This is a genomic window from Kribbella yunnanensis, assembly GCF_039529655.1.
Lineage (GTDB): Bacteria > Actinomycetota > Actinomycetes > Propionibacteriales > Kribbellaceae > Kribbella > Kribbella yunnanensis.
In genome coordinates this window covers 1-57671 of sequence record NZ_BAAANF010000011.1, presented here as the reverse complement: position 1 = coordinate 57671, position 57671 = coordinate 1, and the positions used below count along the sequence as shown (strand labels likewise).

The window sequence follows — 57671 nt, the reverse complement described above, 5'->3', positions numbered from 1 at the left end:
CCACGGCCGCTGCCGACCAGCGCACCGGCAGGTGTTCCTCGTTCAGCTGGTTCGCCTTCCGGTCGCCGTTGTTCTGGCCGTCCAGGCGTCCCCTGAGTTGTTCGGTGAGCGAATCGACGTCGGAGGTCCCCGGAGTGCCTGGGGTCAGCCAGAAGCCGGCGATCGCGAAGCCGACAGTGGCGACCAGGCCCAGGATGTCGACGATCGGACTGGCCGTCAGCTCGCGCAGAACCAGCACGCCGGCCGCCATCAGTGCCGCGCACAGGAAAGCCCCCAGAACTTTTCGTGCCATGTGTGATTGTCCAATAACTCATGGTCACCACGCCACTCGGGCATGTCGGCGTACATTTTCTGCATGAGCGACTTGGAGAAGAATCCGGCCGAGGTCGTCTGCTCCGGGTCGGAGCAGGGGCCCGTGTTCGAGTTGCTGGAGCCGCGCGAGGTCGTCCTGGGCCGGTCGACCAAGGTGCGGCGGTTGCTGCCGAACAAGAACCGCCGGATGGTCGGCGCCTGGTGCTTCGTCGACCACTACGGTCCCGACGACCTGGACCGGCGGGTCGATTCGTACGACGCGCCGGGGGAGCGCGGCATGCTCGTACCACCGCATCCGCACACGAGTCTGCAGACCGTGAGCTGGTTGTTCGAAGGCGAGATCGAACATCGCGACAGCGTCGGTTCACATGCGTTCGTTCGCCCCGGCGAGCTCAACATCATGACGGCCGGCAACGGCATCGCGCACTCCGAGGTCTCCACCCCCGACGCGCCGCCCCGACTCCACGGCGCCCAACTCTGGGTCGCCCTCCCGGACTCCGTCCGTACGACGACCCCGCCGGCCTTCAATGCGTACGCCGACCTCCCGCAACTCGACCTCGACGGCGCCCACCTCACCGTCATGATCGGTACCGTCGCCGGCGTGACGTCCCCGGCCCCCGCGTTCACCCCGCTGGTCGGCGCCGACATCACCATCCAGCCCGGCCGAACCCTCCCGCTCCCACTCACCCCTTCCAACGAGTACGCCGTACTGGTCGTCGAAGGCTCGGTCACCGTCGGACACCTCACCCCGGGGTTCGGTGAGCTGGCCTACCTCGGCGCCGGCCGCGACACCGTCGACTTGGTTGCCTCCGACAACGGCGTACGCCTGCTCCTGCTCGGCGGCGAACCCCTCACCGAAGAACTCGTCATGTGGTGGAACTTCATCGGCCGCACCCACGAAGACATCGTCGAAGCCCGCAACACCTGGCAGTCCGCCATAACCACCACCGGCAACGCCCGCTTTCCCAAGGTCCCCGGCTACGACGGCGACCCGCTGCCGGCCCCGCCGCTTCCCGGCACCACCCTCAAGCCCAGGCCGCGGGCGAGATAGGTCAGAGGAGGTCGTGGTCGCGCGCGTAGGCGACGGCTGCGGTGCGGGAGGGCACGTCGAGCTTGGCGAAGATGTTGGTCAGATGCCTGGCCACGGTCTTGTCGCTCAGCACCAGGGTGCGCGCGATCTCGGTGTTGCTGTTGCCGACAGCAACCAAGCGCAGGACTTCGAGTTCGCGACCGGTCAGGCCGCCGGCCGAGTCCCGGTTCAGTAGCCGCTGCGCCTCGAGCCGGGCCGGCGCCGCGCCGAGCTCGGTGAACGTTCGGCACGCTGCCGTCAGAGCTGTGGCGGCCGCGTCCTCGTCGCCGAGCGCCAGCATCGAGCGGCCCAGCAGGACCCTGGCGCGGGCGGCTTCATAAGGAGCGTGGAGCTCGCCCCAGAGTTGTGCAGCGGCCCGGGCCTGCCGGGCAGCCTGATCGGGGTTCTCGGTGACCAGGCCCAGGCAGTACGCCGCCGACGCGCGCAGGCCGGTGCAGCCGAAGGAGTCCGCGATCGTGGCCAGTTCCGCAGCCGCCGCCTCGGCCTCGGCGGTGGCGTCCGCGGCCAGCAGGACCTCGACGGAGCCCGCGAGCAAGCGTGAACGGTGGACCGGATCGACGGTTTCGGCGAGCAGACGGCGTACGGCGACGACGGCACCGGCCACCCGGCCGCGGGCGATCATGAGTAGCGCGCGGCCGGGTTGCGGCTCGTGGCCGTAGCCGGCGGCTTCGTCGTACGACGCCTCCGCGGCCGCGTAGTCACCGCGGATCCGCAGGACGTCGCCACGTTCGCTCAACGCGAGTCCCGCCGCGGCGGCGGACCCGGCCGCGACGTAGCGCCGACAGGCATCCTCGAACTCGGCCAGCGCCTCCGGGTACGCCGCATGCAGCCGGAGGATCTGACCGCGATGTACGGCGCACTGTCCGGTGAACGGGACCAGATCCGGCTGACTGTCGCACCAGCGGGTCAGCGCCGTCGTCCAGGATGAGGCGCGGGCGAAGTCGAGGACTTCCTGGCAGGCCTCGATCATGGCGCAGTACACGTTGCCGGCGAAGATCGGGGAGAGCTCACCGACGGCGACCCCGACCATGGCTTCGTCGAGCAAGGCCAGGCCTTCGGTGACCTGGCCGGTGTACATCAGCATCCGTCCTTTGCAGACGAGTCCCTGCGCGAGCAGGTCCGGGTCGCCGTGCCTGCGTCCGACGACCACGATCTCGTCGCCGATGGCCAGTGCGCCGGTGATGTCGCCGTGGTCGAGGCAGGCGAAGAAGTCGTGGATCCGCAGGTATCCGCGCTCGACCACGTCCGACGGCTGGTCGGCGAGGAGCCGCTCGGCCCGGGCGGCCCAGCCGTTGCCCACGGCCCCTTCACCGCGCATTGCGAGCACGAGCGAGAGCCAGAACGCGAACCGTACGGCGCCCAGCACCTCGCCGGTGTCGATCTGCGACCGATAGCCCTGCTGCAGGGCGCGGATGCAGGCGTCGGTGTCACCGAGCAGGAAGGCTGCGGTACCCAGCGTCAGCAGTTCCTCCGGCCCGAGTTGGCCGTCCAGCGCAGCCAATCGGTCGTAGGCGACCGCCCAGTCGCGCTGCTCGAACGCGCTCCTGGCTCGCTGCAGATCATCGACTATCCCCATCACCTGCCCCCACAGGCGAGCATGCGCCCCGGATCACGCAGCGGCAAGAGTCCGGGACCGCGCTGCGATGCGGCGAGCGACGTACGCCGCATCCCGTCCGACGCCGGGGAGCACCATCGAGGAGAAGGCGTACTGGAAGCACAGCCCGCAGAAGAACAGGCCGGGCGCGCCCTCGGCCACCCCGCGGTACTCGCGCGGCCAGGCGTCCGCGCCCACCACCGGAACCTTGATCCAGTCGAACACCTGCCGGAACCCGGTGGCCCAGACGACGTTCGCGACGTCGAGCACGCGGCCGTCGCTCAGCATCGGTTGTCCGTCCTGGACACCGGTGACGCGCTCGTGGACCCGCTCGACCCCGCGCGCGAGCAGGTCTGCGCGCTTCACGCGGATCATCGGGCCGCCGTGCTGCCGTAGGTCTTCCATCGCCGCCTTCGCGAGCGGCGACCGCCGGGTGATCACGTGCCGCCCCACGAACAGGAACACCGGCCAGAACACCTTCTGCCCCGGACGGCCCGGCGTGAACGGTATCTGCCCCGGGTCCCGCCCGCACAGCACCGTCTCGTGGGTCTGCGCGACCTCGTAGGCAATGTCGGTCCCGGAATGCGAGCCGCCGACGACGAGTACCGGACCGTCCTTCAGCTGGTCCGGACGGCGGTACTCGGACGAGTGCAGCTGGCGGATCGACGGGTCGAGGTCGGCTGCGCAGTCCGGGAGGTACGGCGTCCGTCCGAACGTGCCCGTGGCGACAACCACGTTGTCCGCGGTGAACGTCTCGCGGCCGACCGTGAGGAGCCAGTGGTCGTCGACCCGTTCGAGCCGGTCGACCCGGGTGTTGTGGCGGATCGGCAGCTGGAAGTGATCGGCGTACGACGTGAGGTAGTCGGCGACCTCGTCCTTCGACGGGTAGTTCCACGGTTCACCCGGGAAACCGAGGCCCGGAAGTCCGTCGTACTTGGCCGGTGAGTACAGCCTCAGGCTGTCCCACTGCGCCCGCCACTGGTCGCCGATCCGGGCGCTCCCGTCCAGGATCGTGAACGACTCGCCGAGCCGCTGCAGGTGATAGCCGGTCGCGAGGCCGGCCTGTCCCGCGCCGATGATGATGGTGTTCATGTGAGCCTCCGCTCCTCCGTTCGGACGCTGCGAAACCGCAACCACCACAACAACATCAGCGCCGACGTCAACACGTAGAAGCCGTGCAGGAACCAGATCGGCCCGGCCGGCAGGTGCACCACGTAGATGCAGTGGACGGCATTGCCGACGTTGGCCAGGACGAGATTCGCCGGACTGTACGACGCCAGGTCGCGCGTCCGGATCGCCTTCACCACCATCGGCAGCGCGCTCGACGCGAACAGGACGGTTGACACCATCCCCGCCACCAGAGCAACGCCTCCGCCAGTCATGTCACCGACGGTACGAACTACGGCCGGCCGCTCGCGTCGGACGGAATACGCATCTTCCGCGGCGTCCGGCGTACGAGGTTTGTCGTACGACGGCGGTGGTAGGCCCAGGTGACGGCGAGGAGCGCCGGACCCCAGAGGTGCAGGAGGCTGTAGCTGCCGACCATGAGGTACTGCCAGAAGGTGCTGGTGAAGAAGAGGAAGCCTTCGGTGTAGGCGTTGCGCATGGCGTAGGCCCAGAGGGCGATGAGGGCGAGGCCGCCCAGGGTCGCGGGGATGACGGCGGCGTACGGCGCGACGCGGCGGCCGCCGATGAAGGGGATCCAGGTGGGGACGATCTCGCCCCAGCGTTGGACCAGGCCGAGGCTGGTGAGGGCCAGGGCCTCCAGGAAGAGGGACAGGCCGACGATGTAGAGCTTGGGGCCGAAGCCGTGGACGTAGGTTTCCTGTCCGGTTTCGTCGAGCATGCCCATCGAGGAGCCGAAGACGAAGCCTAGTCGCCAGAGGCTTGAGGGTAGGACGAAGAACGGGATGGCGTGGGCGAGGCGGTGGGCCCAGCGGGGGACGGGACGGGCGGTTGCTTGCATGGTTCGAGCATCGCCCGGTGCGGGCTGATGGGCTTCACCCGCGGGAGTGAAGCCCATCCCTCCTAAGAGCTGTGGTCTTGCTTGGTGTGGTGCTTGATCCAGGGAGCCAACGTGTAGAGGGCCAGGGCGAAGACGATGGTGACGATCGCCAGGCCGCCGAAGTAGGCGGTGTCGGAGGCGCCTTCGGTGGCCTGGACCAGCTGGGCGGTGATCGCCTGGCCGGCGGCGGGTGCGAGGAACCAGAGCGCCATCATCTGGCTGAGGAACGCGCGCGGTGCCAGCACGGTGGTGGCGGCCAGGCCGACGGGGGAGAGGAAGAGCTCGCCGAGAGTCTGGATGACGTAGACGAGGACGAGCCAGAGCGGGGATGCGAGCTTGGCGCCGGCGACGTTCGAGGCCAGGGCCATCACGGCGAACGAGATACCGGCCAGCAGCAGGCCGGTGGCGAACTTCTGGCCGATACTCGGACCGCGATCACCGAGCTTGATCCAGATCACCGCGAAGACCGGCGCCAGGATGATGATCGAGAACGGGTTGATCGACTGGAAGAACTCCGGCGAGATGTTGGCGCCGAACAGGTCCAGGTTGGTCCGGTCGGCGGCGAACGAGGTCAGCGTGGTCGCAGCCTGCTCGAAGACCATGAAGAACAGCATCGCCGCGATGAACAACGGGATGTACGCGCGGACCCGCTGCCGCTCGACCGGCGTCACCAGCGGGCTGCGCAGCAGCATGGTGAAGTAGGCGATCGGGGCGAGGAAGCACAGGTAGGAGATCGCGTCGACAACCGGCTTCGGACCGAACCCGCCGGACAGCCACGCCGACAGCAGGAACACGACCACGAGCAGACCCAGTACGGCGGCGCTGACCTTGATCATGGTCGGCCGGTCCGCTGCGGTGAGCGGGTTCGGCGGGGTGTCGCCACGGCCGTGCAGGGTGCGCCGGCCGAGCAGGTAGGCGACCAGCGCCAGCGACATCCCGACCGCGGCGGCCGCGAACGCGACGTGGAAGCCGAACTCCCGGCGCAGGAACCCGACCACGAACGGAGCCGAGAACGAGCCGATGTTGATCCCCATGTAGAAGATCGAGAACGCCGAATCGCGGCGTGCGTCGCCTTGTTCGTAAAGGGTTCCGACCATCGTCGACACGTTCGGCTTCAGCAAACCGGTGCCGAGGGCAACGAGCGCGATGCCCGCGTACGCCGTACCGTTCGCGGGCAGCGCGAGACAGAGGTGGCCGGCCACGATGACGGAACCGCCGTACAGGACGGTCCGGCGGGCGCCGAAGACGCGATCGGCGAACCAGCCGCCGAGCACGGAGAGCAGGTAGACCGAAGCGCCGTAGATCGACACCACGGCCTGGCCGAGCGATTCGCCGAGGCCGAGTCCGTGCGCTTTGTCGGTCAGGTAGAGCAGCAGGATGGCGCGCATCCCGTAGTAGCTGAACCGCTCCCATAGTTCGGTGGTGAACAGCGTCATCAACCCACGCGGATGCCCGAAGAAGGTCTTCTCCGAACTCTCGGCCGACTGCGATACCGACACGGTTCACTACTCCCTGTTCACCTGGTTGCGCTGTGCACCTTCTTTCGGGCACCGACCGTAACCCGTCCGGTCCCGAACCGCCAGCCGGGGACCCTCGGAGATGTTACGTTCCGCTCCAGGTCAATTCCGCCCAGTCACCAAGGTCTCCGCCCATGTCCGCTCACCCCCGCCTGCTCGCGCTGGCAACCGCCGTGCTGCTCGCCACCACCGCCGTACTGTCCAGTGCGACCCAAGTCACGGCGGCCGAACCCACCGGACGCGGCGGCTCGAACTTCACCTGGTTCCGCCTCGACGGCTGCGACCGCGAGCCCTACTCGACGATCAGCGCGTTCCACCAGGCCGAACCGGAGATCCGTTCGGTCCTCAAGCAGTTGTACGACGGCGGTCAGCGGCGGCTGCGGATCGGAATCTTCCATCAACGTGGTCACGCTCCCGGCGGCACGGTGATGGACTCGGCCGGTGGGAATCTGTCGGCGCAGAACCGCGCCAACCTGAGCGGGTTCCTGGCGGCGATCAAGCAGGCCGGTTTCCTGGAGGTCGAGGTTGCGTTCCACCCGATCGGCGTGAACGACCCGCATGGCTGGAAGAGCTTCAGCGCTAGCCACTACGCGGAGAATCGGGATCTGATCGGCAACCTCCGGCCGCTGATCGCGGCGGCCGGCATCCCGTACACGATCGATCTGCTCAACGAAGGTCTGCCGATGACCAGCGAGTCGGTCCTGAAGGACTACTCGACTCGGCTCTGGGCCGATTACACCGCGCGCTTCGGCAAGGGCGACACCGTCGGCTTCTCGATGACGGTGTGGATCGCCAACCGGGTCGAGACGATGGCGAGCGTGTACGGCGGCAATCTGCCGGACGTGTTCGACGTGCACCTGTACGGCGATGATCGGGGGAACGGCGACGAGTACGAGCAGTTCGTTGCCGCGCACCAGGCGATGGCCGAGCGCGGGTACAGCCAGGGGTGGATCATCGGCGAGGTGCATTACGCCGACGCCGCCGCGGCCGGCAAGATTCGGCGCGCGATGGCGGACACGGGGCGGACGGTTTTCTACCTCACCCAGTGGCCGTGGACTCGCGCGAAGCGGTGTCCGGACGTCGATGTCGCGCCGCCGACAGACTTTGCGGCGTACCTGGCCGAGGGGTTCTGAGGCGGGGATCGGTGATGGGGACCGAGGCCAGGAGCTTCTGCGTGTAAGTGTGTTGTGGTCGCTCGAACAGGTCCTCGGTGTCGGCCTCCTCGACGATCTTCCCGCGGTACATGACCGCCACTCGATCGCACAGGTGCTGCACAACGGACAGGTCGTGGGAGATGAAGACATAGGTCAGCTCGAACTCGTCCTGCAGGTCTTCGAGCAGGTTCAGGATCTGGCTGCGGACGGACACGTCGAGCGCACTCACCGCCTCGTCGGCGACTACCAGGCGCGGCTGGGTGACGAGTGCACGGGCGATGCCGATCCGCTGCCGCTCGCCGCCGGAGAACGCGTGCGGATACCGGCGCATGAGCTCGGGACGCAGGCCGCAGCGTCGGAGTGCGTCGGCGACTTGGTCGGTGAGCGCGCTGCCTGACGCTAGCTTGTTGACGATGAGTGGTTCGGCGACGATCTGCTGGACCGTCATCCGTGGGTTGAGTGACGAGTTCGGGTCCTGGAAGACGGTCCGGATCTCCGTGCGCAACGGGCGGAGTTCGGCGCGGGACAGTACGGCGAGATCGACCTCGGAGCCGTCGGTACGGCGGTAGTGCAGCTGACCGCTGGTTGGCTGATGAGCCCGCAGGATGCACCGCCCGAGCGTGGTCTTCCCCGAGCCCGATTCGCCCACCAGCCCGAGCGTCGCACCCCGCCGTACGACGAGACTCACGTCATCAACCGCCTGCACCGACGTCCGCCGCCCGAACAGCCCAGACCCACTCGAAAACCGCATCGACAGGTTCACCACCCGCAGGATGTCGTCACCCCGCATGAGCAGGCTCCTCATGCCCATCCCGAATGCTGTCGGCAGTCGGATAATGCACACAGCGAACTTCTCTATCACCAGTGTTTACAGGGGGTGGAGGTTGTTGGTCGCAGAGGTTCGGTACGGCGTGGTCGCATCTGGTGCGGTAGGGGCAGCCGGTGGGGCGTTGTTGGGGGTGGGGGACCTGGCCGCGGATGGTGGGGAGGCGGCGGCGGACTCGGCGTTCGATTCGGGGGACGGCACGGAGGAGTGCTCGGGTGTAGGGATGGCGCGGGTCGTGGAACAGCGAGTCGACATCGCATTCCTCGACGACTGTGCCGAGGTACATCACGGCTACTCGGTCGGCGAGTTCGGCGACGACGCCTAGGTCGTGGGTGATGAACAGCATCGCCATCCCGCGGTCCTCCTGCAGTGAGCGCAACAGGTCGAGGATCTGCGCTTGGGTGGTGACGTCGAGGGCGGTGGTCGGCTCGTCGGCGATCAGTAGTTGCGGGCGGCAAGCGAGTGCCATTGCGATCATCGCGCGCTGCCGCATCCCGCCGGAGAGTTGGAACGAGTACGCGTCGATCCGCTGCTCCGGTTGGGGGATCCCGACACTGCGCAGTTCGTCGATGGCGCGTTCCCGGGCCTCGCGTTTACCCAGCCGCTCGTGCAGCAGCAAGGTCTCAGTGAGTTGGCGGCCGATCGTGTGGACCGGGCTCAGCGCGGCCATCGGTTCCTGGAACACCATGCCGATCTCCTTGCCCCGGATCCGCCGCATCTCGGCACCCGTCGGATCCAGCGCAGCCAGATCGACCGCCGCACCTGCCGACTGATAACGGATGCGTCCAGCAACGATCCGCCCCGGCGGATCGATCAACCGCAGAATCGACCGAGCGGTGACGCTCTTCCCGCAGCCGGACTCGCCGACAACACACACGGTCTGCCCCGGTTCGACCCGCAGGCTGACGTCGTCGACTGCACGTACCAGTCCGTCGGCCGTGGCGAAGTGGGTGCTCAACCCGTCGATCTCCAGCAGACTCATCAGCGGCCTCACGACTCATAGGGGTCGGCGGCGTCGCGCAGTCCGTCGCCGACGAAGTTGAGTGCCATCACCGTGATCACGACCGCGACTCCGGCCGACAGCAGCCAAGGCGCCGCAGACAGCACCCGGATGCTCTGGGCGCTCCCAAGCAACACACCCCAGCTGACCACCGGAGCCTGCAGACCGAGCCCCAGGAACGACAGGGCGGTCTCGCCAAGGATCATCCCCGGTACGGCGAGGGTCAGCGACGCGATGATGTGACTCGTGAACGCGGGCAGCATGTGTCGCCCGACCACCCGATGCCAACGCGCCCCGTCGAGTTCCGCGGCCAGCACGAAGTCCTCGCCCCGGATCTGCAGGAACCGGCTTCGGATCACCCGCGCCAGCCCGGTCCACCCGATCAGCGACAGGATCAGCGTGATCGCGAAGTACGTCTTCAACGGACTCCACCCCGGCGGTACGGCGGCGGCGAGCCCGAGCCACAACGGCAGTGTCGGGATCGACATGAAGAACTCGATCACCCGCTGCACGATCCCGTCGGTCAACCCACCGAAGTACCCCGAGATGCCACCGAGGAGCAGTCCGAGCACGAGCGCGGCCGCGACCCCGATCAGGCCAACCGACATCGAGATCCGGGTGCCGTAGATCAGCCGGGACAGCTGGTCGCGTCCCTGCTCATCCGTCCCGAGCAGGTGGAACGGCGCGGTCGCATCACGAGTGCTGATCAGATGGCGGTCGGCCGGGATCAGCCCCCATAGCTTGTACGAATCACCCTTCGCGAACAGGCGTACGCCGTACCGCTGCGACTTGTCGACGGTGTAGTCGCGGAGCAGCGTCTCGGGGTTGGGTGTGCCCTGGTAGCCGTTGACGTAGAGGTGTGGGCTCGAGGTGAGCGAGACCTTGAGCACCTGTGGCGGGGCGAACGCGCGGTCGGCGGCGTAGGTGTCTTGGGCGTGCGGGGCGAGGAACTCGCAGAACACGGCGACGAAGTAGATGAAGCCGACAATCCACAGTGAGACCACCGCGAGCTTGTTGCGCTTGAACCGGCGCCAGACGAGGGTGCGCTGGGACGCCAGGGCGAGGGTGGGCGCGGTGTCAGAGGCGGCGGATAGGTCGACGAGTGACGGCGTCCCGGTCATCCGACGTACCCCACGCGGACCCGTGGATCGACGACGGCCAGCAGCAGGTCGGACAACAGCGTGCCAATCACCGTCAGAATGCAGGCGATCAGGATGATGCCGCCGGCCAGATACATGTCCTGGCTCTTCAATGCGTTGAGCAGCAGCGGCCCGGTGGTCTCCAACCCGAGCACGGTCGCGACCAGGACCTCGCCGTCGAACAGCGCGGGGATCGTCCAGCCAATAGTGGCGATGAACGGATTCAGCGCGACCCGGGTCGGGTAGCGCAGCAACAGCCGGCGTTCGGTCAGACCGCGCGCACGTGCGGCGGTCACGTACGGCTTGTGCAGCTCGTCCAGCAGGTTGGCGCGCAGCACGCGGACCGTGCCGGCGATGCCGCCCGAGGCGAGTACGAGGACGGGCAACCACAGGTGGCTGACCAGGTCGAGCAGCTTGCCGAGGTTCCAGGCCGCGCCCTCGAACTCCGGCGAGAAGATGCCGGACACCGTCCGCCCGAACAGCTTGAACTGCAGATACACCGCGGTCAGCGCGATCAGGAAGCCGGGGATCGCGAGACCGAGAAAGCTCAACGTCGTGATGACGTAGTCGAGTTTCGAGTACCGCCTGGCCGCCGAATAGATACCGGCGGCCAGCGCGACACTCCACCCGACGATCCAGGTCACGAGACCGAGCGCCAACGTCAGCGGCAGCCGCTCACCGAGCAGGGTCGAGACGGGTTTGTTGTACTCGAACGACGTACCGAAGTCGCCGTGCAGCACGATGTTGGTGATCCATCGCCAGTACTGCTCCAGCGGCGACGCGTCCAACGCGTACTGCTGCCGCAACGCCACCAACTGCTCGGGCGGCAGTGTCTGCCCCTGCGCCTGCAGCTTGGCGACCACCGTGGTCAGGTAGTCGCCCGGCGGCAGCTGGATGATCAGGAACGACACCAGCGAGATCAGTACGACGGTCGGCAGCATCGCGAGTAATCGGCGTACCAGGTAGCCACCCATGTCAGCTGTGCTTGTCCGGGTTGTCGAAGTACATCTGTTCCGGGGCTGACGCGTTCTCGTAGTGGGTGCGGAAGCTGGCGATTGCATCCGGTCGGACGTTGCGCAGGTCGCCGGCCGAGATCAGCGGCTGGAACGGCGTCGCGACCGTGCCGATGATCCAGACGTTCTCGTCGTGGAGCCGGAGGATCTGGCGGCCGAGGTCGAGTCGCTTGGTGTCGTCGGCGGTGATCAGCAGCTCGTCGTAGATGGTCTGCAGCTTGCGGATGTCGCCGCTGGGTTCGAGGGCGAACTTGTCCTTCGGGTTCCCGTACCAGTTGCCGTATTTCGGCGCCCAATAGGTCAGCCCGCTGGTGGGGATGTACCAGAGCGAGTCGATGTCCCACAGGATTGTGGCCGGGGGATAGGCAACCAGGTCGTAGTCGCCGTGCGGGATCTCCTCGTACCAGAGGTCCAGCGACATCGGCTTCGCGACCAGGTCGATGCCGACGGCCTTCCAGTACCGGCGCGCGTACTCGAGGACGGTGATGGACGCGATCCCCACGCCGACCTCGAAGCAGCGGCCGACCAGCTGGAGCTTCTTGCCGTCCGGTCGCAGCCGCATACCGTCGGAACCACGCCGAGTCAGGCCGGCCGCGTCCAGGCGCTTGTTGGCCTCGGCGACGTCGTACGAGATGAACCGCTGGCCCATGCCGTCTTCCCAGTACTCGTCCTCGGGCTGGGCGCACGGGTGCCGGATGAATCCCTGGCCGGCCAGCAGGGCGTCGTTCATCTCCTTGCGGTTAATCGCGTGCGACAACCCGGCGCGGAAGTCGATCTTCTGGAACAGCTCCCTCAGGACCGGATCGGGGTGGCTCTGGTTGAAGTTGAGTGACGTGTTCGGTTCAGCGACCCAGCGGTTGACCTTGTAGCCCTTGGACTGCTGGTTGCGGATCAGCAAGGGCAGTTGCTCGGCCTGAATATCGGTCACCTGGAGGTCGAGTTGACCGTTCGCCGCGCGCAATCCGAGCGTCTCGGCCGGCATCACCGTGTACTGCTGACTGTCGATGTACGGCAGTTGGCGGCCCTGCTCGTCGACCTTCCAGTAGTACGGATTGCGCTCTAGTCGAGCGGTAACGCCGGAACCGCGCAGCGGCGCGACGAGCTTCCACGGTCCGAGCACCGGGACGTCGGCGTTCTTCCAGATGTTCCGGCGGGCGGTGAAGAAGTCGGCCCAGGTCGAGGCTGGATTCTGCTTCATCGCGGCCTGGATCTGCGCCGGAGTGGCGAACTCCTTGTGGAACTGTTTCAGGTAGTGCGCCGGCAGCAACAGCGCCGAACTGGAGCCGAAACCAGTCAGCCCGATGAAGCACAGATAGCGAAGCAACAACCCGTGCGGTACGGCGAACTCCATCCGCAGCGTGTGGTCGTCGACCTTGACGAACTTGCCGGGCTTGCCGCCCGGGCTCAGCCAGCCGGGGAAGATCGGGTTCAGCTCTTTGTTCAGGAACGACTTCTCGTAGGCGAATATCAGGTCGTCGGTCGTGAACGGCTGGCCGTCGGACCACTTCAGGCCTTCGCGCAGGTGGAAGACGTAGACCTTGCCGCCGTCCAGTACCTCCCACTTCTCGGCCAGACCCGGACCGACCTTGGCCGGAGTCGTCGGCGTCCACTCGACCAAGCCGGCGAACTCGACGTACCCGTTCTGCGCGGCGTTGCGGTCGATCGAGCCGCGCTGCAGGACGCCGCCGTACTTGCCGGCGGACTGGATCGGTTTGAGCACCATCGGGTTCCTCGGCAGCCGCTGCTCGAGTGGTGGCAGCTTGCCGTCCTTGACCAGGCGTGCGAGCGCCGGCGACTCCTTGGCGCCCGCGTCGGCGGTGGCACCGGAGGCCGTGGTCTTCTTCGCGTCGGTGGAGAAGAACGAGCACCCCGTGACGGCGGCGGCGGACAGGGACAGACCGGACACCCGGAGGAAGGTCCGGCGGTTCAGCGGTTCGGACATCGATTTCCTCCTTTCTCCGGAAGGTCGCACGATTCTGGAGTGACTTCAAGATCTGAGATAGATTTCTGTGATTCCGTATATACCAATTGGCGCAGAAGGCTTCGGGTAAGGAGCTAGACTGCGATTCCGACGCGAAGGGTGGGACAGCATGGACAGCACTGAGGAGCGGTCGCCGTCACCGGCGGTGGCGCGGGCGCTGACGGTGCTCGAAACCCTCGTCACCTCCGACGAGGAGCTGACGCTGACCGCGCTGGCGAAGAAGGCGAACATCCCGCTCGCCACCTGCGCGTCGATCGTCTACACCCTCGAGCAGCGCGACTACGCCAGCCGCCGGGTGGTAGGGCGCAGTCACTTCTGGCGGCCGACCCTGCGGCTGTACGGGCTGGCCACGCAGCTGATCCGCAAGGTCGACCTGTCCTCGGTCGCGAATCGCGAGCTGCGCGAGGTGGCCGACCGGCTCGGCATGCCGGTGCACATCGGCGTCCTGACCGGCACCTCGATCGTGTACGTCGCCAAGGCCGCGATGCCGGGGTTCATCCAGTTCGACACGTACCCGGGCAAGGTCTCGCATTTCAACCTGACCGCACTGGGGAAGGCGATCGCGGCGTACCTGCCGGATGAGGAACTGACCCCGCTGCTCGGTCATCTGGAGCAGGGCTACGGGCCGAAGGCGAAGCCGGTCAATGAAGAGACCTTCCGGGCCGAGCTGGCCAAGGTGCACAAACAGGGCTTCGCGGTCGAGGACCAGGAAGAGCAGGCCGACATCGCGTGTGTCGCGGCGCCGTTCTTCACTGCGGGTGAGCACGTCGCGGGCGCGGTCGGCGTGACGTCGTTCGCCCGCGATCTGACCCGCGAAAAGCGCAAGCAGGCACAGACCGCGCTGGTCCAGCTCGCCGCGACGATCTCGGAACGCCTCGGCGCCGAAGTGGTCTAACCGAACTTCCCCTCCCGAAATGGAGTGGTTCTCGATGGGTTCGTATCCAGTCCCGGTCGGCGGCATCAAAGCGACCCTGACCGGTGGCAACACCGTCGGGGCCGCGCTGCGGGAGCGTGCACCGCGCGCCGACGGCTACCGGCACCTCGACACGCCCGCCCTGATCAGCCGCCTGCTGCAGTTGCGGGTCAACACCTACCTGTTCTGCATCTGGGATTCGCCGACCGATTTCGACGACCTGTGCAACGAGTTCCTGCCCGCGGCCGCTGTCGCCGGGATCGACGTGATCCCGTACATCGTCCCGCCGAGCGAGACCTCGGACTACGGTCGCGCGTCCCGCCCGTACCGGCTCGACTACGTGGGTTGGGCGAAGGCGTTCGCGGAGCTCGCGGTCAAGTACCCGAACTTCAAAGCCTGGGCGATCGACGACTTCGAGGTCGGCGCGAACGCCGAGCTGTTCACGCCGTCGTACATGCGTGAGTTTCTGGACGCTGCCAAGGCGATCAGCCCGGAGCTGCGGTTCTACACCTGCGCGTACTTCGGCCGGGCCACGGATCCGACGTTCCTCGACAAGTACGCGCCGTACGTCGACGGGATCATCTACCCGTTCCTCGACGGTCACCACGAGAACACCACGGTCGCCGACTCGCTCGGTGCGTGCCTCGACGAGATCCTCGGCCACACCGACCCACGCGGTCTCGAACTGATCCCGCTGCTCTACACCGGCCGCTTCCTCGACGCGCCGCTGCACGCAACACCGGCGTACTGCACGGCGACCCTCACCACCACGGCCCAGTACGTCGCCTCCGGCCGGATCCCCGGCGTGATTGCGTACGGGACCCAGCTGGACGACGGCCCGGCGCCGTCGGCGGACAACAAGGCGCTCTACGGCGTGGGCCGGCTCGCGCTGGTCAACAATCGGGCTCGGACGCCGGCCAAGTCGTACGCCTCGGCCTCGCAACGGGTGCGGGTCGATCCGCGGCTGAATCGGTACGAGGTGTCGTTCTGGTACCACCGCTGGTTCCTCGCCGGCGGTATCGAGCCGGGTGTCTATCAGCTCGAACTGCTGATCGACGGCGCGGTCGTGTGGACGATGGATCTGCACGAGCAGCGCTGGCCCGTGTGGACCAATGGTAACGGGATGGAAGGGCCGGTCGACGTCACTCGTTATGTTGCCGATCGCAACGACATCGATCTGACGTTTCGGCTGCGGGCGCTGAAGGACACGGTGGGGCAGTACATCGACGTCGGTGTGGACCACGTCGAGGCCATCGGTCTGGACGTGCGGAACGGCGGCTTCGAGGAGAGCGGTGACTGGATCCTCCGGACCAGTGGTCCACTCGTGTCCGTGATCGACCATTACCTCGCCGACCGTCCGGCACGTATCTTCGCAGCGATCTCACGCAGTTTCGGGGCGACGTAAGGAGCGACGATGGCCGAGCACCTCAAGACCGGTTGGCCGCAGCAGGTCGAGCGGCAGCAGGAGGTGATCGACACCGTCAGCCGGATCCTTCGCGAGGTGGAGCACGAGGGCGAGCCGGCGATCCGCCGGTGGTCGGCGCAGCTGGACGGCTGGGAGCCGCCGACTTTCGTCGTACCGGTGGAGCAGATCAAGGCTGCCGCGGAGACGGTTGACGACGAGCTCGCGGGACAGTTGGAGTTCGCGCGGAACCAGGTCGAGCGGTTCGCGCGGGCGCAGCGGGACACGTTGCAGGATCTTGAGGTCGAGACGCTGCCGGGCGTCGTACTGGGGCATCGGCATCTGCCGGTTGCCAAGGTCGGTTCGTACTCGCCGGGTGGCCGGTATCCGTTGATCGCGTCGTCGATCATGACCGTGACCGTGCCGAAGGTCGCCGGGGTCGACACGGTGGTCGCGGTCGCGCCGCCGCGGGACGGCCAGGGCATCTACGGTCCGCAGCTCTACACGATGAACCTCGCCGGGGCGGACGTCATCCTCTGCCTGGGCGGCGTACAGGCCTTTGCTGCACTCGCCTTCGGCGTCGAGGACGTCGCCCCGGTCGACCTGGTCGTCGGTGCCGGGAACGCGTACGTCGCGGAAGCGAAGCGGCAGCTGTTCGGAACCGTCGGCATCGACCTGCTCGCCGGACCGACCGAGGTCGCGGTGATCGCCGACGAGACCGCCGACCCGCGACTGGTCGCCGCCGATCTGCTCGGCCAGGCTGAGCACGGTTTCAACAGCCCGGCGTTGCTCGTCACCACCTCACATGACTTCGGTACGGCGGTGATCGCGGAGGTCGACCGCTGGTTGGCCGGCGACTGGCCGACGGTCGAGGTCGCCGGAGCCGCCTGGCGTGAGCACGGCACGGTCGTGGTCTGCGAGTCCCGCGAAGAAGCCGTCGAGGTGTCGGACGCTTATGCCCCCGAGCACCTCGAAGTCCAGACGAGCGACGACGACTGGTACGCGGCCAACCTGCGCAACTACGGCTCGCTGTTCATCGGCCCCGAGTCGACGGTCGCGTTCTCCGACAAGTCGATCGGCACGAACCACGTGCTACCCACCGGCCGCGCCGCGCGCTACACCGGCGGACTCTGGGTCGGCAAGTTCCTCAAGACCGTCACCTACCAGCGCCTAACCCCAGGAGGCGCACGCGTAATCGCGCCCTCGACCGCCGCCATCGCCGACGCCGAACTCATGTACGGCCACGCCCTCACCGCCCGCCTCCGCCTGCCCTGACCCCTGAGGCTCCTCAGAGGTATCGATCATCCGAGGTGGGGGAGGAGGTCGGCGAACTCGGCCAGGGCTCGGTCGACCATGTGGATCTCTTCGGGGTCCAGGTGGTGGGCGGGTTCGCGACAGTAGGGGGACTCGAAGAGGCCGCGGCGGACGGAGATGAGTTTCTCGGCGGCGATGATGCGTTCGGTGTCGAGCATCCAGTACGAGATGTACGGGAGCAGGCGGCGATGCAGTTCGACGCCGCCGGCCTCGTCACCGGTGGCGAAACGGCGCCAGATCTCCACGTAGACCTCGGTGAGCGAGCAACCCGGCTGAGTGCCGACCGCGCCCCGGCGGATCGCGTCGGGCAGCTGGACCCCGGCGTACCCCTCCAGGGCTGCGAGGGACGGCGTACCGGCGGCTAGCTCGGCGATCAGTGGGCCGGGCGGGCTTGACTCGACCTTCACCAGGCGGAGGTTCGGGTGGTCTTGCGCGATCGAACGCAGCAGGTCGGCGTCGAGGCTGGTGCCGGTCTCGCTCGGCGCGTACTGCAGCACCATCGGGATCGGGTCGATCGCGGTCAGCACCGTGCGCACGTGATCGGCCAGCGCGTTGCGCGACGGCGACAGGAAGTGCGGCGGCAGCAGGTTGATCAGGTCGGCCCCGGCCTCCACCGACTCCATCGCACGCAACGCCGCCAGCCGCGTCGCATGATCCTGTACGGCGACCACCGCGGCCACGTCATCGCGGTCGCGCGTGTGCGACAGCAGGATCCCGGTGAGCTTCCGCCGTTCGGCCTCGGACAGTTTGTGGAACTCCGAGGCGAACCCGGGGAACATCACGCTGGTGACGCCGGTCGACAGCACGTACCCGACGACCCGCTCGAAGCCGGCGTAGTCGACCTCACCATCAGCGGTGAACGGGACCTCGAGCACGGGGGAGACCCCGCGGACCAGGAGTGAAGCGTCGGTGGGTCGCTCGGACCCGATTGCTGTGGTGGCCATGTCGTCCTCCTTGAAGGTCACCGGGCGAGCAGCCGGGCGAGGTTGCCGCCGAACACGGCGGACTTCTGGTCGTCGGCGATCGGCCAGTCGCGGATCCGGTCGACTTCGGCGAACGGCACCGTGTACGGCGAATCGGTCGAGAACACCAACCGGCCGGCCCCTATCCCGGGCTCGGTCAGGAAACCGTTCAGCACGGTGTCCCACGGTGCGTACGACGTATCGCCGTACAGGTTGGGGGCGTGCAGCAGGGCGGGGACGGCGTCGATCCAGAAGTCGGTCGCGCCGCTCTTGCCCATCAGCACCGGCAGCTCCGGCCGGCGCCGGGCGAGGGTGGCCAGGGGGAGCGGGAGCGCGGTGGCCGGCGTACCGGTCCGGACGTAGACGAACCAGCCGGCCTCGGTGGCGAAGTCAAGCAGCGGATCGAGGAGTCCGTCGAGCAGGTCGAACCCCTGCAGGATCGAGTCGACAGCCAGCGCCACGGCTCCGGCGTCGCGGGCTCGGTCGAGTTCGTCGACGGCTGCTCGGCCGCGCCACGGGTTGGCGACCGCGTAGGCGAGCAGGCGGCCGTCCGACTGTACGGCGGCAGTGGTCGTGAGCTCGTTGCCTTCGCGGTTGTCGTAGGCGGTGCAGCGTTCGCCGGGCGCGACCATGGCGCGATCGATGCCCAGGGCATCCATCGCGGTGATCAGATCGGCCGGCTTCAACGAGACCTCGCGACCGTCTCCGATCCTGCAGTGCGCGTCGATGATCACGAGGGCACCTTCAAACCAAGGTTGCCGAGGGCGTCGGCATGGATGATCCCCTCGATGACCTCGTCCGGAACGCGCGGCAGCTTCGTTCCTTCGAGCATGTCGTTGACCGTGCGCAGGCCGGCGATCGCTTCACCGGTGTTCGCGATCGGGAAGTCCGATCCGAGCAGCAGTTTGCCGGCCGCGCCCCACTCGACGGCGTTGATCAGCGATTGGTAGAGCACCCACGGACGCAGGTAGATCGACGAGACATCGGCGTACACATGCGGGTGTTTGCGGATCGTCACGACCGTCTCGCGGCTCCACGGGTGACCCATGTGCGCCATCACGATCCGCAGCTCCGGGTACCGCAGCGCGATCTCGTCGGTGACGAGCGGATAGGTGTAGCGCAGCGGGGCTTCGCGGATCGGGGATGCGCCGGAATGGAAGAGGATCGGCAGGCCATGCGTCTGGCAGTAGTCGTAGAACGCCAGCGCATGTTCGCCGAGTGGGTCGAAGTTCTGGTAGTTCGGGCCGAGCTTCACGCCGACCAGACCTTGCTCGCGGCAACGATCGGCTTCGTCGAACGCGCCGAAAACGGTCGGGTTCACCGACATGAAACCGATCCGTTTGGACGGATTGTCCCGGACGAACTCGATCGTGTTGTCGTTGCAGCGCTCCGGCGGATACGGCAGCCCGGTCGCGGCCACCGGGTCGTCGACGGCGATGTTGAACACGATCGACACGTCGGCCGCCGCCATCGCCTCGTCGTACTCGGCCCAGGTGTTGGTGGTCACCACCGGCCGGTCGTTGCGCCAGTTCGTATACACCTGGCGCTCGTCGTCCGGGACCGCGTCGCGGTGGGTCGGAGTGTGCGCGTGGACATCGACGATCATCGGAACTCCCGCAACAGGTCGGCTCGCAAGGTCACTCCCAGGCCGGGTTCACCGCTCAACCGGACCAGCCGGCCGTCACTGTCGAGCGGTTTCTCCAACACGTCTTCGGTGTAGTAGTGGGCGCCGATGATGTCGCTCGGGTACGCCGACAGCCGGGGCAACGCGGCCGCGACGTGCAGCTGGGCCGCGGCGCCGATCCCCAGTTCGCCGTTCGAGCCGATCAGTACGTCGAGCCCGTGCGCGGTCGCGAGTTGACCCATCTGTACGGCGCGACCGGGGCCGGCGGACTTGCCGACGTACAGGCTGATGACGTCGGCGGCGCGAGCCTCGATCACGTCGACGAGGTCGTGGAGGCCGAAGACCGACTCGTCGGCGATGACCGGGAGACCTAGTTGTCGTAGCTCGTGGAGACCTCGCAGGTCGCGGGGCTCCAGCGGTTGCTCGACGAAGTCGACGTTCAGGGCGGCGAGTTCGGGGATGAGGCGGGTGGCGTCGGCGCGTGACCAGCCGCCGTTCGCGTCTGTGCCGAGGAACGCGTCGCCGACGAGTTGGCGGGCCTGGCGTACCCGCTGCAGGTCGTTGCCGACGCCAACCTTCACCTTGAAGGCGCCGAACCCTGCTGTGGTCGCGGCTTGGTACGCCCGTTCGAGGTGTTCGCCGTCGCCGGACAGCGAGAGCTTGATCGGGATCTCGGTGCGGTAGGCGCCGCCGAGTGCAACGGCCAGCGGTACGCCGAGGGTGCGTGCGAACGCGTCCCACAACGCAATCGAGACGCCGGCCTTGGTGAACGGGTTGCCGTGCAGGACCTTGTCCATCAGGTCGTCGGCTGCGCCTACCGGGGTGAGTGGTGTGCCGATCAGGGCCGGGGCGAGCACAGTCCGGATGAAGTGGTCGGCGGAGGTACCGTCCTCACCTGACCACAGTGGGGTGGCGCTGACTTCGCCGTACCCCTCGATGCCGTCGCTGGTGATGACGCGGACGAGCAGGAAGTCTGAGCGGTCGTGCGCGCCTCGGGCACCGCGGACCAGTAGCTCAGGATCGGCTTCCAGGCTGATCTTTGCGGTTTGGATCGCTGCGATCATGGCTTTTCCAGGAGGCGGCGGGGGTTGTCGATGAGCATGGCTTGGCGTTGGGCGTCGGTGATGCCCCAGCCGTCGATCTCCTTGACCCGGGCGACCGCGTAGTCCTGGCTGGCTTTGTCGGACAGGCCGGCGTCGGTGCCGAAGAGGACCTTGTGCGGCGGGGCTTCGGCGAGGATGCGACGGGCGGCGTACGGCGGGGTTCCGCACAGGCAGAGGTAGAGGTTCTCGGTCTCCTGGGTCATTGCGAGCGATTCGCGCCAGAGGTCGTGCAGGCCGCCGTGACCGAGGACGACGCGCAGCTTCGGGTGCCGGCGGGCGAGGGCGGCGATCTGACCGGCGGTCGAGTACGGCGGGGTGCCGTCGTGGCTGAGGAGAACGCCGCCGACCGAGGTGATCACCTCGCAGATCGGATCCAGCACGCGTTCATGCATGCTGAAACCCTGTAGCCAGGGGTGCAGTTTGAGCCCGCGCAGGCCTAGCTCGCCGACCATCCGCTCGGCTTCCTGTACGGCGGTCTTGCGGCGGACGGCGACGGTTCCGAAGCCGGTCAGGCGGTTCGGGTACTTGTGGACGAACTCGGCGAGCGCGTCGTTCGACTCCGGGGTTGGGTCGAACAAGCCGTCGTGGCTGAGGACGACCGCTTGCTCGATACCGGCGGAGTCCATGAACGCGACGAACTCGTCCGCGCCGAAGGCAGCACCGCCCAGCCAGGTCGACGTTTCCCACGCCGGTGTGTGGGTGTGGAAGTCGATCACAGCGCCTCCGCAAGTTCGAGAATGCGATCACCGAGGGCGGTCGCGAGTTGATCGAACCAGGCGCGGCCGGTCTCGGCATCGGCGCGCTCCGGGTGGTCGGTATAGCCGTCGATCCGCCGCCAACTCTCGGCGGTGTGCAGCTGTACGTCGTCGATTGCAGGAGTGCTCGGGGGATCGGGGCGCGGGTGGCGTTCTGCGACCAGGCCTTCGTCCTGGGCCAGCATGAGCGCGGTCTCGAAGGTGCCGGCGTGACCGGGGAGCGGGGTGTCGCCGGTGTCCCGGGCTAGGCGCCAATAGTCGACGTGCGCGACATTGACGTCGTACCGGCTGGCCGCCGCTGCGGCGGCTGCGTGACAGACGCCGATGTTGCCGCCGTGGCCGTTGACCAGGAGCAGTCTGCGGCCGCCTGATGCGGCGAGCGAGCGGGTGAGGTCTCGCAGCACGGCGAGGAGGGTTTCTGGGGTGAGTGACAGCGTGCCGCCGAACGGCAGGTGGTGGTCGGAGGCGCCGTACGGGAGGGCTGGTGCGAGGACGAGTGGGCGTTGGGCGCGGTCGTGGATGAGGTTGGCGGCCTGGTGGGTGACGGCTTCGGCGAGCATCCAGTCGGTGCCGGTCGCGAGGTGCGGGCCGTGTTGTTCGGTGGCGCCGATCGGGAGAATGACGATTGCCTCAGGCAACAGCTCGTTCAGCTCGGAGCGGTTGGTGCGGTGCCAGTGTTTGAGGGTCATGTGGTTTTCCCTGCGATCAGCTGGGCGGTGTGGAGCGCGGCGAGCCCGTCGTCGAGCGACGGTTCGGCTGCGCGGGTTCCGTTGTAGAGGGCAACAAACCGGTCGAGCTGCCGGTCGAAGCAGCGCGTCATCCGGTCGCCGGGGAAGCGGACCACCTTCTCGCCCTCCGCTGTCGTCAACGTGAGGTCGAAGCCGAACCCGTCCAGTACGGCGAGCCCGCGGTCACCGAGGACGGTCAGTTCGCACCGGGGGAGTGCGCCGGTGAACCACCCGAACTCGACCAGGGCCTGGTGGCCGCCCGGGTAGGCCAGCCGGGCGCCTGTGAGGTTCGGCGCGGGGAGGCCGGGGCGGGTGTGCACCGCCCAAGCGTCCTCAACGGTCGGTTGGCCGTTGAGCAGGTAAGTCAGCCAGTCGAACACATGCGCGCCCTCGTGGACCACCGGCGGGCCGTGTTCGAGCGTGGCGGTGATGCGCGCGGTGTGCTCGGTGTCGTCCGGGCGGAACGCTTCGTCGTAGATGTGCGCGCGAACCAGCACGGTCTCACCCAGCGTCCCATCCACGATCCAGGTCGCGAGCTGCCCGATCGCCGGATCATGCCGGTACGTGAGCCCCACCTGCACCCGCCCCCGCTCGTCCGCGCTGAGCTCCCCATAAACCCCCGCAGCGTCAACCGAAGTAGCCACCGGCTTCTCCGCCAGCACGAACAACCCCGCCCGCACGCAATCGATGGTCAGCTGAGGGGTAATCCACGGGGGAGTGGCGAGCACCACCCCATCAACCGCAAGGGGGCCGGCCTCCGCGCCTCGCGCCCCACCCAGCGCCCCGCCCCGGGATCCAGCTTCGGGGCCCTCGATCCATTCCCCTCCCACAACCGCGCTCGGGTTGAAATCGGCGGTGGCTGGGATCCCCAACCCCGCGACTGCTGCTCGGCGGGTGGGGTTCGGATCTATCAACTGGACGAGTTCTATTGCGGGGTGTTTTTGGAGGGCAGGTAGGTGTGCGGAGAGACCGATGTCTCCGAGTCCCACGAGCGCCACCCGCATCGCTTCATCCTTCGAAATCTCGTAGATAGTTTCTGAGTTCTGAAGTTTAATGGGTTAAGCCGCCGTCCGGCAATGTCGGCGCGCGACTTCGCGTAGACCAGTCAGGTGGTGATCCAGTACCGGCGGGTGGTTCCCAGCCAGGTCTCGCGGACGTCTTCCAGGACACCGCCGTTGCGTTCGATCGTCTTGGCCGACGCGAGGTTGGCGTCGTCGCAGCTCACCATGACGCGCTCCAGACCACGCTCCCGCGCGTGCTTCACGACCTCGCCGAGCGCCCACCCCGCGAGCCCGCGACCCCGAGCCGACGGGCGAACGCCGTACCCGACGTGTCCACCGCCCTCGAGCAGCTTGTCGGTCAGGCTGTGCCGCAACGTGATCGCGCCGAGGTACTCACCGTCCTCGACGATCCACCAGTGCGTCGCGTGCACGAATCCCGGCTTCATCGGCGTACTCGGGTCGCTCCGCGCCCACAGGTGCTTGACCCAGGCGGCGAACCCCTCGGCGCTGTGGACGTCGAACTCCTGGTAGTTCCCGGATCCGTCCTGCGTGGCGGTTCCCCACTCGGCGAGCGACTCCAGCCAGGACTGCTGCAGCGCCGCGTCCGGCGCGATCAACTCAGGCATGGCTCGAGGTTAGGTCCACCGGTTGAGACGCGCCACGGGCTTGTTGACGAATGTCTACTTAGTCAGTCGACAATAGGACTATGACTCGCGAGTTGATCCTGGTGCAGCGCCGCCACATCGACCTGCTGCGCGTCGCCTCCCAGGCGTGTTGATTCCAGCGGCCGGCCTCACCCCACCCCATCCGGAATCCCCTGGGAAACAAGGAGTTTCAGACCCATGTCAACCTCATCGCTTCGCCCTGCCCTGTCCGAAATCACCCCGTCCACCCCGCAGGAGTGGATCCAGCGGGCCGCCGAAGTGGCCGCGATTCTCGCCGTCGACGCGGCGGAACGCGATCGCGCCGGCGCCACGCCGTACGACGAAGTTCAGTTGCTCAAGGACTCCGGTCTCGTCACGCTGCTCGGCCCGGCCGAACATGGTGGCGGCGGTCAGACGTGGCCGACGGCGTACCAGGTCATCCGGACGGTCGCGACGGCCGACGGGTCGATCGGTCAGCTGCTCGGGTACCACCTGCTCTGGTTCTGGGCCGCGCGGCTGGTCGGGACCAAGGAACAGATCGCCGCGGTCGAGGAGCAGGCCACGACGGCCAAGTGGTTCTTCGGTGGAGCAGTGAACCCACGAGACGCGGATGTGGTCGTCACCGACGAAGGCGACACCATCAGCTTCAGTGGCCGGAAGAGCTTCTCGACCGGTAGCAAGGTCTCCGATGTGACGGTGCTCGAAGGCACGCTGCTCGACAGTGGCAACCATGTCTTCGTCATCGTGCCGTCCGATATCGAAGGCCTGACGTTCCACGACGACTGGGACAACATCGGCCAACGGCTGACCGAGAGCGGCAGCGTCAGCCTCAACCACGTCCGCGTCGGCTGGGACCAGGCGGCCGGGTTCGTCGGCAAGACCTTCCAGCCACGCGTCTATAACACGCTGAACGTCCCGACCATCCAACTGGTCTTCGTGAACTTCTACCTCGGCATCGCCCGCGGCGCGCTCGAGACCGCGATCACCTACACCCGCGAGAAGAGCCGCTCCTGGCTGCACGGCGGTCATGCGTCCGCGGTCGACGAACCCGCCGTCATCGACGCGTACGGCGACCTGCAGTCGAAACTGTGGGCTGTCGAAGCGCTGGCCGACGCGGTCGCGCTAGAAGGTCAGATCATCCACGAAAACGCCTGGGAGGTGACTGAGCAGCAGCGTGGTGAGCACGAGGTGCGGGTGGCTGCGGTCAAGGCGCGCGCCACCGAAGTCGCGCTGGAAGTGACCAGCCGGATCTTCGAGGTCACCGGCGCACGGTCGACCGCCACGATCGAAGGACTCGACCGGTTCTGGCGGAACGTCCGGACCCACACCTTGCATGACCCAGTGGCGTACAAGCGGCGCGAAGTCGGCCGGCACCTGCTCGTCGGCGAACTGCCCGAGCCGACCTGGTACAGCTGATGTCGACCGAACGCGTCGCGGACGAGGTCAAGTTCGCCTACTGGGTTCCCAACGTCAGCGGTGGGCTCGTCACCAGTGACATCGAGCAACGGACGAGCTGGGACTTCGAGTACAACAAGAAGCTGGCTCAGACGGCCGAGCGGGTCGGGTTCGAGTACGCGCTCAGCCAAGTGCGCTACACGGCGAGCTACGGTGCCGAGTTCCAGCACGAATCGACGAGTTTCAGTCTGGCGCTGCTGCTGGCGACCGAGCGGCTGAAGGTCATTGCCGCGGTTCATCCCGGGCTGTGGCAGCCCGGCGTACTGGCGAAGTTCGGTGCCACCGCGGACCACCTTTCAGGTGGGCGGTTCGCGGTGAACGTGGTCAGCGGGTGGTTCAAGGGCGAGTTCACCGCGTTGGGTGAACCGTGGCTGGAACACGACGAGCGGTATCGGCGGTCGGCCGAGTTCCTGCAGGTACTGCGCAAGTTGTGGACCGAGGACAACGTGGAGTTCGCCGGTGACTTCTACCGGATCCGCGACTTCACGCTGAAGCCGAAACCAGGCGTCGTACCGGAGCTGTTCCAGGGCGGCAACTCGACCGCGGCTCGCGACAACGCGGGGAAGCACTCCGACTGGTACTTCTCGAACGGCAAGGACTTCGACGGCGTCACCGAACAACTCCTCGACGTACGGCGAAGTGCGGCCGACGTCGGCGGTCGCGAGGTGCGGTTCGGGCTGAACGGGTTCATCATCGCCCGGGACACCGAGAAGGAAGCCCGGGACGTCCTGCGCGAGATCGTTGCCAAGGCCAACAAACCTGCCGTCGAAGGGTTCCGGGACGCCGTGACCCAGGCCGGCCGGTCAGCGCCGGATGGCAAGGGCATGTGGGCGGACTCGTCGTTCGAGGACCTGGTCCAGTACAACGACGGCTTCCGGTCGCAGCTGATCGGTACGCCGGAACAGATCGCCGAACGCATCGTCGCCTACCGGCGCCGCGGGGTCGACCTGATCCTCGGCGGCTTCCTGCACTTCCAGGAGGAGATCGAGTACTTCGGGGCTCGCGTCCTCCCCTTGGTCCGCGAACTGGAAGCCGCCGAGCGCAACGCAGAACTGGAACTCGCGGCGGTCTGACGACCCGCGGTACGGCCGGACGACGTTGCCGCCCACAGTCGCCAGCGGCGGCGTCGTACCGGTCCCAGGAACGGGTTCGGCCGGGGTCACCAGGCCCGGCCGCACCCTTGCCGATCGGCCCACCGACCGATCGGCGCACCACATGACGAGAGGGTCCAGCCCGGGGCGGGGTGGACCCTCTCGTTACGGTGCTAAGCGGCGATCAGGCGCCGGCGCCTTCCTGCTTCACGCCGGCGACCGCGGTCGGGTCGTCGATCCGGTACTTGCGGGCCGCCTCGGCCGCGACCTCCGGCTTGACGTCACCGCGCTTGGCGAGGATCTGCAGGGCTGCGACGACGACCGACTCGGCGTCGACCTGGAAGTGCCGCCGGGCCGCGGCCCGGGTGTCGGCCAGGCCCCAGCCGTCGGTACCGAGCGAGGTGTAGTCGTTCGGCACCCAGCGGGAGATCTGGTCCTGTACGGCGCGCATGAAGTCGCTGACCGCGACGACCGGACCCTTGGTGTCCTTGAGCTGCTCGGTGATGAACGGCACCTGCTCCGGCTCGTCCGGGTGCAGCAGGTTGTGCTCCTCGGCCGCGATCGCGTCCCGGCGCAGCTCGTTCCACGAGGTCACCGACCAGATGTCGGCGGCCACCGAGTACTCCTCGGCGAGAATCTGCTGGGCCTTGCGGATCCACGGCAGCGCGACACCCGAGCCGAGCAGCTGGATGCGCGGTACGTCGTCACCCGCGGCGGTCTGGTACTCCTCGAAGCGGTACATGCCCTTGAGCAGCGCCGCGACGTCCAGATCCTTGGGCTCGGCCGGCTGCGCGACCGGCTCGTTGTAGACGGTGAGGTAGTAGAAGATGTCCTCGCCGTACGGCTTGTCCTTGTCCAGCCCGTAGCCGTACATCCGGCGCAGGCCGTCCTTGACGATGTGCGCGACCTCGTAGGCGAACGCGGGGTCGTAGTGCACGGCCGCCGGGTTCGACGAGGCGAGCAGCGGCGAGTGACCGTCCGCGTGCTGCAGACCCTCACCCGTCAGCGTCGTCCGGCCGGCGGTGGCGCCGACCACGAAACCGCGGCCGAGCTGGTCGCCGAGCGCCCAGAGCGAGTCACCGGTCCGCTGGAAGCCGAACATCGAGTAGAAGATGTAGAACGGGATCATCGGCTCGCCGTGCGTGGCATACGCCGTACCGGCCGCGATCATCGAACCCATCGCACCGGCCTCGCTGATGCCCTCGTGCAGCAGCTGACCGGCCGAGGCCTCCTTGTAGGCCAGCAACAGGTTGCGGTCGACGGCCTCGTAGGTCTGCCCGTGCGGGTTGTAGATCTTGGCCGTCGGGAACATCGAGTCCATCCCGAACGTGCGGTACTCGTCGGGCGCGATCGGGACGATCCGGTGCCCGATCTCCGGGTCCTTCATCAGGTCCCGGAAGAGCCGGACGAGCGCCATCGTGGTCGCCACCGGGGTCTTCTCGTTGCCCTTGCTGAGCGGCTTGTACACCGCGTCACCAGGCAGCTTCAGCGTCTTCGGCTGCACCCGCCGCTCGGGCAGGAAGCCGCCGAGCTGGGACCGCCGCTCCATCATGTACTGGTACTCCGGCGAGTCCTTGCCGGGGTGGAAGTACGGCGGGTTGTAGGCGTCCTCGAGGTCCTTGTCCTCGATCGGCAGGTAGAGCCGGTCGCGGAAGGTCTTCAGGTCGTCCGAGGTCAGCTTCTTCATCTGGTGGGTCGCGTTGCGGCCCTCCAGCGCCTCGATCGTCCAGCCCTTGACGGTCTGGGCCAGGATCACGGTCGGCTGGCCGACGTGCTCCTTGGCGCTCTTGAAGGCTGCGTAGACCTTGCGGTAGTCGTGCCCACCGCGGGGCAGCTTGCGCAGGTCGTCGTCGGACAGGTTCTTGACCATCTGCTTCAGCCGCTGGTCGCCGCCGAAGAAGTTGTTCCGGATGTAGTCCCCGGACTCGACCGAGTAGGTCTGGAACTGGCCGTCCGGCGTGGTGTTCATCTTGTTCACCAGCGCGCCGTCGTGGTCCTGCGCGAGCAGCGCATCCCACTCGCGGCCCCAGACCACCTTGATGACATTCCAGCCCGCACCGCGGAAGAACGCCTCCAGCTCCTGGATGACCTTGCCGTTTCCACGGACCGGACCGTCCAGCTGCTGCAGGTTGCAGTTGATCACGAAGGTGAGGTTGTCGAGCTCCTCGCGGGCGGCCAGGCCGATCGCGCCGAGCGACTCCGGCTCGCCCATCTCGCCGTCACCCAGGAACGTCCAGACGTGCTGGTCGCTGGTGTCCTTGATGCCGCGGTGGTGCATGTACCGGTTGAAGCGCGCCTGGTAGATCGAGTCCAGGGCGGCCAGACCCATCGAGACGGTCGGGTACTCCCAGAAGTCCGGCATCAGGCGGGGGTGCGGGTACGACGACAGACCCTTGTGCGGGCCGCGCGACACCTCCTGCCGGAATCCGTCGAGCTGGTCGGCGGTGAGCCGGCCCTCGAGGAACGCGCGGGCGTACATACCGGGGGAGGCGTGCCCCTGGATGAAGACCTGGTCACCGCCGCCCGGGTGGTCCTTGCCGCGGAAGAAGTGGTTGAAACCGACCTCGTACAGGCTGGCCGCGGACTGGTAGGTGGCGATGTGACCGCCTACCTCGAGCCCCTTGCGGTTCGCCTTGCTCACCATCACCGCGGCGTTCCACCGGATGAAGGCCCGGATCCGGCGCTCGATGTGCTCGTCGCCGGGGAACCACGGCTCACGCTCGGGCGGGATCGAGTTGATGTAGTCGGTGCTCCGCAGGGCGGGCACTCCGACCTGTCGCTCCCGGGCTCGCTCGATCAGCTTGAGCATCAGGTAGCGCGCTCGCGCCTTGCCGCGTTCGTCCAGCACGGCGTCGAGCGACTCGACCCACTCACGTGTCTCGTCGGGGTCGATGTCGGGGAGCTGGGTGGGCATCCCCTCGGTGATGATGGCTGGTGGTTCGTGTCCGGAAGCCACGGTGTCCTGCCGTTCTCTCTGGTTGTCTTCACCGCAATCCTGTCACCTGTTCGGAATGCGTTCTACTTCGGTCTCCTCTCGCGCGAGAATACGGTTGCCGGAGCGTGATCTGAGCGGACACGGACAGTACCCGCCGCGCGGATACCGGACACGTCACGGATACCTCGTGCATACTTGCGCGACGCGGTAGGTCACGATGGACTACTGCTACTGACGCATACCCCCGCTCCGACGGGGATCACCGAGGAGGACACGTGAGCGCGACCGCGGACCACGCGGACGGTAAGGAGCAGCCGAACATGGCGGCCCGGCTCGGCCTGGAGGCCGGCTGGATCGTGCAGGAGATCGGCTACGACGACGACTGCGACGACGACCTGCGGGATGCGATCCGGGCAGTCACCGGTGAAGAGTTCGTGGACGAGGACACCGATGAGGTGGTCGACGTCGTCCTGCTCTGGTTCCGCGAGGAGGACGGCGACCTGGTCGACGCCTTCTTCGAGATCCTCACCGACCTGAAGGCGGGCGGAGTCGTCTGGCTGATGACGCCCAAGGTCGGCCGGGACGGGTACGTCGAGGGCAGCGAGATCGCCGAGGCCGCTCCGACCGCCGGGCTGTCCACCACGAGCACGCTGAGCGTCACCGACGACTGGTCGGCGACCAAACTGGTGGTTCCGAAGTCGGGTCGCCGGGGCTGAGGTGACGGCTGCTGTCGGCACCCGGGCCCCCGACTTCAGCACCCGCGACCAGCACGGCGCGGAGATCCGGCTCGACCAGTACGCCGGGCGTCCCGTCGTACTGGTCTTCTATCCGTACGCCTTCAGCGGGGTCTGCACGAGTGAGCTGACGGCGCTACGGGACCGCCCGGACCTGCTGGCGGCCGCCGATTTCCTGGCGATCTCCTGCGACCCGATGTTCACCCTGCGGGCCTACTCCGATGCCGAGCGGCTCGGCTTCAGCCTGCTCACCGACTTCTGGCCGCACGGCGCCATCGCCTCGTCGTACGGCGCCTTCGACCCCGACCGAGGCTGCGCCCGCCGAGCCACCTTCGTGATCGACGGTTCCGGAGTGATCCGCTGGTCGGTCGTCAACGCGATGCCGGAAGCACGAAATCCGGACGACTATGCCGAGGCCCTGGCAGGTCTGAGGTCCTGACAGTGATACGGTTTGCCGTCGCAAGGGCTGTTAGCTCAGTTGGTTAGAGCACCTCGTTTACACCGAGGGGGTCGGGGGTTCGAGTCCCTCACAGCCCACGAAGTCGATGGGCGAGGTGTGTTCGCGCAAAGCGCGAACGCCTCGCCTTCGTCGTGTTGTGCGGCTGCGCTTCGCTTGCCACGGGCGGGGGCTTCGCCACCCGCACCCCCTCGGCCTCGCTTCGCGTCGGCCTGGCGGGCGGCTGGGCGCCGCGTTTCGGTGCCCCCGTCGTGTGTGTTCACGGTTTGGTGTCGGGGGCGTATCTGATGTCTTCGCCACTCGTTGTGTTCGGTGTCGGCGGGTCGTGGAATTCTTAACTCTTTGCTGCTGGAACGGGCTGCTGCTGGGGCCGGGACGGCTGGTAGGGTTCACGGCTGTCGGTCGGCACGATGACGCACCGGGGCTGCCTGGTGACGGTATCGGTCCGGCTGTCCGAAATACGGGGCTTCTTGTCGGTGAGAGCGAGACGGGTGTGCCCTGAGCCCGGCTCCGTCCAGTTGGGGAGGCGCTTGTCCGTGGGTCACCGACCGACTCGCGTCATCGTGATCGCCGCCCCCTGCTGTCAGACGCCGTTGGTGGTGCTGGGGGCGTGGTGAGGAGCAGTGCGGACCGGCCGGCGATCAGTACCGGGCCGGCGTTGATGATTCCCGCCGGGTACCCGCGCGATCTGCCGAGTGCCCTGCTGCGGGCGGCCCGCGACTTCAGCGTCGCCGGCGTGGTCGAGATCGGCCCGGACGGCCGCGAGACCAAGCTCGACTTCCCGACCCTGCTCGAGCTCGCCGCGCGGATCCTCGCCGGCCTGCGGGCGAACGGCGTACGGGCTGGTGATCCCGCGGTGGTGCACTGCACCGAGCCGGTCGGGTTCTTCGCCGCGTTCTGGGCCTGCACGCTGGGTGGCATCCGCCCGCTGCTGATGGCCCCGTCGCCGGAGGGCGACCGCACCGAGGCCGGCCGCGAGCGACTGCGGACCGTGACCGACCTCCTCGGCTGGACCGTCCTGATCGGCCGCCCGTCGGACCTGCCCGACGACCTCGGTCTGCCGGTGCTCGACCCGGACGCACTCGCCGGCCACGAGCCGACGAACGAATTCCACCGTCCGGCTGCGGACGACATCGCCGTACTGATGTTGTCGTCTGGCACCACCGGTACGCCGAAGATCGTGCAGCTGACGCATCGCGGGCTGGTCGAGTTCGCGGCGGGGACCCCGGCGATGCTCCCGGTCCGGCCCGGGCAGACCACGCTGAACTGGCTCCCGCTGGACCAGAGCGGCGCGTTCCTGCTCTACCACCTGCTGCCCGTCTTCACCGGCTGCACCAACATCCACGTCAACACCGGCTGGGTCCTCGCCGACCCCCTCCGCTGGCTCGACCTGATGGACCAGCATCGCGTCAACCACTCCTGGTCCCCGAACTTCGGCTACCGCCTCACCACCCAGGCCATCGCGGGGGAGCCCGACCGCCACTGGGACCTGTCCGCCCTGCGCAGCCTCGTCAGCGGCGGCGAGCAGATCACCGTCCCCGTGATGACCGAATTCCTCCGCCTCACGAACCGCTTCGGCGTCGTACCCGAGACCTTCGTCGCCGCCTGGGGCATGACCGAGACCGTCACCGGCATCACCTTCGCCCGCCCCGGCCTCACCCCGAACGTCCACCGCGTCCGCGTCCCACCCACCGGCATCGTCGAGTGGGTCGACCAGCGCCCCTCCTCCGGCAAGGTCGCCGTCGCCCGCCCCGGAAAGCCTCGTGCGGAAGCGCCCGGCGTACTGAGCCTGGTGTCTGTGGGTGCGCCTGCCCCCGGTACGACGGTCCGGATCGTGGCACCGAATGGCGCCGTCCTGCCCGAGGGCCGCATCGGCCAACTCCAGGTCGCGTCGGCCCGAGTCACCCCCGGCTATCTAGGCAACCTGGAAGCCGACCGCGAGGCGTTCCCGGTCGGCAACTGGCCGATGCGCAAGTGGCTGTCCACCGGCGACCAAGGCTTCATCACCGGCGGCCAGGTCGTAGTAACCGGCCGAGACAGCGAGCGCATCATCATGCGCGGCACGCTGTACTACGCCCACGACATCGAGGCTGTCGCCGCCACCGTCGTAGGCGCTGAGCAGGGCCTGGTCGCCGCCTGCGCAGTCCCCGACATCGAGTCCGGCACCGACCGCCTAGTCGTCTTCTACGCACTGACGCCGGACTCCATCCCCGGCATGGACCAGGCCATCCGCAGCCTCATCCAAACCCGCCTCAACCTGGTCGCCGAGGTAGTAGGCGTCCCGCGCCGAGACTTCCCCACCACCCCCGGCGGCAAGATCCTCCGCCCCCTCCTGAAACAACGCTGGCTGGACGGCACCCTAGAAACCCCGCCCCACCCGTACGTCGAGCCCGCCGGCGCCACCTCCTACTCAGGCCCCACCGGCGAAGGCCCCGAATCAGCCACCGCCGACACCCAAATCTCCGCCGAGGAAGACGCAGGAGAACGCACCACCGAACTCCCCACCGTCCGCCTGGCCTGGCAACGAACCCTCCAGCAATCCATCCCCACCCCACCCCAACGCCCCACCCTAGGCGCCCCGTCGCCGCCCGAGCCCGAGCCCGACCACCTCCCGCCGCCGGTCATCGAGTCCGAGCCCGCAGCCGAGCCGCTTGACGGTGATGCACTCACCCACCGTGCCGACGACGACGCCCCAGCCCTCGCCACCCCGGGCGAGCCCGCCGTCGCGCCTGCCGACGAGGACGCCCCGGCAACTGCTGAGTCGGCCACACCGGTCGCCACCGAGCCTGTGGTCGCGCCTGCCGAGGAGAACGCCTCGGCGCCTGAAGCTCCTCCGGTACCAGGTGAGCCGCCTATCGCCCCTGCCGACGAGGACCCCTCGACAGCTGCTGAGTCGGCCGCACCCGCCCTGGGCGAGCCCGTCGTCAGGCCCGCCGAGGAGATCACCTCAGCAACTGCTGAGTCGGCCGCACCGCTCCTGAGCGAGCCAGCTGATGCGCCTGCTGACGACGCCTCCGCAGCCGCAGCCGCAGCCCTGCACGAGCCCGTGGCATCAGATGCAAACGCCGACGCCTCCGACCCCTCGGCAGCACCGGAATCCACGGACGCCCTCGCGGCGCCGGCCGACCCCACTCTCCCCGTCCCGGCCGCGGGACTCGTCGAGTCTGCCGAGCCCGCAGTAGCAACTGAGCCCACCTCAGCCACCGACGTCGCCTCTGATGTCGCGCTCGCCTCGGACTCCGCGGCTCCCGCGCCCACGACTGAGCAGTCGGCAGATGCTGATGACGCCGCCGCCGAGGTCGGCGTCGAAGGGTCCGTGTTGGCCGAGCCCCAGGACGTTCCTGTTGGCGAGCGCGCGAACGAAGACGCACCCGAAGGTGAACTCGCGCCTGGCGCCACCGTGCGCCCCTCGGTACCCGAGTCGGCCTCGATCTCCGAGCAGGCTGCAGCGACCGAGCCCACCTCGCCGACCAACTCCGACTCGCCGACTGAACCTACGTCCGCGACCGAGTCCGACTCGCCGACCGAGTCCGCTCCAGCGACCGAGGCCGACTCGACGACCGAACCTACGTCGGCGACCGAGCCCGACTCGGTGACCGAGGCCGCATCTGTCACCGAGCAGGATTCGGTGGTCGCGACGGACTCCGCGGTCGAGGCGGGGCCGGCGGTTCTGTTGGACTCCGAGGTTTCCGCGGCTGCGACGGCGGAGTCGACTGATGGTGATGAGGCTGCCGCCGAGGGTGACGGCGACGGGTCCGTTGCGGCCGACGCCGAGGTCGACCCCGCTGGCGAGCGCGCGAACGACGACGTACCCGAAGGTGAGCTCGCGCCTGCCGCCGCCGAGTCCTCCGAGGCAACCGAGTCAGCTGCGGCGATCTCATCCGCCGAGTCCGACGCGCCCATCGAGTCCGACTCGGTCACCGAATCCAGCGCGGCGACCGAGCTGCTGCCGGCAACTGAATCCGGCGCGGCGATCGAGTCGGCCTCGACGGCCGAACCCGCCTCGACGACCGAACCCACCTCGGCGTTCGAGAACGCTTCAGGTACTGAGCCCACCGCAGTAGTCGAGGAAGCCTCGACCAGCGAGCTTGTCTCGGCGTCCGAGGACGGTTCAACTACTGAGCCTGCTGTGCCGGTCGACAACGCTTCGACCACCGAGCCTGCCGCCGCAGCCGACTCGGACTCCGCGGAATCAGCCACTGCGGAGTCGGCCGAGGTTGATGAGGCTTCCGCTGAGGTTGGCGCCGAAGAGGTCGGCGCTGTTGGTCCTCAGGTCGTGGCTGCTGCCGGGAGCGATGACGACGCGCTCGCGGATGAGTCCGCGTCTGCTGCAGCGAAGCCGGCCACGCTGTCCGAGCACACCCCAGCACCCGAGAGCGCGGCAGCAGCCGAATCCGCCTCGCCGGCCGAGCACACCGCGGGACCCGAGTCCGCCCCGGCGGCTGAGCTCGCCTCAGCAGCAGAACACGCGTCAGCACCCGAGCTCGCGTCAGCAGCCGAGAGCGCCTCAGTAGCAGAGCTCGCCTCAGCACGAGAGCACGCGTCAGCACCCGAGCCCGCCTCAGCACCCGAGCAGGCGGCAGCAGCCGAGCTAGCCTCGACTACTGAGCCTGCCTCGGCAGGCGAGTCGTCCTCTGCGGGCGAGCTCGACTCGCCGGTTGAGGTTGATGGGGCGTCCGGTGAGGTTGGCGTCGACGAGGTCGGGACTGATCCTCAGGTCGCGGCGATTGCCGAGAGCGCGGACGACGCGGCGCTCGCGGCTGAGTCTGCGTCTGATGCAGCCGAGTCCGCGTCGCCGACCGAGCAGGCCGCAGCAGTCGAGTCCGCCTCGGCGACCGAGCACGCCTCGGCGTCTGAGTCGGCCTCGGCGACCGAGGATGTGTCTGCGACTGAGTCGGCCTCGGTGGTCGAGAATGCGTCTGCGATTGAGTCGGCCTCGGTGGTCGAGAATGCGTCTGCGATTGAGCCGGCCTCGGTGGTCGAGAATGCGTCTGCGATCGAGCCGGCCTCGGTGGTCGAGGATGCGTCCGCGACCGAGGCTGCCTCGGCGTCCGGATCCACGTCTGTAGGCGAGTCGGCGGGTGAGTCGGACTCGGGGGTTGAGTCGGGCTCAGAGAGCGACGTTGCTTCGGAGGTGGGGGCTGCGGAGGCCGCGCCGGCGGGGGAGCGGGTGGCTGAGGTTGATGAGGGGGCGGCTGGCGCTGAGGGGGTAGCTGCAGGGGAGTCGCAGGTTGTCTCCGGTGCTGCGGTGGCGGACGACGGGGACGGTGCGGCTGCAGTTGCAGTTGCAGTTGCGGCTGAGTCTGAGCGTGGGGGGTCTGGGGTCGGCTCGGTGGATGGGTCTTCCTCTGCGATTGAGTCTGCTTCGGCTGCTGCGCTTGCTTCGGCGGCTGAGTTGGGGTCTGTGGTTTCGGCGCTGGCGGCGGCGCAGTTGGGTGAGGCATCCGCGGGGGCGTCTGTCTCTGACGATTCTGCTGGGCTCTCGGGAGCCGGTGGGTCTGCTGCGGCGGAGTCCGATTCGGCGGTTGGATCTGGTTCTGCGGTCGACGTGGATTCGGCTGAGTCTCGCGCGGTTCCCGTTGGGGAGGCGGCGAGGGCTGCAGAAGGCGATGCGGGGACTGGTGTCGCGGCGCGCGTGGCTGTTGGGGTGCGGGAGCCGGTGGTTGAGCCGGTGGCTGTGGTGGGGGTGGCTGGGCGGTTCCCGGGGGCTGAGACGCTGGAGCAGTTCTGGGACAACCTGGTGGGTGGGGTCGAGAGCGTACGGCGGTTCCCGGCTGACGAGGCTGATGAGATCGCCGTCAGCGGGGTTCTTGAGCATGTGGAGTCGTTTGACGCGAAGTTCTTCGGGTTGAGCGATCGCGAGGCCGAGTTGATGGATCCGGCGCAGCGGTTGTTCCTCGAGGTTTGTCATCAGGCGCTCGAACACGCGGGCTACGGTGGGACCACCAACCGGGTCGGCGTTTTCGCGGGTTCCGGCATGAACCTCTACAACCGTGAGCCGCAGGCCCGCGACTCGCTCGCAGCGCGGGTGGCTTACCGCCTCGGGTTGACCGGCCCGGCGATCGGTGTGCAGTCGGCTTGGTCGTCGTCGCTGGTGGCGGTGCACCTGGCCTGCCAGGCGCTGCGTTCCGGCGATGCGGATCTCGCGTTGGCGGGGGCGTCCGCCGTACAGGTGCCGCAGGCAACGGGGTACCAACCCTCGCCGGAGTCGATCCTCTCCCCGTCCGGTCACGTGCGCGCGTTCGACGCGGCCGCGGATGGCACGGTCGGCGGCAATGGCGTGGCCGCCGTACTTCTCAAGCGGCTCGACCAAGCGGTCGCCGACGGCGACACCGTGTACGCCGTCATTCGCGGTACGGCGGTCAGCAGCGACGACACCGCGAGTGGCAACCAGACGCTGATCGAGCGCGCGCTCGAGCGGGCCGGGTTCGCCGCCGACTCCCTCAGCTACCTCGAAGCGAACGCGATCGGCAGCGCCACCGCGGACGCCGCCGAGGTGCAGGCGCTGACGTCCGCGCTGCGCCGGCACACCGACAAGGTCGGGTTCTGCACGATCGGTTCGGTCAAGCCCAACATCGGTCACCTGGACAGCGCCTCCGGCATGGCCGGCCTGATCAAGACGATCTTGATGCTGCAGCACCGCACGCTGGTCCCGACGATCAACTACACCGAGCCCAACCCTGAGCTCGCGCTCGACGACAGCCCGTTCGTGATCGCCACCGAGGCTCGCGACTGGGAGGCCGGTACGACGTTGCGCGCGGGCGTCAGCGCCTTGGACGCGGGCGGTACCAACGCGCACGTGATCCTGGAAGAGCCGCCGCGCCAGGTCCGCCGGGGTGACGACGGCCCCGTCGTACTGCCGCTGTCCGCACCCGACCCCGACGCGCTGACCGACCTCGTCGAGCTCTACCGCGCCGACCTCGGCCACGGGACTGGTCACCGCCTGATCGACCTCGCCGGTACGGCGGCGCTCGGGCGACCGGCGCATCGCCATCGGATCGCCGTTGCGGGTGCGTCGGAGGCTGAGCTGGTTGACGCGCTCGGTTCGGCGCAGGCGATCGAGATCCCGCGCGGTGGACCCGGTCCGCTCGGCTACGCGTTTACCGGGCAGGGCGCGGCCCGCCGTGGGATGGCGGCCGGGTTGGCGGCACGCTTCCCGGTCTTCCGCTCGGTGCTCGACGAGTGCGACCGCGTGTACGCCGAAGAGACCGGCGGTAGTCTGCTCGACCTGCTGCTCACCCCGGCCGGTCAATCGGAGGGTGTCTGGCCGACTGAGACCGCGCAGCCGGCGTTGTTCGCGTTCGAGCTTGCGCTTGCGCGGTTGTGGCAGTCGTTTGGTGTGCAGCCGGCACTCGTGGTTGGTCACAGCGTCGGCGAGTACGCCGCTCTGTGTGTGGCTGAGGCGTTGTCGCTGGCGGACGGCGTGCGGTTGACCGCTAAGCGCGGTGAGCTGATGCAGCGCGGGACGGCGCCGGGCGCGATGGTGTCGGTACGTGCGGATGCGGATCGAGTTCGCGAGCTGGCGCAGACGTCTGGCGTGGAGATTGCCGCAGGCAACGGTCCGCAGTCGTTCGTGCTGACTGGGTCCGAGGTGATTGTCGGGCAGTTGGCTGAGCAGCTTGATCAGCTGCAGGTTGCCTGGCAGCGGTTGGACGTGGATCGGGCGTTCCACAGTTCGCTGGTGGATCCGATCCTGGCGGACTTTGCGACGATCGTTCGTGGGATCACGCTGCGGCCGCTACGGACGCCGATGGTGTCGAGTTGGTCGGGGGAGTTGCTCGAGTCCGGCACAGTGCTCGACGGCGACTATCTGGTCGGGCAGTTGCGGCAGCCCGTGTTGTTCGGGGATGCGGTCGAGGCGGTGACCGCGGCCGGGTGCCGACGGTTCCTGGAGCTCGGACCGGACGCCGTACTGAGCCCGGCCGGACGGCGGATCGCGCCGAACAGCACGTGGATCCCGGCGCAGCGCCTCGGGCAGGACCCGGTGCTGGCGACGATGAACGGTTTGGCCGAACTGTACGAGCAGGGCACCGAGATCACGTGGTCGAAGGTGTACGCGTTCGGCGGCCGAGTGCCGTTGCCGACGTACCCGTTCCGTCGCGTGCACCACCCGGTCGACCCGTCGTCCGCCGTGCCCGCGACCGTCGCGGACGGGGCTGTGCGTGGGTCGGTGAGTGCCTTCGAGCGGGCTGCTCGGGCGCAGGGCGTTGGGTTCGCACCGTCGAGTGCCGCGGTGAAGCGGATCCCGCTGGACCCGCCGGCTGAGGTCGACGAGGTCGCTGCGGTGGACGACAACGCCGAAGAGGAATCGCCGTTCGCGCTGCCGGCCGAGACGCATTCGATCGACGCGGACTACCTGGCGCAGGCCGGGTCGCTGTCGGGTGACGAGGTGTCGGCTGAGCGGTACCGCGAGTCGCTCGATGCGGTTCTCGATCTGACTTGTGATGCGTTGCGCCTCGACCCGTACGACCTGACCGTCGACCACACCTTCGCGGAACTCGGCGGGACACCGGAGTCGATGACGCCGGTGATTGCCCGGATCAACGAGCAGTTCGCGGTCGAACTGTCGGCGGAGACGCTGTTCTCGTCGTACACAACCCCGCACAAACTCGCCACCGCCGTCGCGATCCAGACCACCCGCGCCGACGACGTTGCCGAAAGCAACGAAGCGTCCGAAACCCCTGTGGTAGAAGAGGAAATCGTCGAGGAGCCGGTGCAACCCGAGGAGCCGGTGGAGATCGCCGTCTCCCAGGTCGACTCCGGCACCGAGTCGGTCGGTGAGCCCGACGCGCGTGTCGCCTTGGCAGTCCTAGGTACCGGCCTCGCCGAACTGGCCACCCGAGTCGAGGAAGCCGCCACCGCCACCGGTGCCGCCGACCTCCCCGGCAGCGGAGTAGCCGCCCTCATGTCGCAACAGCTCCGCGTAGCCGGCCAGCTGGTAGACGGCGTCACCAAGCTCATGCGCGAACAACTCGCCCTCCTCACCGAAACCACCCAAACCGACCCAGCCGCCGGTACGTCGGACGAGACCACTCCCGCTGAGACGCCAGCCGGCACGACGGGCGAGACCACGCAGACCGAGTCAGCCGACGACGACGCGCCAGCTGCCGACAGTGCGACGGACGCCGCCGCCAACACGTCTGTGCCCGGCGACGCCCCCGCCCCCGTCGACACGACCGGGGGTCCGGCCGACACCACCGCCGCTCGTTCTGCGGGCACCACCGGTGGATCCGACGGCGCCGTCGTACCGGCAAGCGTCGGTGGGTCTGCGGATGGTGGGGTTGTGGCTGCTGTTGAGATCTTGCATCCGGAAGGTCGGGTGGGGGAGTTGCGGCGAGTTGTGGTTGAGGGGGAGATGGCGCCCGCGCTCGGCGGACGGCGGCGGGATGTCGGCTATTGGCAGGTCGCGCTGGCTGGCGCGGAGCCTTTGGTGCTGCCGGCAGACGGCGGCCGGCGGAGTGAGATTGCTTCGGTGAAGCTCGAGTTGGAGGAGGAGCTCGGCGATGCCGTGTTCGTCTTCAGTCGTGAGCGCAAGGTCAGTCCGCTGATGACGATGCTGGCGGCCGTGGGCACTGTGCTCGGGCGGTTCACCGCACAGGACGACGTCACGATCGGTTCGGCGTTGATCCGGCCGCAGGGCGACACCACTGCAGCGGTACGCCGGGCGTTGCCGATCCGGATCGACCTGTCGGGCGAACCGGATCTCGGCGAGCTCGCGCACCGCGTGCGCGACGTGACGACCGGCGCCTTCGACCACGCCGGTACCGACCTCTCGATCCTTCAGCGCGACCCGCTCTTCCAGGTGCTCGTGGAGTTCGAGGACGGCGACGAGGAACTGCCTGAACCACTCGACCTGCGGTTACGACTAACGCACCACGGCGCCGGAATCACCTGTACGGCGGACTACCGCGCCGGCCTGTTCGACCGCAGCACGATCGACCGCCTGCTCAATTACCTGCAAGCCGTGTTGCGCAGGGCAACGGCTGAGCCGCGGCTTCGCCTTCCGCAGTTGATGATGCCGATCGCGGCAGATCTCGAAGCCCTTCGCAGGCTGGAAGGTGACCTCGAACCAGTCGGTCCGATCGGCCGCGGTCGCCGCGATGCGGTCGTCGCCGGTGAGCTGAGTGGACTGCACACGCTGTTCGAGCAGCAGGTTGCGCGGACGCCGGATGCGGTCGCGCTGATTCAGGGCGAGCGCGAGCTCACGTACGCCGAGCTGGAGCGCCGGTCGAACGCAATCGCCTGGCAGCTAACGGATCTCGGGGTGAAGCCCGGTCAGCTGGTCGCGGTTCGAGTTGCCCGCGGCACCGAACTCGTGGTCGCCGTACTCGCGGTGTTGAAGTCGGGGGCGGCGTACCTGCCGCTGGACCCCGGCGTACCGGAGTCGCGCTGGGCCTTCATGGTGAACGACGCTTCCGCGGTCGCGCTCGTCGGTGACGACGCGGCGCTGGCCGACCGGCTTGGGGTGCGACTCGTCCCGGTCGCGGCGGTCGACGGCGACCCGAGAGCACGGCAGGCACCGCCGGTGCGGGCTGCGGCCGATGATGTTGCCTACTGCATCTACACGTCGGGTTCGAACGGGAACCCGAAGGGTGTGCTGGTACCGCATCGCGGTCCGGTCAACCTCGTGAGGCACTACCTGCGGACGCGTAGCTCGCTGCGGACACTGCAGTGGACGTCGTTCGGGTTCGACGTACATGTCCAGGAGATGTTCACCGCGTTGGCGTCCGGCGCTGCGTTGGTGCTGATCGGTGAGGATGACCGCTACGACCCGGACGCGGTCATCTCGGCGCTGCGGGACCACGGGGTCGAGCGGCTGTTCATGGCGTTCAGCCCGCTGACCGCCTTGCTGGCAACGATGCGCCGGCTGCCTGAACTGCCCGCGCTGCGCGAGATCGTCGCGGGTGGTGAGGCGATGGTGCTGACCCACAAGGTGCGGGACTTCCTCGATGCGCACCCGGAGTGCCGGCTGTTCAACGAGTACGGCCCGGTGGAGGCGTCGATCGTCACCACGATCCACGAGGTCGACCCGGCCGAGGACCGCCCGTCGATCGGGCGTCCGGTCGACGGCGTCGCCATACGGCTGCTGGACCAGGCACTGCGGCCGGTACCGGTCGGCGGGGTCGGCGAGATCCACCTCGGCGGCGCAGCCGTTGCCCAGGGCTACCTCGGCCGCGCGGAGGAGACCGAGCGCGCCTTCGTCCCGGACCCGGCCCACCCCGGCGGCCGGCTCTACCGCAGCCGCGACCTCGGCCGCTGGCGCCCCGACGGCACGCTGGAGTACCTCGGTCGCGCCGACGACCAGGTCAAGATCCGCGGCCACCGCGTCGAACCGGGCGAGACCGAGCACGTCCTCGCCGACCAGGCCGGCGTCATCGACGCCGTCGTCATCGCGCTGTCCGACCACGGCGGCGACACCTGCCTGATCGGCTACGTCGTACTGGAGGACAGCGACCCGACCGTCCTGGCCCGCCTGATGCTCGACCTCGGCAAGGAACTCCCGCTCTATCTGGTCCCCGCCGACCTGATCCCGATCGAAGAGCTCCCCCTCGACGACAACGGCCGCCTGGACCGCACCCGCCTCCCCGAACCGGAGTGGCTGCACCCGTAGGTGGTCGGCGGGCCCGGAGTGGTGGTGAGCGGTCCTCCACCCTCCTGAGGACCGGTCCCACTGCGGGCCGCCGGCGGTACTCCATCAGCGGCCTTGAACGCGAGGGCGGCGGAGAGTTTCCTCTCCGCCGCCTACGCGTTCGGTCGGTCCACGGCCCCCCATCGACCGACCTGCCGGTTGGTCCAGGCCCCCTTGACCAACCTTGGATGACGTGCCCCCACCCCATCCATCCGTTGCATCGCGTGGGGAGGGGCCGTCGTTACACAGATCCAGGCAATTGCGTAAGAATTGCGCAAAGATGCGCAGGAGAAGCCTTCCCTGCGCACGGCGTCGTACAGAAACGCTGCCTGATCAGGCAACTCGATCGGGCAGGGCTAAATCAGCGGATCGAGGACCACGCCTGGTGCGCCGCGCCGAGCAGGCCGGCGTTCGCGAGCTGCGCCGGTACGACGGTGAGGTCCGCCACGAACGGCAGTTGCGCCAACCGCTTCACCCAGGCCTGCACCGGATCGAACAGCACCGGCCCCGCCTTCGACACCCCACCACCGATCACGACCGTGGTCAGGTCGACGGTGACCGCCGTCGCGACGATCCCGGCCGCGAGCGCCTGAGCACCGTCGTCGAAGGCCGCGAGAGCGAGCTCGTCCCCGGCGGCCGCGTCAGCAGCCAGTACGGCGGCATCCACGCTCTCGCTCGTCCGCCAGCCCCGGCGTTGCGCGCGGGCGACCATCCGCGGGCCGCTCGCGTACGTCTCGACACACCCGTACGAACCGCAGGCGCACGTCTCGCCGTTCTGATCCACGACGACATGGCCGATATGAGCGGCGTTCCCGGACTGCCCCTTGAGCGGCCGCCCGTCCACCACCAGCCCACCGCCGACACCGGTCGACACCACGATGCCGAGCAGCGTCTGAACGTCCCGCCCGGCGCCGGTCCAGAACTCACCCAGCGCGAAGCAATGCCCATCCACCCCAAGAGTCACCGGTACGTCGACCAGCGCACGAACCCGGTCAACGATCGGGAAGTTCCGCCAGCCGGTGATGTTGACCGGCGACACCAGTCCATGCGTGGCGTCGAGCGGACCCGCCGAACCGATCCCCACCGCCAATGGCGACGCATCACCGAGCACCCGGCCGACCAGCTCACTGAGCGCTGCGAACACCTGGTCGGCGTCCCCGGTCGGCGTGGCGATCCGGTCCTCGATCACGATCGTCCCGTCGGCGGACACGAGAGCGGCGGCCATCTTCGTGCCGCCGATGTCGATCCCGAGAACCGTGCTCACCGTGTCGTCGCTCATCGTCCCCCCGCCAGTAGCCGAACCAATGCCCGATCGATCCCGTCAGGTCTCCGTGCTGCTGAGGTGGCCCGGGCAGAGGGCAGTTCCGCACGGACGGCGGAAGCCGGCGTGGCGGGGTGGGGGTTCTGCTCGGTCACGTGTCGGGCTCCGTCGGGGCGGTCAAGGTCGAGAGACAACGTTATCTGTAGACGACCGGATCTGCGAGGGGTGATGGGGATCAATCTGCGCAGAACCTGCAGGAACGAGCGTGCGCGAGGCCTTGACACCGTTTGACAACGATACCCCTCAAGGGGGTTTTCAGGGTTCGATCCGGGCTCTGCTCGGCCGGGTAGCATGAGCCCGCGGGAGGTCGGATGGCCGAGATTGCGTTGACCACGGAGGAGCGCGAACTCCTCGCCGGTGCGGGCGGTCCTGCGGTCGCGCTGGCGATGCGGCTGATCACCGGATTGGCGCACACCCTCGGTGCTCGCTCCCTGATCCCGATCACGTCGGCTCATGTCGACGGCTGCCTCCACCACGGTCAGGCCGGGCTCGACTTCGCGGAGCGACTCGTCGCGCTGGGCGGGCAGGTCGCCGTACCGACGACTCTCAACGTCGGTTCCCTCGACCTCCTGCACCCCGGCCTCGTCCGGCTGGCCGGGACCGAACGCCGCGACGCCCGCCGGCTGATGGACGCCTACACCGCCCTCGGCGCCGCGCCGACGTGGACCTGCGCGCCGTACCAGGACACCCAGCGCCCCGCGTTCGGCGAACACATCGCCTGGGCCGAGTCCAACGCGATCGCCTTCGCGAACTCGGTCCTCGGCGCCCGCACCGACCGGTACGGCGATTTCGTCGACATCTGCGCGGGGCTCACCGGCCGAGCGCCGTACGCGGGCCTCCACCTGGACGAGAACCGCCGAGCCCGGATCGAGCTCGACCTCAGCCCGCTACCCGCCCACACGCTCCGCCTAGCCGCGGCCTGGGCCGCCCTCGGCCACCTCGCCGGCAAGCTCGCCTCGGACCGCGTGCCGATGCTGACCGGCTGCCCCGAGTCCGTCCCCGAAGACCACCTCAAAGCCTTCGGCGCCGCAGCCGCCTCCCGCGGCGGCATCGGCCTCTTCCACGTCGTCGGTACGACGCCCGAAGCCGCAACCGAATCCGACGCGACCCAGGGCGTTCCGGTCGAGGAGGTCCACCGCATCACCCCGGCAATACTCCGAGCCGCCCGCGACGAACTGTCGAGCCCGAACCCAGGTCGCCTCGACGCGGTAAGCCTCGGCACCCCGCACCTGTCGATCACCGAGTTCGCCGAACTAGCCGCCTTGGTCCGCGCCGGCCCGCCCATGTCGCCCACCGTCGAAGTCTGGGCCGCCACCAACCGCACCACCGCAAAAGTTGCCGAAAGCAACGGCTGGCTGGCCGATCTACAGTCGGCCGGCATCCGGGTCCTGGTAGACACCTGCACCTACGTGACCTCGGTCCTCAACCCCCAGACCCGCCACGTGATGACCAACTCCGCCAAATGGGCCTGGTACGCCCCTGTCAACCTAGGCGTCGCCGTCACCTTCGGCTCCCTCCCCGACTGCCTAACCTCCGCCCGAACCGGAACCGTCACCCGAGACAACACCTCCTGGCACTAGCCGTTAGCCGGTAACTGTTGGGCGCCATATGAGAAACAGTTACCGTCCCGCGCAGACACCCACCCCACGACCCCGCGGTCGAGATGCAGGTCAGCCGGAGTGGCGAGCAACCACTCGCGGACGTCTTCGGCCGAGCCCGGCGCGCACTCGGCCGCTAAAGCGGCCGACAAAACAAGAGGGCGGGCCGAGCGGATGGCTGAGGGGGATGGCGAGGCCGGCTACCGCGGCTCACGTCGCTTCGGGCTGACGGGCTGGGGCTGGGGTGCGGACCCCAGCCACTCACCAACTCCGCCCAGGTCGCCCGCCGCATGCTCAAGTGGGTGCCCGTCGAGCCCGATTCCGGAGGTTAGTGAGTGGGGGCGGTCCGCCTGGGGTCACCAAAGAAGACGTGCAGGGCGCGAACGGGCGGTGGACAGGTGCTGCGGCCGGACACCTGGTCGGATTCCGCGTTCCCCAGTGGATGATCCGGGTGCTGGCGGTGGCTGACCTGGGTTGTGGTGGCGGAGTTGGCCTCGCTCGTGGGAGTTGTGGGGGTGAGCGCCGGGGCCGCCGTCGCGGCGTACTGAAGGTCGCCCGGTGAGTCACCCTGAGCCCCCCACCGACCGACATCTGATAGGTCAGCCCATCAGGTTGTGGGTTCTGTACCCGTATGACGGTGGGGAACCCACAAGCCGGTGGGTGAACCCATCAAATGCATCGAGGTGGGAGACGGCGGCTGCGGAGGTGGACAGTGGTGGCGGTTCGCGGTTCGCGATTGCGGATCGCGGGGGAGAGGTGAGCGGGGGAGGGGCGAGCGGTGGTCGGGGAGGGGATGAGCGGTGGTCGAGGAGGGGGTGAGCGGTGGCCGAGGGAGGGGTGGGTGGTGGCCGGGGGAGGATGGGAGGGAGAGGAGTGTGATGAGGGGGCGGTGTTTGCATGGGGGTACGGCGGTTGGGCGGGTGCTGGTGTTGGGCGAGCCGTTGTCGTTGTGGGGTGGTACTGATGCGGCTACTGGGGTGATCACCGATGAGCGGCATCCGCAGTGTGGGGAGTCGCTCATGGGGCGGGTTGTGGTGATGCCGGGTAGTCGGGGGTCGTCGTCGAGCGCGAGTGTGTTGGCGGAGCAGCTGCGGTTGGGGGTTGGGCCGGGGGCGCTGGTGTTGTTGCGGGCTGATCCGATTCTGGTGATTGGGGCGTTGGTCGCGGCCGAGTTGTACGAGCGCGGCATCCCGGTGGTGGAACTCTCGCCGGTCGACCTCACCGCGCTGTCCACGTGGTCGCGTGCCAGGATCACCGCGTCCGGCGAGTACGCCACGCTGACGGAGGAGTTGTGATGGTTAGGCAGTTTTCGGGGGTGGAGGTGTTGGCGGTGCCGGCCGCGGCGGTGGTGGAGGGGATTCGGCGGGCGGCGGTTGATCGGCGGACGTTGGAGCGGAGTGCCGCGAGGTCGGCGTTTGGGGCGCCTGGGGGTGAGTTGTTGTTGATGCCGGCGGCTGATGATCGGCTGACGGGGGTGAAGATCGCGACTGTTGCGCCGGACAATCCGGCCAGCGGGTTGCCGCGGGTGCAGGGGGTGTATGTGCTGTTCGACTCGGCGACGTTGACGCCGGTTGCGGTGATTGATGCGGTTGAGCTGACCGCCGTACGGACTGCTGGTGTGTCGATGGTTGGTATCGCGGCGCTCGGCGGGGCGACCACAAAAGCAGCCATCGTCGGGACGAGCGTGCAGGCGCGGGCGCATCTGCGGATGCTGGTTGAGCTCGGGTGGTGTGAGGACTTCACCATCCACGGGCGGCGGAGTGAGGCGGTTGAGGAGCTGGTCGCCTACGGGCGATCCCTTGGCGTTGAGGCTCATGCCGGTACGACGGACGATCTGACCGCCGCCGGTCTCGTCATCTGCTGTACGTCGGCCGCCACGCCGGTCGTGCCCGACACACTCGCCCCGGACGTGATCGCCGTGGCGGTCGGGTCGCACACGCCTACCGCGGCCGAGCTTCCAACGGGTCTTTTCAAGGATGCGCAGGTCGTCGTCGAGTCGAAGACCGCGGCAACGACCGAGGCCGGTGATGTCATCCAGGCGGTCGCGGCCGGCACCCTGCCTGCGGGTGCGCCTGTCGAGCTCGGGGCTGTGTTGCGCGGCGAGGTGCCGATCGACCCCGCGAAACGGCGGATTTTCAAGAGTGTCGGGATGGCCTGGCAGGACCTTGCCGTGGCGACGGCTGTTTTTGAGAGTGAGATTTCGGAAAGGGGGCTGGCGAATTAGCGCAGCGCGCGAGAGGGTGTCCGCATGACCGATCTCGAACGTACTGAGCTGGAACGTGACGGTGCCGGCGCGTTGATCGTCGGCTTCGCCGGGACCACTGCCCCCGACCACCTGCGCCGCGCGGTCGCCGACGGGTTGGGTGCCGTCATCCTGTTCACCCGGAACGTGACCGGCCCCGAGCAGGTGCTTGCGCTGACCCAGAGCCTGCGCGCCGAGCGCCCGGACGTGATCATCGGGATCGACCACGAGGGTGGCGAGTTCAGTCACCTCGGGCCGGCCAACCCGTTCCCGCTCGCGTCGCCGCGGACGCTCGGTGATCTCGATGATGTGGACCTGACCCGGGCGTCGGCGCGGGATGCGGCCGCGACGCTCGCCTCGCTCGAGATCGACCTGATGCTCGCGCCGTCGATCGACGTGAACAGCAACCCGGCCAACCCGATCATCTCGACGCGCGCGTTCGGTACGACGGCGGAGCTGGTCGCGAGGCATGGTGTCGCGTTCATCGAGGGGGTGCGCGAGGCCGGAGTCACGTCGTGCCTGAAGCACTTCCCGGGGCATGGTGACGTGGCGGTCGACTCGCATCTCGACCTGCCGCGGGTGGACCGGTCGATCGAGGCGGTACACGCGGTCGAGCTGCTGCCGTTCAAGGCGGCGATCGCGGCCGGGGCCGAGGTGATCATGAGCGCGCACATCGTCTTCTCCGCGTACGACGATCAGCCCGCCACCCTGTCGCACCGGATCCTGACCGGGTTGCTGCGCGAGGAATTGGGGTTCGAGGGCGTGATCACGACGGACGCTCTCGAGATGGGCGCGATCACCAAGAACCAGTCGATCGAGGACGCGACCGTGGCGTCGATCCGGGCGGGTGCCGATCTCGCGATGATCGCGATCGGGGCCGCGGATCCGCAGGGACTGACGAAACACATTGTCGATGCCGTGAGCAACGGTTCGCTGCCGGGTGAGCGGGTTGCCGATGCGGCCCGACGGGTGCGTGCGCTGGCCGCGTCACTGGGGGAGCGGAAGCGGCAGACCGCGTTCGACGGCGCGGCGGTCCGCGAAGTGGGTGAGCGGGTGGTGGCTGGGCAGACCTTCCCCGCGCTGGGCGCGACGCCGTACGTGATCGATCTGACGCAGGGGCTGCACCCGGCGTGGCACCCGTACTTCAGCGGCCTGCCGGAGATCTTCGCCCGGATCGCGCCGGGGTCTGATGGTGTCGTGTTGCGTGATCAGCACCGGCTGTCGGAGAAGGAAGCTGCGCTGTTCGAGGACCATCAGTCCGACGATGAGCAGTCGGAGGATGCGCTGGCGCGAGCGGCTGCTGCGGCGAAGGGTCGGCCGCTGGTGATCGCCGTACAGGACGCAGGCCGTACGCCGTGGATTCGTGAGGCGCTGGAGTTCTTGCTGCGGGATCGTCGGGATGACGTGTTCGTTCTGTGCACTGGTATTCCGGAGGACCAGGCGCTGGTTCCGGATGGGGTGCCGTCGGCAACTACTTCGGGGCGGAACGTGATCGTGCTGGAAGCGGTGGTGCGGGCGCTTACGCGGGACGCGTGAGCACCAGGTCGAGCGCGTGCTGCTCGACGTAGTTGAGTGCGTGGCGGACGGCGCCGACCGAGACGATCGCGTCGCCGAGTGAAGACACCGCCACGCGCGGCGGCGTACTCGTGTACCCGGACAGCTGCTGCTCGATATCCGGCAGCAGCTGACCCGCCGCCTCAGCCACCGCACCACCCAGCACAACCAACTCCGGGTTGACCAGAATCGCCAACGTGGCAACCACACGAGCCGTCCGCGCCGCCACCGACCGAAGGATGCCCAAGGCAACTGCATCCCCACCAGCAGCCGCCGCAAACACCTGCTCCGCAGTAACGTTGGGTACGTTTCGCAAGCTTGTTTTGACGGTTGGGTCTGCAAGCAAACCCAAGGCTTGGTCTCGGGCTATGCGGGCTATGCCGTGGGTGTCGCCTACGCCTTCTACCAGTTTGAGGTAGAGCATTTCGCCGGCGCCGCCGCGGCTGCCGTGGAGGAGGCGGCCGGAGTCCATCAGGCCGGAGCCGAAGCGTTCGCCGGCCAGCAGTACCGCCAGGTCGTCTACGCCTTGGCCTTCGCCGCGCCAGTGTTCGCCCAGTACGGCGAGGTTGGCGTCGTTCTCCAGCAAGACCGGCCAGCCGTGGAGTTCGGTGAGGTGTTTGCCGAGGTCGGTGTCGAAGCGGCGCCAGAACTCGTCGTCGACCAGGATGTTGCCGGCGCGGTCGACCGGCGCGGCGACACCGACGCCGGCGGCGAGCACCTGCGAGTCGGAAACACCGGCAACCGCCAGCGCCTCGACCACGGCCTCGTGCACGAGCGCCGTACGGTCGGCGGGGGTCTTCACCGCGGACAGCGACCGGCCCGCCTTGGCCAGGCTGACACCGCGGAGGTCGGCGAGCAGGACCGTCGTACGGCCGGCGCCGATGTCGATGCCGAGCACGTAACCCGCGCGGCTGTTGAACTCGAAGCGCCGCGAAGGACGACCGACCGCGGTGTCGTCGCGGCCCGGGTCGAGCTCGACCACCCAGCCCATGTCGATCAGGTCGTTGCAGACGGCGTGCACGGTGGCGCGGGTGAGGCCGGTGGCCTGGATCAGGCCGGTACCGGTCATCACGCCGGCGGTGGAGAGCACACCCAGTAACTTGCCGGCGTTGACGCGGCGGAGCAGGGCCGGGGTCGCGGCGGCGACCGGAGTGCTCGTCATGGTGACCCCCTCTTGACCTCACTGTAGATCCGCGCGCAGAATACTGCAGAACCTAAATTTAGAGTCTATATTAATCACAAAGTGAGGCACTTGTGACCAGTCCGCAGACGACCGACCCCGACTGGTGGCGGCAGGCTGTCGTCTACCAGATCTACCCGCGCAGCTTCGCCGACGCCGACGGCGACGGGGTGGGTGACCTGCAGGGCATCATCAGCCGCGTTCCGTACCTGATCGAGCTGGGCATCGACGCGGTCTGGCTGAGCCCGTTCTACCCGTCCGCGCTGGCCGACGGCGGGTACGACGTCGACGACTACCGCGACGTGGATCCGCGACTCGGCACGCTTGACGACTTCGGTCAGCTGGTCGAGGCGCTGCACGCGGCGAACATCAAGCTGATCGTCGACATCGTGCCGAACCACACCTCCGACCGGCACGTCTGGTTCCAGGAGGCACTCGCAGCACAGCCCGGTACGCCGGCCCGCGACCGCTACATCTTCCGCGACGGGGATGGCGACCAGCCGCCTTCGGACTGGGACTCGATCTTCGGCGGCTCGGCTTGGGCGCAGACCCCGGACGGCCAGTGGTACCTGCACCTGTTCGCGGCCGAGCAGCCCGACCTGAACTGGGCGCACCCCGAGGTCCGCGAGGACTTCCTGACCACGCTGCGGTTCTGGTCCGACCGTGGGGTCGACGGCTTCCGCGTCGACGTCGCCCACGCCCTGGTGAAGGACCTGACCGAGCCGTTCAAGTCCAAGACCGAGCTGCCGCGGCAGTCCGAGTCGAACGGCGTTCACCCGCTCTGGGACCGCGACGGTGTGCACGAGATCTACCGCGAGTGGCGCACCGTGCTGAACGAGTACGACCCGCCGCGCTCGGCGGTGGCTGAGGCGTTCGTCCCGGCCGCTCGTCGTGCTCGCTATGCGAGTGCGGACGGTCTCGGGCAGGCGTTCAACTTCGACCTGCTGCAGGCCGACTGGAACTACGACAAGTTCCGTCAGGTCATCGAGGAGAACCTCGCGTTGGCCGGCCAGAACGGTTCGTCGTCGACTTGGGTGTTCTCCAACCACGACGTGGTCCGGCACGCGACGCGGTACGGGTTGCCGAGCGACCCGGCCGGTGGCTGGCAGGACGGCAAGGCGTGGCTGCTGAGCAACGGCACCGAGCCGACAGTCGATGTCGAACTCGGCCTGCGCCGGGCGCGTGCCGCCGTACTGCTGATGCTTGCGCTGCCGGGGTCGGCGTACCTGTATCAAGGTGAGGAGCTCGGTCTGCAAGAGGTCGGCGAACTGCCTGCGGCCAACCTGCAGGACCCGGCGTACTTCCGGTCCAAGGGTGCCGAGAAGGGGCGCGACGGTTGCCGGGTGCCGATCCCGTGGACGGTCGGTGGGCTCTCCTTCGGCTTCGGGACCGGCGGTTCGCACCTGCTGCAGCCGAAGTGGTTCGGGCAGTACTCGGTCGAGGCGCAGGACGGGGTCGCCGAGTCGACCCTCAGCCTCTACCGCAAGGCTCTCGCCGTACGGCGTGGGCTGCAGACCGCGAACGAGTTGGAGTGGAACGACGGCGTCGAGTGGGTGCTGCACTTCACCCGACCCGGCGGTTGGCAGTCCATCACCAACTTCGGCGACGCCCCGGTCGAGCTCCCGGACGCGGCGGTCGTGCTGTCCAGCGGGCCGCTCGAAGGCGCCAAACTCCCCGGCGACACGACGGCCTGGCTCATCTAGCAGGATGGGCCTCGTGAACCCGAGGCTCGCCGACGTCATCGCCGTACTCGACCGGTTGTACGACCCGTCCTGGGCAGAGTCCTGGGACGCGGTCGGACTGGTCACAGGCGACCCGGATCAGCCGGTACGGCGGATCCTGTTCGCCGTGGACCCGATGCGGGAGGTGGTGGACGAGGCGATCGCAGGCGACTTCGACCTGCTCGTCACCCACCACCCCCTGCTCCTCCGCGGCGTCAACAGCGTCGCCGCAACCACCCCCAAGGGTCGAGTCATCCACGACCTCATCCGCACCACCACTGCGTTGCACGTCTGCCACACCAACGCCGACAACGCCAACCCCGGCGTCAGCGACGCCCTAGCCGCCGCCCTAGGCCTCCGCGACACGCGTCCGCTGAACCCGATGCCGGAAGACCCGCTCGACAAGCTGGTGGTCTTCGTCCCGACCGAGAACGTGGAGCAGGTCCTAGACGCCCTAGCCGCAGCAGGCGCCGGCCAACTCAGCACCCAGCACGCTGTGTCGGCCTCGCATGGTGTTGGCGGGGGACGGGATGGGTCGCCCGCGTCGAGCGGCGGCGTGGGCGGCGGCGCGAGTGCGTCGACCTCGGCTGGTGGCGGATACGAGCGGGCTGCGTTTACCTCGCTCGGCGAGGAGACCTTCCGGCCCCTCGACGGTGCCAGCCCCGCGATCGGTCGCGTCGGTCAGGTGTCGCGGGTGCCGGCGACCCGGCTCGAGATGATCGTGCCGCGGCGCAAGCGTCGTGCTGTGGTCGAGGCGCTCAAGGGCGCTCACCCGTATGAGGTTCCGGCGTTCGACATCTTCGAGCTGGCCGAGTTGCCGAGTAATCGTGGGGGCGGGCGGGTCGGCGTACTGGCGGAGCCGCTGCCGTTGAAGCAGTTCGCGCAGGTTGTGGCGGATAGCCTCCCGCGGACGCACCACGGCGTACGGGTGGCGGGGGATCCGGAGCGGGTGATCACGTCCGTCGCGGTGGTTGGGGGAGCGGGGGACTCGGAGTTTGCGAAGGTGCGGGCAGCTGGGGTTGATGCGTATGTGACTGCCGACCTGCGGCACCACCCGGCGACCGAGGCGCAGGCGTACGGCGATCCGGCGCTTGTGGATGTCGCGCACTGGGCCAGTGAGTGGCCGTGGTTGCGGGATGCTGATCGGCTCCTGCGCGAAGGGTTGGCAGCGCGAGGCAGTACGGTAGAAACTCACATCTCGACGCTCTGCACCGACGCATGGACCTTGCGGCTCTGAGCGCTAACTGAACGATCTAAGGAGCCGACTCTGAACGCCGAGCCCGCCGTCCAACGCCGTCTGCTGGACCTGCAGGATCTCGACCTGCAGCTGGATCAGGTCGCGCACAAGCGCAAATCGCTGCCGGAGCACCAGGCTCTGACCGAGCTCATCGCGGAGAAGTCGGTGGTGGACCGGGAGCTGGTCACCGCGGACACCACGGTTGGGGACCTGCAGCGTGAGCAGAAGAAGGCTGACAGTGATGTCGACCAGGTCCGCCAGCGCAAGGCGCGGAACGAGCAGCGGATCCAGTCCGGCCAGATCACCTCGCCGAAGGACCTCGACAACCTGCAGCACGAGATCGGTTCGCTGGAGCGGCGGATCTCCGACCTCGAGGATGCCGAGCTCGAGGTGATGGAGAAGCTGGAGGCGGCCGAGGTGGTGCAGACCGACCTGCGGTCGCGCGCCGAGGCGTTCGCCGGGCGGCAGACCGAGCTGGAGAGCACGCGCGACGGCTCGCTCAAGGAGCTTGACGAGCAGCGCGCCGGGATCAACGAGAAGCGCACTGCCGTGCTGGCCGAGCTGCCTGAGCCGCTGGTGAAGCAGTACCAGCGACTGCGTGAGCACAACGGTGGCATCGGCGCCGCGCCGCTCGTCGGCAAGCGCTGCATGGGCTGCCGGATGGAGCTCGCCCCATCGGACCTGAACGCGATCAAGGCGGCCGCCCCGGACGCCGTACTGCGTTGTGAGGAATGCGGCCGGATCCTCGTCCGCACGTCGGAGAGCGCGGTATGAGCTACACGCATGTGATCGTCGAGGCCGACGGGGGATCCCGGGGCAACCCCGGACCAGCGGCGTACGGCGCTCTCGTGCGCGACCCGGCAACGGGTGAGGTGATCGCGCAGGACGGCAAGACGCTCGGGGTCGCGACCAACAACGTCGCCGAGTACTCCGGTCTGATCGCCGGCCTGGAGCTGGCCCGGGAGTACGCGCCGGATGCCTCGATCGAGGTGCGGATGGACTCCAAGCTGGTCATCGAGCAGATGGCCGGCCGCTGGAAGATCAAGCACCCGGACATGAAGCCGCTGGCGATCAAGGCGCAGGGCCTCGCGCCGTTCGGTACCGAGTGGACCTGGGTGCCGCGCGCGCAGAACTCGGCCGCCGACGCCCTCGCCAACAACGCCCTCGACGGCGTCCCGATCCCGCTCAAGCCGGAGCCGGCCGCGGCCAAGCCGGTCGTGGTCAAGGAGCCGTCCGACCAGGCGAAGGCGATGCGGGGTTGGGGTGCGGAGGTCGAGCCGCCGACCCAGCTGATCTTCCTCCGCCACGGCGAAACGCCGCACACGGCCGAGAAGCGGTTCTCCGGTTTGGGCGGCGACAACCCGAGCCTCAGCGAGACCGGTCGTGCACAGGCTGCCGCAGCAGCGGAGTTCCTGGCCCGGCGGGGCGGGATCGACGCGATCGTCTCGTCGCCGATGCGGCGGACACAAGAGACCGCCGCCGTCGTCGGGCAGAAGCTCGGTGTGGAGGTCGTGGTCGACGACTCCTGGGTCGAGTGCTCGTTCGGTGACTGGGACGGCCACACCTTCGCAGAGGTCCAGGAGAAGTGGCCGGACGCCTTGGACGCCTGGATGGAGTCGACCACGGTCGCACCGCCCGGTGGCGAGTCGTTCGACACCTGTGCCCGCCGGGCCCGCTCGGCGCGCGACGGTCTGCTCACCCGGTACCCGGGCAAGACGGTTCTCGTGGTCACGCACGTGACGCCGATCAAGCTGATGGTCCGCTCGGTGCTCCAGGCCCCGATGGCGTCGATCTTCCGGATGGAAATGCGCCCGGCCACCCTGACCGAGATCCACTGGTACGCCGACGGCCTCGCGTCGCTGAAGTCCTTCAATGTGGTCCCCTAGCTAGTCTGACCCCATGCCATTGCAGAAGGTCAGGTTCGTTGACGATGTGCCGGAGGTGTTCCGGTCGTCGCTGCAGGACATCCGCCGGGAGCTCGACGTACCGGCGGAGTTCCCGCCCGACGTCGTCGCCGCGGCGCTCAAGGCCGGTACGGCGCCGCAGTCGCCGGCGCTGGATCGGACCGATCTGGAGTTCGTGACGATCGATCCGCCGGACTCGATGGACCTCGACCAGGCGCTGCACATCGAGCGTGCGGGCGACGGCTATGTCGTGCACTACGCGATCGCCGATGTCGCCGCGTTCGTCCAGTACGGCGATCCGATCGACGGCGAGACGCGGCGCCGGGGCGTCACGCTGTATGCGCCGGACAAGCGGACGCCGTTGCACCCGCCGGAGCTGTCCGAGGGCGCGGCGTCGCTACTGCCCGACCAGGTGCGCCCAGCGCTGCTGTGGACTGTCCCGCTCAACGCGCGCGGCGAGAGCACCGGCGTGACTTGCGAGCGCGCTCTGGTGAAGTCGCGCGCCAAGCTGAACTACGCCGGTGTCCAGAAGGACCTCGATGCCGGTACGGCGTCCGAGTCGCTGCAACTCCTTCGCGAGGTCGGCAAGCTCCGCGAGCAGCTCGAGCTCGAACGCGGTGGCGTCAACCTGCCGATCCCCGACCAGGAGGTCGTCACCTCCGACGACGGCTGGAGCCTGGAGTTCCGCGCACCGCTTCCGGTCGAGGGCTGGAACGCGCAGATCTCGCTGCTGACCGGGATGGCCGCGGCCGACCTCATGGTGAAGGGCAAGATCGGCATTCTGCGGACCCTGCCCGAGGCCCGCAACGACCTCCGGAACAAGCTCGGCCACACCGCGAAGGCACTAGGCATCGATTGGCCGCACGAAACGACGTACGCCGAATTCATCCACGGGCTGGACCCGACCGTGCCAGCCCACGCAGCCATGCTCGCGGCCTGCACGGTGCTGTTCCGCGGTGCCGGCTATGTGACGTTCGCGGGGAGTGTGCCGGAGCATCCGCAGCACGCCGCGATGAGGGCCGAGTACGCCCATGTCACCGCGCCGCTGCGCCGCCTGATCGACCGCTGGGCCGGCGAGATCTGCCTCGCACTGTCAGCCGGGACCGAGGTCCCTGCGTGGGTGCGCGAGTCGATGGACGAGCTGCCGAAGATCATGGAAGAGGCAGACCGTCGCGCCAACGCCTACGAGCGCGCGATCGTCGGCATGGTCGAGGCCGGTCTGCTGCACGACCAGCTCGGCGCCGAGTTCGACGGCGTCATCACCGACGTCGACAACCGCGAACCGAACCGCGGCATCGTCGTCCTCTCCGCGCACGCGGTCGAAGGCCGAGTCAGCGGTACGGCGAACCTTCCGCTCGGCAAGGCGGTCCGTGTGAAGCTGGTGGAAGCCGACATCGTCAAGCGCAGTGTCACCTTCGAACTAATCCCGTAGGTAGTCCTCGACCGCGGCGGTCGTGCGATCGAGATCGCCGGTCGCCAGCAGGTCGATCAGTGCACCCCGCAACATCGCCAGTACGCCGGTACGGCGTGCCTCCGCAGCATCCGGCTCACTGGCCTTGAGCAGCTCAAGCCAGTCCTCGACCGTCGACCGGCCGTAGTTGGCCCAAGGCCCGTCCGGCACGACCAGCGAGCGCCCGTACGCCTCTACCCAGAACGCCATCAACGGCCGGCGTTCCGGGGCGGCCAACCACGTCCACAGTTCCCGCGCGACCACGGTCAGGCCGGGCGGTTCGTCGTACTGGCTCTCGATCTGTTGGAGCAGGTCGAGTTCGTCGGTGCGGGCGCGGGCGAGCAGTGCGCGGATCAGACCGTCCTTGCTGCCGAACAGGAACAACAGCACTCGCGGGCTGGAGCCGATCGCGGTGGCGAGCGGACGCAGCGAGAGGTCGGCCAGGCCGTGGCCGAGCGAGTACTCGTAGGCGCGCTCGAGCAGTTCCTGCTGTCGCGCGGAGGGGGTTTCCTTCAAGGTCGGCACGTGCTTAGTATGGACTACTGAAACAGTCGTGTCAGTAGATAGGACGGGCTTGATGATCAGGAAGCTGGGTGTTCCGGGCGATCTGGGCTGGGTGGTGCAGTCGCATGCCGAGACCTATGCGGCCGAGTACGGCTGGGGCTTCGCCTACGAGACGCTGATCGCGCAGATCGTCGCGGCGTACGCGACCGACCACGACGACAGCCGCGAGGCCGCGTGGATCGCCGAAGTCGACGGCGAACGCGTCGGCAGCATCTTCTGCGTCCGCGGCCCCGACGAGTCGACCGCCAAACTGCGACTCCTGCTACTGACCCCCGGCGCACGCGGTCGCGGTCTCGGCGCCGAACTCGTCGACACCTGCCTCGCCTTCGCCCGCGAAGCCGGCTACAAACGCATGGTCCTCTGGACGAACGCCCCATTGGTTGCCGCGCGCCACATCTACCTCGCCCGCGGCTTCCACCTAACCACCTCAGAACCCCACAACGCCTGGGGCGACGAGCTCATCGGCCAAACCTACGAACTAGACCTCTAACACCCCCACCCCCACCCCCACCCCCACCCCCA

Annotated in this window: 44 protein-coding genes and 1 tRNA gene (1 of these 45 running past the window's edge); 22 read left to right on the top strand and 23 right to left on the bottom strand. The window is 68.2% G+C overall.

Annotated features, from left to right (window positions below):
- Positions 1 to 292, bottom strand: the 5' portion of a protein-coding gene (locus tag ABD231_RS17255; protein ID WP_344152270.1) for an NACHT domain-containing protein. Its footprint begins 1772 nt before the window's first position; 292 of the gene's 2064 nt are visible here — the first part of the coding sequence; it begins with the start codon at positions 290 to 292; its stop codon lies off the left edge, out of view.
- Between the two features lie 63 nt (positions 293 to 355).
- Between ABD231_RS17255 and ABD231_RS17250 the strand changes: the two genes are divergently transcribed.
- Positions 356 to 1363 (top strand): pirin family protein, encoded by a 1008-nt coding sequence (locus tag ABD231_RS17250; RefSeq protein ID WP_344152267.1) that lies wholly within the window; start codon positions 356 to 358, stop codon positions 1361 to 1363.
- Between the two features lies 1 nt (position 1364).
- Here the strand turns inward: ABD231_RS17250 and ABD231_RS17245 are convergent, their stop codons facing one another.
- The 5 genes from ABD231_RS17245 to ABD231_RS17225 all read right to left on the bottom strand — a co-directional run bounded on the left by ABD231_RS17245 (position 1365) and on the right by ABD231_RS17225 (position 6500).
- Positions 1365 to 2978: a LuxR C-terminal-related transcriptional regulator gene (locus ABD231_RS17245; RefSeq protein ID WP_344152264.1), complete on the bottom strand. Its 1614-nt coding sequence runs from the start codon at positions 2976 to 2978 to the stop codon at positions 1365 to 1367.
- A gap of 33 nt (positions 2979 to 3011) precedes the next feature.
- Positions 3012 to 4088 (bottom strand): flavin-containing monooxygenase, encoded by a 1077-nt coding sequence (locus ABD231_RS17240; RefSeq protein WP_344152261.1) that lies wholly within the window; start codon positions 4086 to 4088, stop codon positions 3012 to 3014.
- The gene (locus tag ABD231_RS17235; protein ID WP_344152258.1) at positions 4085 to 4378 is read right to left on the bottom strand and encodes a hypothetical protein; all 294 of its coding nucleotides are present in this window, start codon (positions 4376 to 4378) and stop codon (positions 4085 to 4087) included. The genes ABD231_RS17240 and ABD231_RS17235 overlap by 4 nt, the downstream gene beginning before the upstream one ends.
- Before the next feature lie 17 nt (positions 4379 to 4395).
- Complete coding sequence (locus ABD231_RS17230; RefSeq protein WP_344152255.1) at positions 4396 to 4962, bottom strand: hypothetical protein; 567 nt, start codon at positions 4960 to 4962, stop codon at positions 4396 to 4398.
- A 62-nt stretch (positions 4963 to 5024) separates the two neighbouring features.
- Positions 5025 to 6500 carry a peptide MFS transporter gene (locus tag ABD231_RS17225; RefSeq protein WP_344152252.1) on the bottom strand — a complete coding sequence of 492 codons (1476 nt, stop codon included), beginning with the start codon at positions 6498 to 6500 and terminating at the stop codon, positions 5025 to 5027.
- A 152-nt stretch (positions 6501 to 6652) separates the two neighbouring features.
- On the opposite strand from ABD231_RS17225, the gene ABD231_RS17220 reads away from it, so the two are divergent.
- Positions 6653 to 7651, top strand: a complete 999-nt coding sequence (locus ABD231_RS17220; RefSeq protein WP_344152249.1) for a hypothetical protein — start codon at positions 6653 to 6655, stop codon at positions 7649 to 7651.
- Here ABD231_RS17220 and ABD231_RS17215 read toward each other — a convergent pair.
- From ABD231_RS17215 to ABD231_RS17195, 5 genes are read right to left on the bottom strand one after another with little or no spacing between them, the layout of a single operon-like run.
- Positions 7557 to 8462 carry an ABC transporter ATP-binding protein gene (locus tag ABD231_RS17215; RefSeq protein WP_344152246.1) on the bottom strand — a complete coding sequence of 302 codons (906 nt, stop codon included), beginning with the start codon at positions 8460 to 8462 and terminating at the stop codon, positions 7557 to 7559. The two genes, ABD231_RS17220 and ABD231_RS17215, sit on opposite strands and share 95 nt — an antisense overlap.
- Complete coding sequence (locus ABD231_RS17210; protein ID WP_344152243.1) at positions 8452 to 9480, bottom strand: ABC transporter ATP-binding protein; 1029 nt, start codon at positions 9478 to 9480, stop codon at positions 8452 to 8454. The genes ABD231_RS17215 and ABD231_RS17210 overlap by 11 nt, the downstream gene beginning before the upstream one ends.
- 8 nt (positions 9481 to 9488) lie before the next feature.
- Positions 9489 to 10619 (bottom strand): ABC transporter permease, encoded by a 1131-nt coding sequence (locus ABD231_RS17205; protein ID WP_344152240.1) that lies wholly within the window; start codon positions 10617 to 10619, stop codon positions 9489 to 9491.
- Complete coding sequence (locus ABD231_RS17200) at positions 10616 to 11611, bottom strand: ABC transporter permease (RefSeq protein WP_344152237.1); 996 nt, start codon at positions 11609 to 11611, stop codon at positions 10616 to 10618. Before ABD231_RS17200 ends, ABD231_RS17205 begins: the two co-directional genes overlap by 4 nt.
- A gap of 1 nt (position 11612) precedes the next feature.
- Positions 11613 to 13592: an ABC transporter substrate-binding protein gene (locus ABD231_RS17195; protein WP_344152234.1), complete on the bottom strand. Its 1980-nt coding sequence runs from the start codon at positions 13590 to 13592 to the stop codon at positions 11613 to 11615.
- A 148-nt stretch (positions 13593 to 13740) separates the two neighbouring features.
- Between ABD231_RS17195 and ABD231_RS17190 the strand changes: the two genes are divergently transcribed.
- The 3 genes from ABD231_RS17190 to hisD are packed head-to-tail and all read left to right on the top strand — an operon-like array spanning position 13741 to position 17221.
- Positions 13741 to 14526 (top strand): IclR family transcriptional regulator, encoded by a 786-nt coding sequence (locus ABD231_RS17190; protein ID WP_344152231.1) that lies wholly within the window; start codon positions 13741 to 13743, stop codon positions 14524 to 14526.
- Positions 14527 to 14560: 34 nt separating this feature from the next.
- Positions 14561 to 15949 (top strand): hypothetical protein, encoded by a 1389-nt coding sequence (locus tag ABD231_RS17185; protein WP_344152228.1) that lies wholly within the window; start codon positions 14561 to 14563, stop codon positions 15947 to 15949.
- 9 nt (positions 15950 to 15958) lie between these two features.
- A complete protein-coding gene (hisD, locus tag ABD231_RS17180) occupies positions 15959 to 17221 on the top strand; it encodes a histidinol dehydrogenase (protein ID WP_344152225.1) in 1263 nt (420 codons plus the stop codon).
- Between the two features lie 26 nt (positions 17222 to 17247).
- On the opposite strand, the gene ABD231_RS17175 is transcribed toward hisD, so the two are convergent.
- From ABD231_RS17175 to ABD231_RS17140, 8 genes are all read right to left on the bottom strand, one after another.
- Positions 17248 to 18204, bottom strand: a complete 957-nt coding sequence (locus ABD231_RS17175; RefSeq protein WP_344152222.1) for a dihydrodipicolinate synthase family protein — start codon at positions 18202 to 18204, stop codon at positions 17248 to 17250.
- Positions 18205 to 18221: 17 nt separating this feature from the next.
- A complete protein-coding gene (locus tag ABD231_RS17170) occupies positions 18222 to 18956 on the bottom strand; it encodes an amidohydrolase family protein (RefSeq protein WP_344152220.1) in 735 nt (244 codons plus the stop codon).
- Positions 18953 to 19828, bottom strand: a complete 876-nt coding sequence (locus ABD231_RS17165) for an amidohydrolase family protein (RefSeq protein ID WP_344152217.1) — start codon at positions 19826 to 19828, stop codon at positions 18953 to 18955. The genes ABD231_RS17170 and ABD231_RS17165 overlap by 4 nt, the downstream gene beginning before the upstream one ends.
- Positions 19825 to 20910 carry a mandelate racemase/muconate lactonizing enzyme family protein gene (locus ABD231_RS17160; RefSeq protein WP_344152214.1) on the bottom strand — a complete coding sequence of 362 codons (1086 nt, stop codon included), beginning with the start codon at positions 20908 to 20910 and terminating at the stop codon, positions 19825 to 19827. Before ABD231_RS17160 ends, ABD231_RS17165 begins: the two co-directional genes overlap by 4 nt.
- Positions 20907 to 21665, bottom strand: coding sequence for an amidohydrolase family protein (locus tag ABD231_RS17155; protein WP_344152211.1), 759 nt, complete (start codon positions 21663 to 21665; stop codon positions 20907 to 20909). Before ABD231_RS17155 ends, ABD231_RS17160 begins: the two co-directional genes overlap by 4 nt.
- Positions 21662 to 22393, bottom strand: a complete 732-nt coding sequence (locus ABD231_RS17150; RefSeq protein WP_344152208.1) for a creatininase family protein — start codon at positions 22391 to 22393, stop codon at positions 21662 to 21664. The genes ABD231_RS17155 and ABD231_RS17150 overlap by 4 nt, the downstream gene beginning before the upstream one ends.
- On the bottom strand, positions 22390 to 23436 hold the full coding sequence (locus tag ABD231_RS17145; protein ID WP_344152205.1) for a Gfo/Idh/MocA family protein: 1047 nt from the start codon (positions 23434 to 23436) through the stop codon (positions 22390 to 22392). Before ABD231_RS17145 ends, ABD231_RS17150 begins: the two co-directional genes overlap by 4 nt.
- Before the next feature lie 101 nt (positions 23437 to 23537).
- Positions 23538 to 24059 (bottom strand): GNAT family N-acetyltransferase, encoded by a 522-nt coding sequence (locus ABD231_RS17140; protein WP_344152202.1) that lies wholly within the window; start codon positions 24057 to 24059, stop codon positions 23538 to 23540.
- Positions 24060 to 24139: 80 nt separating this feature from the next.
- Here ABD231_RS17140 and ABD231_RS42170 point away from each other — a divergent pair, with 80 nt between their 5' ends.
- From ABD231_RS42170 to sfnG, 3 genes are all read left to right on the top strand, one after another.
- A complete protein-coding gene (locus ABD231_RS42170) occupies positions 24140 to 24211 on the top strand; it encodes a putative leader peptide (protein WP_355465572.1) in 72 nt (23 codons plus the stop codon).
- 64 nt (positions 24212 to 24275) lie between these two features.
- Positions 24276 to 25493, top strand: coding sequence for an acyl-CoA dehydrogenase family protein (locus ABD231_RS17135; RefSeq protein WP_344152199.1), 1218 nt, complete (start codon positions 24276 to 24278; stop codon positions 25491 to 25493).
- On the top strand, positions 25493 to 26605 hold the full coding sequence (sfnG, locus tag ABD231_RS17130) for a dimethylsulfone monooxygenase SfnG (RefSeq protein WP_344152196.1): 1113 nt from the start codon (positions 25493 to 25495) through the stop codon (positions 26603 to 26605). Before ABD231_RS17135 ends, sfnG begins: the two co-directional genes overlap by 1 nt.
- Before the next feature lie 202 nt (positions 26606 to 26807).
- Here sfnG and aceE read toward each other — a convergent pair whose 3' ends face one another.
- Entirely contained in the window at positions 26808 to 29579 is a 2772-nt protein-coding gene (aceE, locus tag ABD231_RS17125) for a pyruvate dehydrogenase (acetyl-transferring), homodimeric type (protein WP_425554185.1), read from the bottom strand.
- A gap of 254 nt (positions 29580 to 29833) precedes the next feature.
- Here aceE and ABD231_RS17120 point away from each other — a divergent pair, with 254 nt between their 5' ends.
- From ABD231_RS17120 to ABD231_RS17105, 4 genes are all read left to right on the top strand, one after another.
- Entirely contained in the window at positions 29834 to 30274 is a 441-nt protein-coding gene (locus ABD231_RS17120) for a DUF3052 domain-containing protein (protein WP_344152193.1), read from the top strand.
- A 1-nt stretch (position 30275) separates the two neighbouring features.
- Positions 30276 to 30731, top strand: a complete 456-nt coding sequence (locus ABD231_RS17115) for a peroxiredoxin (RefSeq protein WP_344152190.1) — start codon at positions 30276 to 30278, stop codon at positions 30729 to 30731.
- A gap of 24 nt (positions 30732 to 30755) precedes the next feature.
- Positions 30756 to 30829: transfer RNA gene (locus ABD231_RS17110), tRNA-Val, on the top strand.
- 530 nt (positions 30830 to 31359) lie between these two features.
- Positions 31360 to 42360, top strand: a complete 11001-nt coding sequence (locus tag ABD231_RS17105) for a non-ribosomal peptide synthetase/type I polyketide synthase (RefSeq protein WP_344152187.1) — start codon at positions 31360 to 31362, stop codon at positions 42358 to 42360.
- A gap of 379 nt (positions 42361 to 42739) precedes the next feature.
- On the opposite strand, the gene ABD231_RS17100 is transcribed toward ABD231_RS17105, so the two are convergent.
- Positions 42740 to 43657 carry an ROK family protein gene (locus tag ABD231_RS17100; protein WP_344152184.1) on the bottom strand — a complete coding sequence of 306 codons (918 nt, stop codon included), beginning with the start codon at positions 43655 to 43657 and terminating at the stop codon, positions 42740 to 42742.
- Between the two features lie 353 nt (positions 43658 to 44010).
- Between ABD231_RS17100 and ABD231_RS17095 the strand changes: the two genes are divergently transcribed.
- From ABD231_RS17095 to ABD231_RS17080, 4 genes are all read left to right on the top strand, one after another.
- Positions 44011 to 45279 (top strand): aconitase X, encoded by a 1269-nt coding sequence (locus ABD231_RS17095; RefSeq protein WP_344152181.1) that lies wholly within the window; start codon positions 44011 to 44013, stop codon positions 45277 to 45279.
- Between the two features lie 896 nt (positions 45280 to 46175).
- Positions 46176 to 46592, top strand: coding sequence for an aconitase X swivel domain-containing protein (locus ABD231_RS17090; protein WP_344152373.1), 417 nt, complete (start codon positions 46176 to 46178; stop codon positions 46590 to 46592).
- Positions 46592 to 47521, top strand: a complete 930-nt coding sequence (locus tag ABD231_RS17085) for an ornithine cyclodeaminase family protein (RefSeq protein WP_344152178.1) — start codon at positions 46592 to 46594, stop codon at positions 47519 to 47521. The genes ABD231_RS17090 and ABD231_RS17085 overlap by 1 nt, the downstream gene beginning before the upstream one ends.
- Positions 47522 to 47545: 24 nt before the next feature.
- Entirely contained in the window at positions 47546 to 49075 is a 1530-nt protein-coding gene (locus tag ABD231_RS17080; RefSeq protein WP_344152175.1) for a glycoside hydrolase family 3 N-terminal domain-containing protein, read from the top strand.
- Here the strand turns inward: ABD231_RS17080 and ABD231_RS17075 are convergent.
- Complete coding sequence (locus ABD231_RS17075; RefSeq protein WP_344152172.1) at positions 49059 to 50255, bottom strand: ROK family protein; 1197 nt, start codon at positions 50253 to 50255, stop codon at positions 49059 to 49061. The genes ABD231_RS17080 and ABD231_RS17075 overlap by 17 nt on opposite strands.
- Positions 50256 to 50347: 92 nt before the next feature.
- Between ABD231_RS17075 and ABD231_RS17070 the strand changes: the two genes are divergently transcribed.
- The 5 genes from ABD231_RS17070 to ABD231_RS17050 are packed head-to-tail and all read left to right on the top strand — an operon-like array spanning position 50348 to position 56567.
- Complete coding sequence (locus tag ABD231_RS17070) at positions 50348 to 51976, top strand: glycoside hydrolase family 13 protein (RefSeq protein ID WP_344152169.1); 1629 nt, start codon at positions 50348 to 50350, stop codon at positions 51974 to 51976.
- Between the two features lie 13 nt (positions 51977 to 51989).
- Positions 51990 to 53231, top strand: a complete 1242-nt coding sequence (locus ABD231_RS17065) for a Nif3-like dinuclear metal center hexameric protein (RefSeq protein ID WP_344152166.1) — start codon at positions 51990 to 51992, stop codon at positions 53229 to 53231.
- A gap of 60 nt (positions 53232 to 53291) precedes the next feature.
- A complete protein-coding gene (locus ABD231_RS17060) occupies positions 53292 to 54005 on the top strand; it encodes a zinc ribbon domain-containing protein (RefSeq protein WP_425554186.1) in 714 nt (237 codons plus the stop codon).
- A complete protein-coding gene (locus tag ABD231_RS17055) occupies positions 54002 to 55117 on the top strand; it encodes a bifunctional RNase H/acid phosphatase (RefSeq protein WP_344152160.1) in 1116 nt (371 codons plus the stop codon). The genes ABD231_RS17060 and ABD231_RS17055 overlap by 4 nt, the downstream gene beginning before the upstream one ends.
- A 13-nt stretch (positions 55118 to 55130) precedes the next feature.
- The gene (locus tag ABD231_RS17050) at positions 55131 to 56567 is read left to right on the top strand and encodes an RNB domain-containing ribonuclease (RefSeq protein WP_344152157.1); all 1437 of its coding nucleotides are present in this window, start codon (positions 55131 to 55133) and stop codon (positions 56565 to 56567) included.
- Here the strand turns inward: ABD231_RS17050 and ABD231_RS17045 are convergent.
- Positions 56556 to 57110, bottom strand: a complete 555-nt coding sequence (locus tag ABD231_RS17045; RefSeq protein ID WP_344152154.1) for a TetR/AcrR family transcriptional regulator — start codon at positions 57108 to 57110, stop codon at positions 56556 to 56558. The genes ABD231_RS17050 and ABD231_RS17045 overlap by 12 nt on opposite strands.
- A gap of 52 nt (positions 57111 to 57162) precedes the next feature.
- Here ABD231_RS17045 and ABD231_RS17040 point away from each other — a divergent pair, with 52 nt between their 5' ends.
- Complete coding sequence (locus ABD231_RS17040; protein ID WP_344152151.1) at positions 57163 to 57639, top strand: GNAT family N-acetyltransferase; 477 nt, start codon at positions 57163 to 57165, stop codon at positions 57637 to 57639.
- The last annotated feature ends 32 nt before the right edge of the window (positions 57640 to 57671 follow it).

What these genes read in the sequence shown, in the direction of transcription:
- ABD231_RS17250 (WP_344152267.1), top strand. Translation starts at nt 356, where the DNA reads ATGAGCGACTTGGAGAAGAATCCGGCCGAGGTCGTCTGCTCCGGGTCG.
- ABD231_RS17245 (WP_344152264.1), bottom strand. Translation starts at nt 2,978, where the DNA reads ATGGGGATAGTCGATGATCTGCAGCGAGCCAGGAGCGCGTTCGAGCAG.
- ABD231_RS17240 (WP_344152261.1), bottom strand. Translation starts at nt 4,088, where the DNA reads ATGAACACCATCATCATCGGCGCGGGACAGGCCGGCCTCGCGACCGGC.
- ABD231_RS17235 (WP_344152258.1), bottom strand. Translation starts at nt 4,378, where the DNA reads ATGACTGGCGGAGGCGTTGCTCTGGTGGCGGGGATGGTGTCAACCGTC.
- ABD231_RS17230 (WP_344152255.1), bottom strand. Translation starts at nt 4,962, where the DNA reads ATGCAAGCAACCGCCCGTCCCGTCCCCCGCTGGGCCCACCGCCTCGCC.
- ABD231_RS17220 (WP_344152249.1), top strand. Translation starts at nt 6,653, where the DNA reads ATGTCCGCTCACCCCCGCCTGCTCGCGCTGGCAACCGCCGTGCTGCTC.
- ABD231_RS17215 (WP_344152246.1), bottom strand. Translation starts at nt 8,462, where the DNA reads ATGCGGGGTGACGACATCCTGCGGGTGGTGAACCTGTCGATGCGGTTT.
- ABD231_RS17210 (WP_344152243.1), bottom strand. Translation starts at nt 9,480, where the DNA reads ATGAGTCTGCTGGAGATCGACGGGTTGAGCACCCACTTCGCCACGGCC.
- ABD231_RS17205 (WP_344152240.1), bottom strand. Translation starts at nt 10,619, where the DNA reads ATGACCGGGACGCCGTCACTCGTCGACCTATCCGCCGCCTCTGACACC.
- ABD231_RS17200 (WP_344152237.1), bottom strand. Translation starts at nt 11,611, where the DNA reads ATGGGTGGCTACCTGGTACGCCGATTACTCGCGATGCTGCCGACCGTC.
- ABD231_RS17195 (WP_344152234.1), bottom strand. Translation starts at nt 13,592, where the DNA reads ATGTCCGAACCGCTGAACCGCCGGACCTTCCTCCGGGTGTCCGGTCTG.
- ABD231_RS17190 (WP_344152231.1), top strand. Translation starts at nt 13,741, where the DNA reads ATGGACAGCACTGAGGAGCGGTCGCCGTCACCGGCGGTGGCGCGGGCG.
- ABD231_RS17185 (WP_344152228.1), top strand. Translation starts at nt 14,561, where the DNA reads ATGGGTTCGTATCCAGTCCCGGTCGGCGGCATCAAAGCGACCCTGACC.
- hisD (WP_344152225.1), top strand. Translation starts at nt 15,959, where the DNA reads ATGGCCGAGCACCTCAAGACCGGTTGGCCGCAGCAGGTCGAGCGGCAG.
- ABD231_RS17175 (WP_344152222.1), bottom strand. Translation starts at nt 18,204, where the DNA reads ATGGCCACCACAGCAATCGGGTCCGAGCGACCCACCGACGCTTCACTC.
- ABD231_RS17165 (WP_344152217.1), bottom strand. Translation starts at nt 19,828, where the DNA reads ATGATCGTCGATGTCCACGCGCACACTCCGACCCACCGCGACGCGGTC.
- ABD231_RS17160 (WP_344152214.1), bottom strand. Translation starts at nt 20,910, where the DNA reads ATGATCGCAGCGATCCAAACCGCAAAGATCAGCCTGGAAGCCGATCCT.
- ABD231_RS17150 (WP_344152208.1), bottom strand. Translation starts at nt 22,393, where the DNA reads ATGACCCTCAAACACTGGCACCGCACCAACCGCTCCGAGCTGAACGAG.
- ABD231_RS17145 (WP_344152205.1), bottom strand. Translation starts at nt 23,436, where the DNA reads ATGCGGGTGGCGCTCGTGGGACTCGGAGACATCGGTCTCTCCGCACAC.
- ABD231_RS17140 (WP_344152202.1), bottom strand. Translation starts at nt 24,059, where the DNA reads ATGCCTGAGTTGATCGCGCCGGACGCGGCGCTGCAGCAGTCCTGGCTG.
- ABD231_RS17135 (WP_344152199.1), top strand. Translation starts at nt 24,276, where the DNA reads ATGTCAACCTCATCGCTTCGCCCTGCCCTGTCCGAAATCACCCCGTCC.
- sfnG (WP_344152196.1), top strand. Translation starts at nt 25,493, where the DNA reads ATGTCGACCGAACGCGTCGCGGACGAGGTCAAGTTCGCCTACTGGGTT.
- ABD231_RS17100 (WP_344152184.1), bottom strand. Translation starts at nt 43,657, where the DNA reads ATGAGCGACGACACGGTGAGCACGGTTCTCGGGATCGACATCGGCGGC.
- ABD231_RS17095 (WP_344152181.1), top strand. Translation starts at nt 44,011, where the DNA reads ATGGCCGAGATTGCGTTGACCACGGAGGAGCGCGAACTCCTCGCCGGT.
- ABD231_RS17090 (WP_344152373.1), top strand. Translation starts at nt 46,176, where the DNA reads ATGAGGGGGCGGTGTTTGCATGGGGGTACGGCGGTTGGGCGGGTGCTG.
- ABD231_RS17085 (WP_344152178.1), top strand. Translation starts at nt 46,592, where the DNA reads ATGGTTAGGCAGTTTTCGGGGGTGGAGGTGTTGGCGGTGCCGGCCGCG.
- ABD231_RS17080 (WP_344152175.1), top strand. Translation starts at nt 47,546, where the DNA reads ATGACCGATCTCGAACGTACTGAGCTGGAACGTGACGGTGCCGGCGCG.
- ABD231_RS17075 (WP_344152172.1), bottom strand. Translation starts at nt 50,255, where the DNA reads ATGACGAGCACTCCGGTCGCCGCCGCGACCCCGGCCCTGCTCCGCCGC.
- ABD231_RS17055 (WP_344152160.1), top strand. Translation starts at nt 54,002, where the DNA reads ATGAGCTACACGCATGTGATCGTCGAGGCCGACGGGGGATCCCGGGGC.
- ABD231_RS17050 (WP_344152157.1), top strand. Translation starts at nt 55,131, where the DNA reads ATGCCATTGCAGAAGGTCAGGTTCGTTGACGATGTGCCGGAGGTGTTC.
- ABD231_RS17040 (WP_344152151.1), top strand. Translation starts at nt 57,163, where the DNA reads ATGATCAGGAAGCTGGGTGTTCCGGGCGATCTGGGCTGGGTGGTGCAG.